The organism is Mycolicibacterium neworleansense, from assembly GCF_001245615.1.
GTDB lineage: Bacteria > Actinomycetota > Actinomycetes > Mycobacteriales > Mycobacteriaceae > Mycobacterium > Mycobacterium neworleansense.
Genome location: NZ_CWKH01000003.1, coordinates 113151 through 169462, shown reverse-complemented (window position 1 = coordinate 169462; position 56312 = coordinate 113151). Strand labels below are relative to the sequence as shown.

Genomic DNA, 56312 nt, shown 5'->3' with positions numbered 1-56312 from the left:
GAAGGCCATCGCGCTGGCGAATTTCTGCACCGGCCGCGTCTCGGCGGTCGGCCCGGCCTGCATCCGCCGCCGCAGTGCCGCCGGATCGTGCAGCGCGAGGTAGAGGCTCGGCACAAACGTGGCGACGGCGAACACGGCGATGAACACCCAGCCCCGCCAGTAGTCGAATGTGCCGGCCGGTGCGAACACCAGGACCGCGAAAACCGCCAAGCCGACGACGGACGACACGGCCGCCTGCATACCGACCTTCATGGCGCGCCTCTCACCACACGTACGGCAACAGCCGGAAGCGGACCTTCTCGATGTACTCGTCGTAGCCGTCGAGTTCGGCCCGCAGCATCTTCTCCTCGTCGGCGATCCGCAACCCGAAGATCGGTATCGACGCGATCGACACGAGCAGGGCCCAGTAGGAGCCGAGCGCCAGGGGAGTGCCGAACATCATCAACACGGCGCCGAAGTACATCGGGTGACGCACCAGGCCGTAGAGCCCCGTCGATACCAGCTGCTGTTCGTCCTCCACCCGGATGCTGGCGCCGGCGAAGCTGTTCTGGAAGACCACCGCCTGCGCCAGTACGAGCCCCACCGCGACCACGACGTTGCCCAGGACGACCACCGCGGTCGGCACGCTCGACCAGCCGAACCGGTGGTCGAGGGCGCTCAGGACGAACGCGGCGAACGCCGAGCCGGTGACCGCCCAGATGACGATTTTCTGTACGAACCGCGTTTCCGCGGTCGGGCCACCGTGCAGCCGTCGTTGCAGGGCAGCAGGGTCCCTGACCGCGAGATAGATGCTCGGTATCAGGGTGGTGGCCATGAATACGGCGATGAAAACCCATGCCTGCCAATAGTGGAACGTGCCGGCCGGCCAGAACAGTGCCACGGCGAAGAACGCCAGGCCCAATACGCCCGATCCGATCGTCTGAAGTGCGAGTTTCATCAGCTGCCTCCTGTTGGGGGTCACACCGCGTCGCGGTTGCGATAGATCCAGCCCGCAACAGCCGCCAGAGCCGTTGCGGTGACGAGCATTACGGCCAGAGCCAGGGCAGGGAAATCGCTCGGCACGGTGGTCTGTCCCACGGGCGACAGCTCGATGAGCCAGCGCGGCAGCCGCAGCAGCGCCCCGAGGTACAACGCGGTGATCACGAATGTCACTGTCAGCCAAGCGATCCACGGTGCACGCAGCGCCACGGCCAGTGCTGCGATCGACGCCACTACGGCGAGGGCGGGCAGATAGGCCAGGGCCGCCAGGGTGAGCCGAATGATCGTGCCCGGGTCTCCCAGTGTCAGTCCGGCGCCCAGCCCATTGCCCAGCCCGGCGCACAACATCAGGATCGTCGCGCCGGCCAGCGCACTGCCAACCGCGCCCAGCAGCCAGCGCGGACGCGACACCGCGCCGGCCAGCACCGGCTCGCCCAGACCGTTCTGCTCGTCGGTGTACACCCGCAGCACCACCGATGCGACGTAGCCGGTGGCCGCCGCCGCCAGGAACTGGGTCATGGTGGTGTAGACGCCGTCGTTGCCCGTCGCGGTCAGCACCCGGCCGATCACCTCGTTGGTCGCCGCCGCGTCCAGCAGTGCCTTGGTCATCGAGCCGAAAACCAGCCCGGCCGCGAACAATCCGACCGCCCAGCCGATCGTCTGGCCCCGTTGCAGCGTGAGGTGCAGGCGCAGCGGGCCGGTGATGGTGGGTGCGTCGGGCTTCTCGCCCGCCGATGCGATGGTGCCTGCGTCGTACTGACGGCGGCGCTCCAGGACCGCAGCCACGGCCATCAACGCGATGGCCAGAACGACCAACATGGCGAACGGCCACCAGCGCAGGTCGACGAACGGCCGCATCTGCTGCGCCCAGGCGATCGGGGAGAACCAGCTCAGGGCGCTGCCCGAGTAGTCGACCACGTCGCCGACACCCCGCACCAGAGCCGCCACCGCCAATGTCGCCATGGCCGCGCCCGAGGCGGTGCGGGCCTGCCGCCACAACTGCGCGGTCACCGCGGCAACCGCACCGAACACCATGGCCACCCCCGTGATACCCAGACACATGGCGGCGGTGTCGATCACCGCGAAACCGGTGGAGGCCATCGCCACGGTCATGGTGAGTGCGAGGACCGCGTTGAGACCGCCGACCAGGATCAGGGCCGCCGCGGTGCGGGCGTAGCGGCCCACCACCGAGGACAGCACCAGCTCGGCGCTGCCGCTCTCCTCTTCGGCCCGGGTATGACGAATCACGGTGAGAATGGCCAGGATCGACGTCGCGATGGTCAGTGTGAGGGTCAGCTCGTTGGCCATCATCACGCCGAGGTCGGTCTCGTTGACGCCGAACATCGGGCCGCCGAGCATCATCCCGGCCGGGGTCTTGAGGAGGTTGACCCGGGCCAGTCGCTGTTCTTCACCCGGATAGGCCAACTGAATTGCGTTCGGGGCGTACACCATCATCAACGTCAGCACGGCGAGCCAGACGCCCAGGCGTACCCGGTCGCGGCGCAGCGCCAGCCGCAACAGCGTTGCGGTACCGGTGAACGGCGACGTGGATGCGGTGGCCGTTGTCATCGGCCCACCCCCTGGTACTCCCGCAGGAACATGTCCTCCAGGGAGGCCGGCGCGACGGTGAGATCCTGGATGCCCAGATCGGTCAGGTGCTCGAGGGCGAACTCAAGGTCGTTGCGGTCGACCGAGAAGCTCACGGTGCCGTTGCGGCTGGTGAAGTCGTGAACGTAGGGGGTGTTCTGCAGCGCCCGACCGTCGGAGCGGGTGCGTGCGACGACCTTGGTGCGCATGAGGTGGCGCAACTCGGCCAGGGTTCCCGAACGCACTGTGCGTCCGGACCGGATGATCGTCACGTTGTCACACAGCTTTTCCACCTCGGCCAGGATGTGGCTGGACAGCAGGATCGCGGCGCCCTGGCGCGCCACCTCGGCAACGCATTGCTGAAATGCCTGTTCCATCAACGGATCCAGGCCGGAGGTCGGTTCGTCGAGAATGTACAGCTCGGAATGGCAGCTGAACGCCGCGACGATGGCGACCTTCTGCCGGTTGCCCTTGGAGTACGTGCGGGCCTTCTTGTGCGGGTCCAGCTCGAACCGCTCGATCAGTTCATCACGGCGCCGGGTGTCGACGCCGTTGCCGCGCAGCCGGCACAGGAAGTCGATGGCCTGCATGCCGGTCAGGTTGGGCCACAACGTGACATCGCCGGGGACGTAGGCGATCCGGCGGTGCAGCGCGACCGCGTCGTGCCAGGGGTCGCCGCCCAGCAACCGCACGGTGCCCCCGTCGGAGCGAAGCAGGCCCAGCAGTATCCGGATGGCGGTGGACTTGCCTGCGCCGTTGGGTCCGAGGAAGCCCGTGACGTCACCGGGGGAGACGGTCAGGTTCAATCCATCCAGGGCTTTGGTGCGCCCGAAAGACTTTGAGAGTCCGCGGATTTCGACGGAGTTCTTCACGCTGTCTCCTTGGAGTCGGCCGTGGGTGCCGGGCTGAACGGGATGCCTTGTTCACGTTGGTGCAGGAACGCGTCGTACATCGTGGAGTCGGTCATCAGGCCCTGGGTGTAGACCTCAAGGGCGGGCAGCATCATGTCCTCGCCGTAGTCACGCAGCACCCGTCGCAGATCGGTCGGGTCGTCGTGCATCTGCAGGTAGAGCAGGAACGAGCCGCCGCTCGAGATCGCGAGGAACCTGGCCCGCGCGTCCGCGTCATGGCTGGGCTTGAGCACGCCGGTGCGCACGCCCTCTTCGAGGTACTCCTTGGCGTTGTCGACCATGGTGCGCCAGAACGTCTTCGCCAGCTCGCTGCCGGACTGCATGCTGCGGACCAGATAGGCCATCAGCGGTGCGTACGACTCGATCTCGGCCATCTGGGCCATCCAGGTCGCCGGGTCGGCGCTGTGCATCGACTCGGTCTTGGCCTCGCGCACCACCTCGGCCACATAGGCGTCGCATGCCTTGCGCAGCCCTTCCTTGGAGCCGAAGTGATGGATCACCAGGGCGGCGCTGACGCCGGCGGCCTCGGCGATCGTGCGCAGCCCCACCGTGAAGCCGTGTTGGCCGTACTGCTCGATCGCGGCGTCGCGAATCCGGGCCATCGCTGTTCGATCATCGACTGAACGCATGTTCAATACGCTAAACATGCGTTCAGTGCACGGTCAAGGGGGTGCCCCGTCAGGAATCCGTAAAGAAAAAAATCCGGCCCCACCCAGACCAGGGTGAGGCCGGAACCAGGGTGAGGCCGGAAAAGGAAGAGTCAGTCGCGAGCGGCGGCCAGCAGGCCGTCACCCAGCGGAATCAGAACCGGAGTGAGTCGCTCGTCCTCGGCGATCAGCCGGGCCGCTTCGCGTACGGCGCTGACCTCGGCATCATTGGCCGCGGCGTCGCCGGCCCGGCCGCCCAGCGCGGCCCGGTGCAGCACGATCGCACCGCCGGGGCGCAGCAGGCGCACGCCCTCGGCCACGAACTGCGGTTGGTCGATCGGCTCGGCATCGATGAACACCAGGTCGTAGGACTCGTCGGCCAGGCGGGTCAGCACCTCCTGGGCGCGTCCGCTGATCAGGCGGGTCCGCCCGGGACCGACGCCGGCCTCGTTGAACCCCTGCTTGGCGATGCGCTGATGCTCGGGTTCGACGTCGATCGTGGTGAGTACGCCGTCGTCGCTCATGCCGGACAACAGCCACAAGCCGCTGACGCCGGCCCCGGTGCCGACCTCGACCACCGCGCGGCCCCCGGTGAGCCGGGCGAGCACGCTCAGCAACGCTCCGACGGCCGGGGTGACCGCACCCGCGCCGAGTTCTTCGGCCCGCTCACGCGCGGCCGCGACGATCTCGTCCTCGGAGATCGACCGTTCGGCATGCGTGACGATCGCTTCGGCGCGACCGGGGTTGGAGCTGACCATGCCCGCAGCGTAGGCCAGACCCTGTGGGCGCCGAGGCGACACGCCCGTGGGTGGCGGTTATCACCGTCGGATATTCGCTGGTTCTCGCAGGTAACCGGACGTAGCGTCGGCATTCTCAGGGAAAGTTCAGATTGCTCATATATCCGCCACACCGGGATCAGGAACGGTATCCGCATGGAACACGGCGCCCGCTGGCGCACTGCCCAGCACACCGAAGACGGTAAGCGGAATAACGAAGTCATCAGTCGTGTTGAGCTGAGTGAAATCTGTGATCAGGAGGATCCGACGAGCGCGAACGCTGTCACCTTGAACCCCGCCCAGCACGCCCCGGTGTCAATGGCACATCTGGAGCAGTACAACTCCGGCGAATGGGTCGAGCCGTCCGACGAATTGACCGGTACTGCCGTCTTCGATGCCACCGGCGATCAGGCCGCCATGCCGTCATGGGACGAGCTGGTGCGTCAGCACGCCGACCGGGTGTACCGCCTGGCCTACCGGCTCTCGGGTAACCAGCACGATGCCGAGGACCTGACGCAGGAAACCTTCATCCGGGTGTTCCGCTCGGTGCAGAACTACCAGCCCGGAACCTTCGAGGGCTGGTTGCACCGCATCACCACCAACCTGTTCCTCGACATGGTCCGCCGTCGTGGCCGCATCCGGATGGAAGCGCTGCCCGAGGACTACGACCGGGTGCCGGCCGACGACCCGAACCCCGAGCAGATCTACCACGACTCGCGGTTGGGGGCCGATCTTCAGGCCGCCCTGGATTCCCTGGCGCCCGAATTCCGCGCCGCGGTGGTCCTGTGTGACATCGAGGGTCTGTCCTACGAGGAGATCGGCGCCACGCTGGGTGTGAAGCTCGGCACCGTCCGCAGCCGTATTCACCGTGGTCGGCAGGCACTGCGCGAGTATCTGGCCAAGAACTCGCCGGAAACCGCCAAATCCGCCTAGCCGTGGTTGGTGTTCAGCGCGCCCGGTCGCGCTACATTCGGGGCAGGACATTTGGGCGCGGCGAGAGGAGCTGGGTGATGGTCGACCCGGGACACGTGTTCCGTCGGGCATTCTCCTGGTTGCCTGCGCAGTTCGCGTCGCAGAGCGATGCACCCGTGGGTGCACCGCGCCAGTTCGGTTCCACCGAACACCTCTCGATCGAGGCCATCGCGGCCTTCGTCGACGGTGAGCTGCGGATGAGCGCGCATTTGCGGGCCGCACATCATTTGTCCCTGTGCCCCGATTGCGCGGCCGAGGTCGATGCCCAGAGCCAGGCCCGCGCGGCATTGCGGGACTCCTGTCCGATAGCCATTCCGAACTCCCTGCTGGGTCTGTTGTCGCAGATACCGCACCACAGTCCGCAGCCTTCGGCCGAGGTCGGTGAACAGCCCCAGTTTGCTGATGACCCGACGCGGAGTCGGCGTAAGCGCCGGTAGGCTGGACCACAAGGCGATCAGTGACCGGCGTCGGCCTACGCGGCTGGGGCGGGCGCTCTGACAGAGAGTGAAACACCGGTGACCAACCAGGACCAGTCCGACGAGAGCGGCCGTCTGGAACCGCGCCCTGTCGAGCGGCCACCCGTCGACCAGTTGTCGCAGCGCACGTTCGGCCGCCCCGCCGGCGTGGACGGCTCGTTCCAGGGTGCGGAGAAGTACCAGGACCAGGGCGAGTACGCGCCCAAGGACCAGCCGCCCGACCCGGTGCTGGCCGAGGCCTTCGGCCGTCCCGGCGGCGCGGGCGACTCGCTGCAGCGCCATCCCACCGACGCCGGGGCCATGGAAGCCGAGAAGAACGTCGGTGACGACGATTTCGACGATCCCTGGCGTGACCCGGGTGCCATCCCGGCGCTGGGGACGCCCGCGCAGGCACCCACCGCACCGACGATCGTGGCCGCCCCGATCGGCAAGCTGGGCGCCCGCGAGGTGCTGTTCGGCGGCCGGGTGTCCTGGCCGTCGATCTTCATCCTGTTGATCGTCGCCGGGTTGATCGCCTTCATCGGCGGCTGGGTCGGGCAGAAGACCGCCGGCACCGTGCAGGCCTTCACCACCTCGAAGGTGACGCTGGAGACCGGCGACCTCCCGTCCCCCGACGCGGGCCGGTTCGCCACGGTCGCCTCGGCAGTCGAGGATTCGGTGGTGACCATCGAGGCCAAGAGCAAGACCGAGGGCTCGCAGGGCTCCGGCGTCGTCGTCGACGGCAAGGGCTACATCGTCACCAACAACCACGTGATCTCCGATGCCGCGAGCAAGCCGGCGGACTACCAGATCACCGTCGTGTTCAACGACGGCAAGGAAGTGCCCGCCAACCTGGTCGGGCGCGACCCCAAGACCGACCTGGCGGTGCTCAAGGTCGACAACGTCGACAACCTGGTCGTGGCGCGGATGGGTGACTCCGAGAAGGTGCGCGTCGGCGAGGAAGTGATTGCCGCCGGTGCGCCGCTGGGTCTGCGCAGCACCGTCACGCACGGCATCATCAGCGCACTGCACCGGCCGGTACCGCTCTCGGGTGAAGGTTCCGACACCGACACCGTGATCGACGGGCTTCAGACCGATGCCTCGATCAACCACGGCAACTCCGGTGGCCCGCTGATCAACATGTCCTCCGAGGTGATCGGGATCAACACGGCCGGAAAGTCCTTGTCGGACAGCGCCAGTGGCCTCGGCTTCGCGATCCCGGTCAACGAGGTCAAGCAGGTGGTCGAGAACCTGATCAAGGACGGCAAGGTCGCGCATCCGACGCTGCTGCTGAGCGCCGTCACGGTGAGCAACAGCGTGGCCTCGGGCGCTCAGGTCCGCAATGTCAACGCCGGTGGCCCGGCCGAGAAGGCCGGCATCCTGGAGAACGACGTGGTGGTCAAGGTCGGGGACCGCAAGGTCGCCGACGCCGATGAGATGGTGGTTGCGGTGCGCCAGCTCAAGATCGGGCAGGAAGCGCCGATCGAGGTCCTCCGCGACGGCCGGCCCATGACGTTCATGGTCACGCCGATCGGCGACGACCAAAAAGCGCAGTAACGATGTTCGCGAACATCGGGTGGGGAGAGATGCTGGTCCTGGTGATCGCTGGTCTGGTGATCCTGGGGCCCGAGCGCCTGCCCGGTGCCATCCGCTGGACATCCGGTGCCTTGCGTCAGGCACGTGACTACGTCAGTGGCGCCACCACCCAGTTGCGTCAGGATCTCGGACCCGAGTTCGACGATCTTCGGCAACCGCTGGCCGAGCTGCAGAAGCTGCGCGGCATGACCCCGCGGGCCGCGATCACCAAGCATCTTCTCGATGGCGACGATTCATTCCTGACCGGTGCGTTCGACGACCGCAAGTCGGATCAGCCGTCGGTACCGGGCGACCGGCAGGCCGACGCTCTCAACGGCCAGCCCGCGGCCGATACGCCTGCCAAGCCGGCGGACAAGGCCGCCGGCCCGACGTTCGATCCCGACGCGACCTAGCGCCGCGCGGTATCCAGGCCCAGCGACATCCCGGCCAGGCCCCGCTTGCGCGCCGACAATCCCTCGGCGATCTTGCGCAGCTCGGCGCCGGCCGGTGAGTCCGGGGCCGAAAGCACCAGCGGAACACCGGAGTCGCCGGCCGCCACCAGGGCGGGGTCCAGCGGCACCTGGCCCAGCAGCGGCACCTCGGCGCCGACCGAGCGGGTCAGCGAGTCGGCCACCTGACGGCCGCCGCCCTCACCGAACAGCTGCATGACCGTGCCGTCGGGCATCAGCAGGCCCGACATGTTCTCCACCACGCCCGCGATGCGCTGCCGGGTTTGCAGGGCGATCGCGCCGGCCCGCTCGGCCACCTCGGCCGCGGCCATCTGCGGTGTGGTCACCACCAGGATCTCGGCACCCGGGATCAACTGGGCCACCGAGATGGCGATATCGCCGGTGCCGGGCGGCAGATCGAGCAGCAGGACGTCCAGATCGCCCCAGTACACGTCGGCCAGGAACTGTTGAAGGGCCCGGTGCAGCATCGGCCCGCGCCACACCACGGGCGTGTTGCCCTGGGTGAACATCGCGATCGAGATGACCTTCACGTCATGGGCGATCGGCGGCAGGATCATCGAGTCGACCTGCGTGGGCCGGTCGACGGTGCCCATCATGCGCGGCACCGAATGGCCGTAGATGTCGGCGTCCAACAGGCCGACCGACAGGCCGCGGGCGGCCATCGCGGCGGCCAGGTTGACCGTCACACTGGACTTGCCCACGCCGCCCTTCCCGGAGGCCACGGCGTAGACCCGGGTCAGGGAGTTGGGCTGGGCGAACGGGATCACCGGTTCGCGGGAATCGCCACGCAGCAGCTTGCGCAACTCGGCGCGCTGCTCGTCGTTCATCACGTCCAGGCTCACCTTGACGGCGCCGGTGCCGGGAACGTCGGTGACGGCAGCCGTCACCAGCTCGGCGATCTCGTTCTTCTTCGGGCAGGCCGCGGTGGTCAGGTAGATCTCGACGTGCACGCCGTGGTCGGCCTCGATCGAGATGTTCTTGACCATGCCGACTTCGGTGATCGGCCTCCGCAATTCGGGGTCGATCACCTTGGCCAGCGCGGCGCGAACCGCGGATTGCAGCTCAGTGGCAGATTCGGACATCACCGCCGAGTCTACGGCGGTGCCGCAGCGACGCGGATTCAGGCCGGACCCGGGGCGGGCCCAGGGGCGGGTCCGGGTGCCGGGCCGAGGACCGGAGCCGCCAACGGAGCGATCGGGCCGGGCGCGGGCGGCGGAGCCTGCTGCGGTGCCGGGCCGAGTCCTGGGGCAGGTGGCGGAGGCGCCTGTTCGCCCAGGCAGAACACCACGCACGAAGGCTGGCGCGGCGGCTGCTCCCACGGCGGGATCCACCGCGGCGGCGGGGCAGCCGGGGTCTCCGAAGGGATGGCCTGCGCCGGGCCGGGCAACGGTCCGAGCACCTGGCCCGGGGCGAAACCGGGGACGTTCTGCGTGCCGGTCTCGTTGCGGTTGAGCAGCGGAATCAGCGCCAGCGGATCGCCCGCGGGCAGGCCGGTGGCATCGGCGGGCAGGCCCGGACCGAGGCCCTCCGGATTGTCCAGGTGGGAGTCGCCGATCGGGGGAATGGACCCGGTGATCTCGGGCAGGTTCACCGGCACCACGCCGGTTGCGTATGCCGCGGCCCAGCCCAACACGTTGCGGGCGTAGGCCACCGAGTTGTTGTACCGCAGGATGGCCGTCATGACCTGGGCCTGCTCTCGCAGGTTGAGCCCGCCGCTGCACAGGTAGCGGGCGGCGGCCAGCGCCGAGTCGAACACGTTCTGCACATCCGCCCGGCCGTCACCGTCACCGTCGGAGGCGTATCGCGCCCAGGTTCCGGGCAGGAACTGCATGGGTCCCATCGCCCGGGCGTAGGTGACCCGTCCGGACTGAGCGCTCTGCACGATGACCTCGTTGCCCGGCAATGTGCCGTCGAGGGCGGGGCCGTAGATCGGGCGCACCGCGGTGCCGCGGGCATCGGTGGCGCCGCCGTTGGCGTGCCCGGATTCGATCCGCCCGATACCGGCCAGCAGGTTCCAGCTGATGCCGCAGCCGGGGTAGGCCGCGGCCATCATGCGCTCGGCGTTGCGGTACGCCTTCAGCGACGTTCCCGGAATGCCGAGGGCACCAGGGGTATTGACGACGAAGGCGGGCGGGGGAGCCGAAAGCGTGGTCATCGACTTGATGCGGAAGTTCGTCGGGGGCCGGGCCGCCGCGACGACGGCGGGACCGGAACGGTCGATCTGGGGTTCGACCGCGGCCAGCGGGGTGACCGCGGTGTTGGACACCTCGGTGGGGGCAGCGGACCCGGCGCCGGCGACCAGCACGATGGGGGCCAGGACGGCCACACCGAGCGCAGGTGAGCGGACGAGCTGGCCCATACGGCGCCGAGCGGTTGCGATAGCCGCTCCTCCCCCTACGCGCACTTACCCGTCCTTAAGTCAGCTTTGGCCAAATACCACGTTGTGAACCAAGTCACCATACATAGTCCTGGTTTCGGTTGTTACGACAATGGTCGACTGGGTTCACCCGCTGCGTTTGGACCTGCGCTCGCCACCGTCGCCTTTGCTCGGGGCGGCGCCGTCCACGTCGGCCTGCGGGCCGAGTCCGGCGATCAGGTCGCGCAGTTCCTCCAGCTCGCGGCGCAGGTAATCGCGGGTGACAACCTCGCCGACCGCAAGCCGCAGCGATGCCAGCTCGCGGGCCAGGTACTCGGTGTCGGCCTTGGTCTGCTCAGCCCGGCGCCGGTCCTCCTCGAGCGCGACCCGGTCGCGGTTCTCCTGCCGGTTCTGGGCCAGCAGGATCAGCGGGGCGGCATAGGCGGCCTGGGTCGAGAAAGCCAGGTTGAGCAGGATGAACGGGTACGGATCCCACTCGAAGGTGAAGACGCCGATGTTCAGCGCGATCCAGACCAGCACGATCATCGTCTGGATCGCCAGGTACCGGCCGGTGCCCAGGAACCGGGCGATGGATTCCCCGAACTGGCCGACCGCCTCGACGTCGACGTGCAGCCCGAAGCCGCGCGTGCCGCGGGGGGTGTCCAGCCGTTGGCGCGCCGTGGATTCGCTCATGAGCCCGCCACCGGCAGCTCGGGCTCATCGCGCTCGCGCCAGTCGTCGGGAAGCATGTGGTCCAGCACGTCGTCGACCGACACCGCGCCCAGCAGGTGGTTCTCCTCGTCGACCACCGGACCGCACACCAGGTTGTACGCAGCGAAGTAGCGGGTCACCGCGGCCAGCGAGTCGCCCGGGCCGAGGCTGGGCAGGTCGGTGTCGACGATGCCGCTGACCAGGGCCGCCGGGGGTTCGCGCAGTAATCGCTGCAGGTGCACGCAGCCCAGGTAATGACCGGTCGGGGTGGCGGTGGGAGGACGCGCGACGAAGGCCATCGAGGCAAGGGCCGGCGTGAGATCCGGATCGCGCACCTGCGCCAGGGCTTCGGCGACGGTGGTATCAGGGGCCAGGACCACCGGCTCGCTGGTCATCAGACCGCCCGCGGTATCGGGTGAGTGCGCGAGCAGCCGTCGCACGTCCTCGGAGTCCTCGGGGTCCATCTCCAGCAGCAGTGCCTCGGCGTCGGCCGGGGTCATCGACCCCAGCACGTCGGCGGCGTCGTCGGGGTCCATCGCCTCCAGCACGTCGGCCGCGCGCTCGGTTTTCAGCTGGCGCAGCACCGCGGCCTGCTCGTCCTCGGGTAGCTCCTGCAGCACGTCGGCGAGCCGCTCGTCGTCGAAGGCCCGGTACAACTCGTAGCGCCGCTTGACCGGCAGCTCGCGCAGGGCCTCGGCCACCTCGACCGGGCGCTGCCCCTCGAACTGCTCGAGCAGTGAGGCCACGCCCTGGTCGGGCATGGCCAGTCCGGACGGGGTGAGCCCGTGCACGTTCTGCCACGCGACCACGTGGATGTTGCTGCGCCGCCCCAGACGTCGTTGCGGGCGTACGGCCACCCGGGTCACCATCCAGTCTCGGGTCCGGGTCTGCTCGATGCCCAGATCGACTACCACGACGTCGATTCCGGCCAATTGCTCCAGATCGGGATCGTCGACCCGCACCCTGGTCTCCAGCACCTGACCCAACACCAGCACCTCGCCGGGGCGTTGGGCGAACCGGCGCAGCGACACACTGCCGGTGGCCAGTGTCACCGAGCCCGGCTCGATCGCGGTGACACGCAGGATCGGAACGAAAATCCTTCGGCGGGTGAGCAATTCGACGACGAGGCCGAGAACTCGCGGTTGCTGGCGGACGATGCTGATACTGATCACCACATCGCGGACACGGCCGATGGACTCCCCGTCGGGGCCCAGCACCACCATCCCCGCCAGCCGGGCCGCGTAGACCCTGTTCACCGCCGCCATGGATTAAAGGGTAGAGACTGTGGTCGTGGAGAACACGTATCGACCCCGTAGAACGTGCCTCTCGGTTCCGGGAAGCAGCCTGAAGATGATCGAGAAGGCCAAAAGTCTGCCCGCTGACGAGGTGTTCCTCGACCTGGAGGACGCGGTCGCGCCCGAGGCCAAGGACTCGGCCCGCACACAGGTGGCGGCGGCGCTGGCCGGCGACGGCTGGGCCGGGCAGCTACGCGGGGTCAGGGTCAACGACTGGACCACACCGTGGACCTATGCCGATGTGATCGAGGTGGTCTCGGCAGCGGGTCGCCACCTCGACCTGATCGTGCTGCCGAAAGTGACCGAGGCGGCCCATGTCCAGGCTCTCGATCTGCTGCTCAGTCAGCTGGAGGCCACCCACGGCCTCGAATCCGGCGGGATCGGTATCGAGGCGCAGATCGAGAACGCCCAGGGGTTGACGAATATCGACGCGATCGCGGGGGCCCCGCGCGTGCAGGCCCTGGTGCTCGGGCCCGGGGACATGGCGGCCAGCCTCAACATGCGCACCCTGGAGGTCGGCGGGCAGCCCGACGGCTATGACATCGGCGACGCCCACCACCACGTGCTGATGCGGATCCTGATCGCCGCGCGCAGCCGCGGGATCAACGCGATCGACGGGCCGTACGTGAAGGTGCGCGACGTCGACGGGTTCCGCCGGGTGGCCGGCCGGTCAGCCGCGCTGGGTTACGACGGCAAGTGGGTGCTGCATCCGGACCAGATCGAGGCGGGCAACGAGATCTTCAGTCCGCGTCAGGCCGATTACGACCATGCCGAGCTGATCCTGGATGCCTATGAATGGCACACCTCGCACGCCGGTGGCGCCAGGGGAGCGGTGATGCTGGGCGACGAGATGATCGACGAGGCCAGCCGCAAGATGGCGCTGGTGGTCGCGGGCAAGGGCCGGGCGGCGGGAATGCAGCGCCGGGCCGAACCGTTCCGGCCGCCGAGCTGACCCGGGCTGTGTAGTGCCGCACCGTGATTCGGTGCGGCCCTGCTATGCGGCGAACGCGCCGATCAGGAAGAACAACAACATCCCTGTGTTGAGGATGGCCCCGACCGCGCCGACGGCAATGCCGGCGATCGCCAGGCCGTGGCCCGCCTGTCCGGTCTTCTTGATCTGGTTGAGCGCGGTCACGCCGAGGCCGATGCCGACCACCGCGGCCAGCAGTCCGATCCCGCACATGGCGAACAGGAACAGCGACACGATCGAGGCGACGAGGCTGCCGATGGCCGGGGTGTTGGTGGTGGCCGACGGCGGTATCCCGTAGCCGCCGGGGTATCCGGGGTACCCGCCCGGCACGCCATACCCCGGAGGCGGCGGATATCCGGGCATCGGCGGGGGATAGGGCGGTGGGTAGCTGGACGCGCCCGGGAACGCGGGCGGCGGCGGGTAGTCGTGCGGAATGTCGGCGGGATAGTCGATCGCGGGCGGATACGGCGGATTGGCCCCGTAGCTCGGCGGTCCGTACTCGTACGACGGTTGCGCGCCGCCGATATCCGGCCGATCCTGGGAATGCTCGATGGAAGGGGCTTCGTAGCCGCTGGACGACGGTTCAGACGGCTGGGAGCCGGGGTCGGATGGCGGCGTTTCGCCCGCGTTGCCGTCCGCGTTTGTCATGCTGATCAACCTAGCGCACGGACAGTGCCGCCCCGGGGCGCGTGACGCCGGCACCAAATCCGGTGTGAGGGCGTTGCTGTAACGAGAACAGCCGCCGACCCGGCGGTGCGGAGGAGAGTGAAGTTCCATGACGAGCCCATTTCAGTCCGGCCAGACACCGGGTGCCGCACCCGCCGCGCGCGGGGCGTTGCCGACGCCGCCCAAAGGCTGGCCGATCGGTTCCTACCCGACGTACGCGGAGGCCCAGCGTGCCGTCGACTACCTGTCCGATCAACAGTTCCCCGTGCAGCAGGTGACGATCGTCGGGGTGGACCTCATGCAGGTCGAGCGCGTCACGGGCCGGCTGAGCTGGCCCAAGGTGCTCGGCGGCGGTGTGCTGTCGGGAGCCTGGTTGGGTCTGTTCATCGGCCTGATCCTCGGCTTTTTCAGCCCCAACCCGTGGAGTGCGCTGCTCACCGGCCTGATCGCCGGTGTCTTCTTCGGCCTGATCACCTCGGCCATCCCGTATGCGATGGCTCGCGGCACAAGAGATTTCAGTTCGACGATGCAGCTGGTCGCGGGCCGCTACGACGTCCTGTGTGATCCGCAGAGCGCCGAGCAGGGGCGGGATCTGCTGGCGCGCTTGACGATCTGAGCTCCCCGCGCCGCGGTAACCGGCCGTGGTGGCAAAGGTGCGCAGGTCACGATTGTGACGCGGCACGCCCAAACTGTTGCACATATGCGGGCATGGCTCTACGGTTTGCGCGCGGGAGCCGCTCCGGCGGCGATGGAATGCGAACGGAAGGCACAGCGGTGCGCGCTCGGCGGCTATGTGCTGCGGCAGTGGCCGCGTTGACGACGGCCTCGATGGTCTCGGCGTGTGGTGGGGGCGACGACGGGATCGTCATCAACTACTACACCCCGGCCAACGAGATGGCTACCTTCACCGCCGTGGCCAAACGCTGCAACGCCGAACTCGGCGACCGCTTCACCATCAAGCAGGTGAGTTTGCCGAAAGGTGCTGACGACCAACGGTTGCAGCTGGCCCGGCGGCTGACCGGCAACGACAAGACGCTCGACATCATGGCCCTCGACGTGGTGTGGACCGCCGAGTTCGCCGAGGCCGGCTGGGCCGTCCCGCTGTCGGAGGATCCGGCGGGCGAAGCGGAGTCCGACGCGCAGGAGAACACCCTGCCCGGACCGTTGGAGACGGCCCGCTGGCAGGGCCAGCTGTACGCATCGCCGATCACCACCAACACCCAATTGCTTTGGTACCGAGCCGATTTGATGGATGAGCCGCCGGCTACCTGGGATGGCATGGTCTCGGAGGCCAACCGCTTGCACGCGGCGGGCAAGCCCAGTTGGATTGCGGTGCAGGCCAAGCAGTACGAGGGCCTGGTGGTGTGGTTCAACACCCTGCTGGCCAGTGCGGGTGGCCAGGTGCTCTCCGACGACGGGAAGACGGTCACCCTGACCGATACCCCGGAGCATCGTGCGGCGACGGTCAAGGCGCTGCAGATCATCAAGTCGGTTGCCACCGCGCCCGGTGCCGATCCGTCGGTTACCCAGACCGACGAGGCAACCGCCCGGCTCGCGCTGGAGCAGGGCAAGGCCGCGCTCGAGGTCAACTGGCCGTTCGTGCTGCCCTCGCTGCTGGAGAACGCGGTCAAGGGCGGCGTCGACTTCCTGCCGCTCGACGAACGTGCCGACCTCGCCGGAGCCATCAACGATCTCGGCACGTTCTCGCCGACCGACGAGCAGTTCGAGTCGGCATACGAGGCCAGCAAAGCCGTGTTCGGTTTCGCCAACTACCCGGGCGTGATCGAGGGGGAGCCGGCCAAGGTGACGCTGGGCGGGCTGAACCTCGCGGTCGCCAAGACCAGCCAGCACAAGGCCGAGGCCTTCGAAGCCATCCGCTGCCTGCGCAACGTCGAGAACCAGCGCTACACCTCCGTGGAGGGCGGGCTGCCCGCGGTGCGCGAGTCGCTCTACGACGATCCGGCGTTCCAGACCAAGTACCCGCAGTACGCGATCATCCGCGAGCAGCTGACCAATGCCGCGGTGCGCCCCGCGACGCCGGTGTATCAGGCTGTGTCCACCCGCATTTCGGCAACCTTGGCCCCGATCACCGACATCGACCCGGAGCGCACCGCCGATGAGCTGACCGAACAGGTGCAGAAGGCCATCGACGGCAAGGGGCTGATCCCATGACTTCGGCGACGACCTCCACGACGGCCAACCGCGCCTCCGAACGCAAGTTGGCGTTCGGGTTGATCGCCCCCGCGGTGATCCTGATGATTGCGGTGACCGCGTATCCGATCGGCTACGCGGTATGGCTGAGCCTGCAGCGCTACAACCTGGCCGCCCCCGACGACACGGCGTTCGTCGGGTTCGCCAACTACCAGACCATCCTCACCGACCGGTACTGGTGGACGGCTTTCGTGGTGACGCTGGCGATCACCGTCGTCTCGGTGGCGATCGAGTTCGTGCTCGGCATGACGCTGGCACTGGTCATGCACCGCACCATCTTCGGCAAGGGCGTGGTGCGCACCGCGGTGCTGATCCCCTATGGGATCGTGACCGTGGCGGCCTCCTACAGCTGGTATTACGCCTGGACGCCGGGCACCGGCTACCTGGCCAATCTGCTGCCCGACGGCAGCGCCCCGCTCACCGAACAGCTGCCTTCGCTGGCCATCATCGTGCTCGCCGAGGTGTGGAAGACCACTCCGTTCATGGCGCTGCTGTTGCTGGCCGGCCTGGCGCTGGTGCCGCAGGATCTGCTCAACGCGGCCCAGGTCGACGGCGCCGGGGCCTGGACTCGGCTGGTGAAAGTGATTCTGCCGCTGATCAAACCGGCCATCTTGGTCGCGCTGCTGTTCCGCACCCTCGACGCGTTCCGGATCTTCGACAACATCTATGTGTTGACCGGAGGCGCCAACAACACCGGGTCGGTGTCGATTCTGGGGTACGACAACTTGTTCAAGGCCTTCAACCTCGGATTGGGTTCGGCCATCAGCGTGTTGATCTTCCTGTCGGTGGCGGTCATCGCGTTCATCTTCATCAAGATCTTCGGTGCGTCGGCGCCCGGTGCAGACGTGGAGGGACGCTGATGAGCGCTTGCGCGAAGAGCGGAGAACACTGATGACCGAGCGGGTGGGTGCGCGGCGCGCGACCGGATGGACGATCGTGAACATCCTCGTGGTGCTCTACGCCTTGATACCGGTGTTGTGGATCTTGTCGCTGTCGTTGAAGCCGACGTCAAGCGTCAAGGACGGCAAGCTGATTCCGGATCAGATCACGTTCGACAACTACAAGGGCATCTTCACCGGCAACATCTTCACCTCGGCGCTGATCAACTCGATCGGTATCGGGTTGATCACCACGGTGATCGCCGTGGTGATCGGCGGCATGGCCGCGTACGCGGTGGCCCGGCTGGAGTTCCCCGGCAAGAAGCTGTTGGTGGGCGTGGCCCTGTTGATCGCGATGTTCCCGCAGATCTCGCTGGTGACCCCGATCTTCAACCTGTGGCGCACCATCGGGTTGTTCGACACCTGGCCCGGGCTGATCATTCCCTACATCACGTTCGCCCTGCCGCTGGCGATCTACACGCTCTCGGCGTTCTTCCGGGAGATCCCATGGGATCTGGAGAAGGCCGCCAAGATGGACGGCGCCACTCCGGCCCAGGCTTTCCGCAAGGTGATCGCACCGCTGGCGGCCCCGGGCATCGTCACCGCGGCCATCCTGGTCTTCATCTTCGCGTGGAACGATCTGCTGCTGGCGTTGTCGCTGACCGCGACGCAGCGGGCCATCACCGCGCCCGTGGCAATCGCGAATTTCACCGGCAGTTCGCAATTCGAGGAGCCGACGGGGTCGATCGCGGCGGGCGCGATGGTGATCACCATCCCGATCATTATCTTTGTTCTGATCTTCCAGCGGCGCATCGTCGCTGGTCTGACATCCGGTGCGGTAAAGGGGTAATTGGATGGCCGAAATTGTGTTGGACCGGGTCACCAAGAGTTACCCAGACGGCGCAGGCGGCACCAGGGAAGCCGTCAAAGAGTTCTCGATGACGATCGCCGACGGCGAGTTCATCATCCTGGTCGGGCCGTCGGGCTGCGGTAAGTCCACCACCCTGAACATGATTGCCGGACTTGAGGACATCTCATCGGGTGAGCTGCGCATCGGTGGGGAGCGGGTCAACGAGAAGGCGCCCAAGGACCGCGACATCGCGATGGTGTTCCAGTCCTATGCGCTCTATCCGCACATGACGGTGCGCCAGAACATCGCATTCCCGCTGACCCTGGCCAAGCTCAAGAAGGACGAGATCGCGGCCAAGGTCGAGGAAACCGCCAAGATCCTGGACCTGACCGAATTGCTGGATCGCAAGCCCGCCCAGTTGTCCGGTGGGCAGCGTCAGCGGGTGGCGATGGGCCGGGCAATCGTGCGGCGTCCCAAGGCATTCCTGATGGATGAGCCGCTGAGCAACCTGGACGCGAAGCTGCGGGTGCAGATGCGCGCCGAGATCGCGCGGCTGCAGAGCCGGCTGGGCACCACCACCGTGTACGTCACGCACGATCAGACCGAGGCGATGACGCTGGGGGATCGGGTCGTGGTGTTGCTGGCCGGCGAGATCCAGCAGATCGGCACGCCGGACGAGCTGTACAACAACCCGGCGAACCTGTTCGTGGCCGGCTTCATCGGATCGCCGGCGATGAACTTCTTCCCGGCCACCTTCACCGACGTCGGGGTGCGGCTGCCGTTCGGTGACGTCACCCTGACCCAGCAGGTGCATGATCTGCTGGCGCGTCAGCCCAAGCCGGACAACATCATCGTCGGAATCCGTCCCGAGCATCTGGAGGATGCCTCGCTGCTCGACGGCTACGCCCGGATCCGGGCGCTGACCTTCCCGGTGCGTGCCGACATCGTCGAGTCGCTCGGCGCCGACAAGTACGTGCACTTCACGATCGAGGGTGCGGGGGCCGAGGCGGCGCAGCTGGCCGAGTTGGCCGCCGATTCCGGGTCGGATGCCACTGAGTTCGTGGCGCGGGTCGCGGCCGAATCGACGGTGGCCGGCGGTCAGCAGATCCAGCTGGCTTTCGACACATCCAAGTTGGTGATCTTCGATGCCGAAACCGGGGTGAACCTGACCCGCAGCGAGCCCGAGCCCGAGCCCGAGCCCGAGCCCGAGCCCGAGCCCGAGGCAGAGCCCGCCGAATCGGCCGAGCCGGCCGGAGAACCGACAGAAGAGTGATCGACGTCCTGGCTGCCGTCCGCGCCCATGTGGGCGAGTACTTCGGCGCGGCAGGCATCACCGCCGAACCCGTCAGTGCCAGCGTCACCTTCCTCGGCACCGAGCGCATCGATGTGCTGCGGTTCGGACCGGACCTGAGTGCCGGCGGGCAGGATCTGTATCACTATGTGACGCTGGGCTGTTCGCGTCACCCGATGTTCGATCCGACCGAGTTGGTCTCCGATCCGATCCACGGCCCCCGGGCCGAGGTCGTGTTGTCGCTGCGGGGTCCGACCCCGAGTGGACTGGCCCGCTCGTTGGCGGTCCTGGCCGCAGCGCCTGCCGTGGAGGGGCTGGTGCTGGAGGGCGACGCGCTCATCGACCTGGAGACGCAGTTGTTCGACTCCGCGCCGTTCAGCGCATTCCTGCTGGGCCCCAGCGATATCGGCGAGGTCGTCCTGCCCGATCCGCTGTCGGGGGTGACGGTGCTGTCGGCCACCCCGATCACGGCCACCGAGGCGGCCTGGGTGCGGCTCAAGGGCGCCGACGCGATGCGTGAGGCGTGGCAGACCGACGGGGTCGACGTGCTGGATCCGACCAGAAGGGCCGCCAGCCCCAGCTAGAGCCAGTCGTTGTGGCGGAACGTGCGGTACAGCACGAAGCAGATGGTGGCCATCGTCAGCAGTACGGCGGGATAGCCCCAGGTCCACTGCAATTCGGGCATGTGCTCGAAGTTCATCCCGTAGATGCCGGCCATCGCGGTGGGGACCGCGGCGATCGCCACCCACGCCGAGATCTTGCGCATGTCCACGTTCTGCTGCATCGCGACCTTGCCGAGTGCGGCCTGCACCAGCGAGCTGAGCATCTCGTCGTAGCTCGTGACACGGTCGGAGGCCTGCACATTGTGGTCGTGCACGTCGCGCATGTACCTGCGCACCTCGACCGAGATCAGGTCGTTGTGGTCGGTCAGCAACCGGGCCAGGGCCAGGGTCAACGGCGCCACCGCTCGACGCATTTCGACGACTTCGCGCTTGAGCAGGTAGATGCACTCGATGTTGGTGTGGGTGCGGGGGGAGAAGATGTCCTCCTCCATGGAGTCGATGTCGGTCTCCATCAGGTCGGTCACGTCGAGGTAGCTGTCCACGACGTGGTCGGCGATGGCGTGCATGACCGCGAACGGGCCGAGTTTGAGGACGGCAGGGGAGGATTCGAGCCGCTTGCGCACGCCGGCCAGTCCGCCGTGCTCGCCGTGGCGGACGGTGACCACGAAATCCGGCCCGACGAAGATCATGATCTCGCCGGTTTCGACGATCTCGCGGGCCAGCGCCACCGACTCGTGCTCGACATAGTTGATGGTTTTGAGCACCAGAAACAAGGTTTTGTCGTAGCGCTCGAGCTTGGGGCGCTGGTGGGCGTGCACCGCATCCTCGACGGCCAGCTCGTGCAAGCCGAAAACGTCTGCCACCGACTGCATCTGGAACTCGTCGGGTTCGTGCAGCCCGATCCAGACGAACGCCTTCTGCCCCGCGGCCTGCAGTTCGCGGACCTTGTTCAGGGCCGCGGCGTGGGTGTATTTGCCGGGCAACCGGTCACCACCGCTGTAGACGCCGCAGTCGACCATGGCCCGGGCCACCGGGACGTGGATCGTCCTGGCGTCGGGTTCGGGAGGCCGGGCCTTCGCGGTGGCTCGCAGCGCCGGTGGCAAGGCGCGGAATGAGGGCATGGACTCCGACCTTCCTGCGCGGTGTGCAGCTACCTGACCAGCACAACGATGCTACGCGCAGTTACTGTTAAGTAACGCTCACCAGCGGGGAACCCGACCCTGTGAGAATTGGCATTGAAGTACCCTTGCGCCGTGTCGGAAAGTACAGTCGCCTCCTCGTCCGAGCGCTCGTCAGCGGAGCGCACCCCGCAAGTTGTCATCGACGACGCCGAGATCTTCGATGCTCACGAAGGCGGAAAGCTCTCGGTCGAGTTGAAGGCGCCGCTGGATACCCAGCGTGCGCTGTCGATCGCCTATACCCCTGGTGTCGCCCAGGTGAGCCGGGCGATCGCCACTGATCACACCCTTGCCGCCAAATACACGTGGGCCAACCGCCTGGTCGCTGTGGTCAGCGACGGCACCGCGGTGCTGGGCCTCGGCGATATCGGCCCCGCGGCCTCACTGCCGGTCATGGAGGGCAAGAGCGCGCTGTTCAAGACCTTCGGCGGCCTGAACTCGATCCCGATCGTGCTCGACACCAAGGATCCCGACGAGATCGTCGAAACCCTGGTCCGGCTGCGTCCGACGTTCGGCGCGGTGAACCTGGAGGACATCTCGGCGCCGCGGTGCTTCGAGATCGAGCGCCGGGTCATCGAGGCCCTGGACTGCCCGGTCATGCACGACGACCAGCACGGCACGGCGATCGTGGTGCTGGCCGCGCTGCTGGGCGCCACCAAGGTCCTCGACCGCGACATCCACGCGCTGCGCGTGGTGATCTCCGGTGCCGGCGCCGCGGGTGTGGCCTGCGCCAACATCCTGCTGAACAAGGGCATCACCGACGTCGTGGTGCTCGACTCGCAGGGCATCGTGCACTCGGGCCGCGACAACCTCAACGCCTTCAAGGCGGAGCTCGCCGGCCGCACGAACCCGCGCAAACTCACCGGTGGGGTGGCCGAGGCGCTCGAGGGTGCCGACGTCTTCCTCGGGGTGTCGGCCGGCATCGTGCCCGAGGAGCTCATTGCCACGATGGCTCCCGACTGCATCGTCTTCGCGCTGTCCAACCCGGATCCGGAGATCCACCCGGACGCGGCCCGCAAGTACGCGGCGGTCGTGGCGACCGGGCGCAGCGACTTCCCGAACCAGATCAACAACGTGCTGGCCTTCCCCGGGGTGTTCCGCGGGGCGCTCGACGCCGGGGCCCGCCGCATCACCGAGAAGATGAAGGTGGCGGCTGCCGAGGCGATCTTCTCGGTCGTCGGCGACGATCTGGCGGTCGACCACATCGTGCCCAGCGCGCTGGATCCGCGGGTCGGCCCCGCGGTCGCGGCCGCGGTCGCCGCGGCGGTTGACCCCGCAGAATCCTGAGTTCACGGATGCGCCGCACCCTGGCGTTGTCACTACTGGTGCTGTTGGCCCTGGTGTCAGCCGGTTGCGGCGGCCACTCGGCCCCGGCCGCTCTCGTGGTCGGGGCGGGGCCGGCGCCCGAATCGGAGCTGCTCGGTCATCTGTATGCGGCGGCGTTGCGCTACTACGGCACCCCCGCGGCGGTCACCGAGACCGACGGTGTCTCAGGTGTGCTCGATTCCGGATCGGTGACGGTGCAGCCGGGGTTCACCGGCCGGTTTCTGACAGAGTTGAATCCGACCGCGACGGCGCGCGCCGACGAACAGGTCTACCGGGATCTGGTGTCGGCGCTGCCCGAGGGCGTCGCGGCCGGTGACTACACGATGTCGGCACAGGACAAGCCCGCAGTGGTGGTCACCGAGGCCACGGCGTCGGCGTGGGGCGGGGCCGACCTGAGCGCGCTGCGCCGCAACTGTGCGAAGGCCCGCCCGGGCGCGGTGGCCGGCGCCAAGGTGCCCACCGCGGTGGGTTCTTGCACACTGCCGGAGGCCAGTAGGTTCCCCGACGACAAGAGCCTGTTCGCGGCCTTGCGCGCCGGGAAGATCAATGCGGCGTGGGCGACGACGGCCGATCCGGGGATCCCGTCGGAGCTGACCGTGCTGGCCGACAAGACGGCACTGATCCGGGGCGAGAATGTGGTGCCGCTGTATCGCCGCAACACCCTCGACGAACGTCAGATCCTGGCGCTCAACGAGATCGCCGGTGTCCTGGACACCGGATCGCTGGCCGATATGCGCAGACAGGTCGCCGAGGGCAAGGATCCCGGTGCGGTGGCCGAAGCGTTCCTCCAGGCCAACCCGCTGGGCCACTAGCCCTCGGCAACCCCGGTGTCAGCGGGGCAGCATCCGCCCCATCGCGCCCGCGAACAGCTTCTGGTACGCCGAGCCGGTGATCCGCACGATGACGTCGAGGACCTTGGCGTCGGCTCCGACGAGTACCCGTGCCCGGTCCTTGCGCACGGCCTCGAGGATGATCTTGGCGGCGCGCTGCGGGGTGGTGTTGGCCAGCTTCCGGTCGAAGGTCTCGGCGAGCGCCTTCTGATCCAGTCCCTCGGCGGCGGTGGCGTTGCGGGCGATGGCGGTCTTGATCCCGCCAGGGTGCACACACGTCACCTTGACCGGGTGCTTGGCCAGGGCCATCTCCTGGCGCAGGGCCTCGGTGAAACCGCGGACCGCGAACTTGGCCGAGTTGTAGGCGGCCTGGCCGGGCACCGAGAAGATGCCGAACAGGCTCGAGACGTTGACGACGTGCCCGTCGCCGGAGGCGATGAGGTGCGGCAGGAACGCCTTGGTGCCGTTGACGACGCCCCAGTAGTCGACGTCCATCACCCGCTCGATGTCCTTGAACGAGCTGACCTCGACGTCGCCGGTGAAGGCGATGCCCGCGTTGTTGTAGATCTGGTTGACCTTGCCGAAGTGCTCCTTGACCGCGTCGGCGTAGAGCAGGAAGGCCTCGCGCTCGGTCACGTCGAGCCGGTCGGTCTTGACCTCGGCGCCGATCGCCTTGAGGCGTTCTTCGGTGATCGCCAGGCCCTCGGTGTCGACGTCGCTGATCGCCAGCTTGGCGCCCGAACGTCCGAGCTCGATGGCCAGCGCCTGCCCGATACCCGATCCGGCGCCGGTGACGACGGCGACCTTTCCGGCGAAGCCCTCCATGGAACACTCCCTCGCGTAGTACGACACGTGTCGAGTTACGAGATTACGCGGTACCGGCGGTCTCGCGTATGGCGGCCTCTGCTGCTGCGGCGTCCTGCCATTCATCGGCCAGGCTCTGCAGCGGGATGCCCAGTGCGGTGCTCAGTCCGACCACCGTGCCGAAGGCAGGGGAGGGCAGGCGTCCGGTCTCGATCTTGCGCAGCGTCTCGGGGGAGATACCGGCCTGTTCGGCCACCTCGTCGAGCGATCGGCCGCCCCGGGCCGAGCGCAGGGTTTCGCCGAGCCGTCTGCCGGCGGCGATCTGTGCGGGCGTCAGTGGGGTGCGGACCACGACACCACGGTAGCGCCGGTATTTATATACCGCTAGTGTTGGTATTTAAATACCGAGGAGGGTGTGGACATGATCGAGCTGAAAACCGACGCCGAGATCGAGAAGATGCGGATCACCGGGCGGTTCGTGGCCGAGGTGCTCCGCGAGCTGAGCGGGCTCGTCGACGTCGGGGTCAACCTGCTCGACCTCGAACACCACGCACGTGACATGGTCAAGCGCCGCGGCGCCGAGTCCTGCTACTGGGACTACGACCCGTCGTTCGGCAAGGGACCGTTCCGCAACGTCATCTGTCTGTCGGTCAACGACGCTGTGCTGCACGGCCTTCCGCACGACTACCGGCTGCGCGACGGCGACGTGCTCAGCATGGACTTCGCGGTGTCGATCGACGGCTGGGTCGCCGACGCCGCGCGCACCGTGATCGCCGGGACGCCCGCGGCTGCCGACGTGCGCCTGGTCCGGGCCACCAGATATCCGCACGCCAACCACGGTGCGCCGCCACCGGCGGCGATCAACGCCGTGAGGATCAGCGGGGTCAGGCCCGAGGCGTAGACGCCGGAGAGCTGATACACCGTGGACAGCCCGGTGTAGCGGGTGCGGGTCGGGAACAGGGACGCGTAGAGCGTGCCCTGCGCGCCGTAGAACCAGGCGTGGATTACGCCGAACGCCAACAGCATTCCGACCGCGTACGCCGCGATGCTGCCCGTGTTGAACAAGGCGAACGCCGGGAACACCACGACGGCGTAGGCGGCGATACCCGACGCGTAGACCGCTTTCGGGCTGAACCGGTCGGCCAGCAGACCCGACACGGGCAGCAGCACCGCCATGAGCAGTGCCGCCGCGGTCACCACGATCAGGACCGGCACCTTGCCCAGGTGCAGGGTGGCGGTGGCGTACGAGATGGTGAAAACGCCCCAGGTGTTGAACGCGGCGCCCTCGCCCCAGCGTGACAGCAGACCCAGCACGGTAGAGCGCAGCGCCGGGGGAGTGAAGATCTCCTTCACCGGAACCGCCGAGCGGTCGTCGTCCTCGCGCAGTTTCTCGAACGCCGGGGTCTCGGCCACCCGGAACCGCACCACGACACCGAAGATCACCAGCACGATGCTGAACAGGAACGCGATCCGCCACCCGTAGCTCTGGAACGCCTCGGCCGACAGCCACAGCTGCAACAGCACGAACACCCCGGTCCCCAGCGCCAGGCCCAGTGCGAGCCCGACCTGCGGGATGCTCCCGAACAACCCGCGGCGGTGACGGGGGCTGTGCTCGACGGCCAGCAGCACCGCGCCGGCCCACTCACCACCGAGCGCGAATCCCTGAACCACGCGCAATACGAGGAGCAGGACCGGGGCCAGCACGCCGATCTGCGCGGCGGTGGGCAGCACACCCATCAATGCGGTCGCCGCACCCATCAACAGCATCGTCAGCGCCAGCGTCTTCTTGCGCCCGATCCGATCGCCGATGTGGCCGAAGACGAATCCGCCGATGGGCCGGACCACGAACCCGACCGCGAAGGTGGCGAACGCCAGCATGGTCCCGACGAACGAACTCTGGTCGGGGAAGAAGGTGTGGTTGAACACCAGGCTCGCGGCCGTGGCATACAGGAAGAAGTCGTACCACTCGATCGTCGTGCCCAGCACGCTGGCCAGTACGGCGGTGCGGACCGTGTTCGAGGCGGGCGCCGCCGTGGGGGAGGCAGGCGCGGTGGCTGCGATAGTCACCCTAGTTGTCTAGTGACCGCCCCACGGTCCGCCCAGTGTTGTGCGCGTGGTGATCGAAACCCATGCCCAGAACCACGGAATGGTCGCCACCGACGTGCGGCAGCGACCATTCCGTTGATGTGGTGAAGCGGTTTACCCGAAGGCCAGGTCGATGATCTCCTGCTGCTCGACGGCGTGCACCTTCGACGACCCCGAGGACGGAGCCGACATCGCGCGCCGCGAGATGCGCTTGATCGGGGTGAAGTAATCCGGCAGCACCTCGGGCAGGGTCAGGCCCAGCGACGGCCAGGCACCCTGGTTGGCCGGCTCTTCCTGCACCCAGAACTTCTCGGTGACGTTCGGGTAGCGGTCCAGCGTCTCGGCCAGCCGGCGCCGCGGCAGCGGGGCAAGCTGTTCGAGCCGCACGATCGCGACGTCCTCACGGTTGTCCTTGGCCTTGCGGGCCGCCAGGTCGTAGTAGATCTTCCCGCTGCACAACAGGACTCGGGTGACCTTGCCGCGGTCACCCTCACCGTCGGTGTAGACCGGCTCCTCCAGCACCGAGCGGAACTTGTTCTCGGTGAAGTCGCGGATGTCGCTGACCGCGGCCTTGTTGCGCAGCATCGACTTCGGGGTGAAGACGATCAGCGGACGCTGGATGCCGTCGAGGCCGTGGCGGCGCAACAGGTGGAAGTAGTTCGCCGGGGTCGACGGCACCGCGATGGTCATCGAGCCCTCGGCCCACAGCTGCAGGAAGCGCTCGATGCGGCCCGAGGTGTGGTCGGGTCCCTGGCCCTCGTGACCGTGCGGCAGCAGCAGCACGACGTCGGAGAGCTGGCCCCACTTGGCCTCGCCGGAGGAGATGAACTCGTCGATGATCGACTGGGCACCGTTGACGAAGTCGCCGAACTGGGCCTCCCACAACACAAGTGCGTCGGGGTTACCCACCGAGTAGCCGTATTCGAAGCCCACCGCGGCGAACTCGGACAGCGCCGAGTTGTACACCAGGAACTTGCCGCCGGTCGGGGTGCCGTCGGTGTTGGTGGCCAGCAGCTGCAGCGGGGTGAACTCCTCGCCGGTCTTGCGGTCAACGATCACCGCGTGGCGCTGGGTGAAGGTGCCGCGCTGGGTGTCCTGGCCGGACAACCGGATCAGCTTGCCCTCCGAGATCAGCGTGCCCAGCGCCAGCAGCTCGGCGAACGCCCAGTCGATCTTGCCCTCGTAGGCCATCTCCCGGCGCTTCTCCAGCACCGGCTTGACCCGTGGGTGCACGGTGAAACCGTCGGGCACCGCCAGGTGGGCGTCACCGATGCGGGCCAGCAGGGACTTGTCCACCGCGGTCGACAGGCGCTGCGGGATCTGCTGGTCGGCCTCGACCGATTCGCTCGGCTCGGCCGCGTGCTTCTCCAGTTCGCGAACCTCGTTGAACACCCGCTCCAGCTGACCCTGGTAGTCGCGCAGGGCGTCCTCGGCTTCTTTCATCGAGATGTCGCCACGGCCGATCAGGGCTTCGGTGTAGGCCTTGCGGGAGCCACGCTTGGTGTCGATGACGTCGTACATGTAGGGCTGGGTCATCGACGGGTCGTCGCCCTCGTTGTGCCCGCGGCGGCGGTAGCACAGCATGTCGATGACGACGTCCTTCTTGAACGCCTGCCGGAAGTCCACCGCCAGCCGCGCCACCCAGGCGCAGGCCTCCGGGTCGTCGCCGTTGACGTGGAAGATCGGCGCACCGATCATCTTGGCGACGTCGGTGCAGTATTCGCTGGAGCGCGAATCCGTTGGCGCCGTGGTGAACCCGATCTGGTTGTTGACCACGATGTGGATGGTGCCGCCGGTCGTGTAACCGTCGAGCAGGGCGAGGTTCAGTGTCTCGGCGACCACGCCCTGGCCGGCGAACGCGGCGTCGCCGTGCAGCATCAGCGGGACGACCGGGTACTCGCCGGAGGCGTCGGCATCCTTGCCGGCGTCCAGCAGATCCTGCTTGGCCCTGACCAGGCCCTCGAGCACCGGGTCGACGGCTTCGAGGTGGGACGGGTTGGCGGTCAGCGACACCTGGATGTCGTTGTCGCCGAACATCTGGATGTAGTTGCCGGATGCACCCAGGTGGTACTTCACGTCGCCGGAGCCGTGGGCCTGGCTCGGGTTGAGGTTGCCCTCGAACTCGGTGAAGATCTGGCTGTAGGGCTTGCCGACGATGTTGGCCAGCACGTTGAGCCGGCCGCGGTGCGGCATGCCGATGACCACCTCTTGGAGCGCATGCTCGGCGCACTGGTCGATCGCGGCGTCCATCATCGGGATGACGGTTTCCGCGCCTTCCAGTGAGAACCGCTTCTGCCCAACGTATTTGGTCTGCAGGAATGTCTCGAACGCCTCGGCCGCGTTGAGCTTGCTCAAGATGTACTTCTGCTCGGCGACCGTCGGCTTGTCGTGCTTGATCTCGACGCGCTCCTGCAGCCAGCGCTGCTGCTCGGGCTCGAGGATGTGGGTGTACTCGACGCCGATGTGGCGGCAGTACGCGTCACGCAGTACCGAGAGCACATCGCGCAGCTTCATGTACTGCTTGCCGGAGAACCCGTCGACCTTGAACTCGCGGTCCAGGTCCCACAGCGTCAGCCCGTGAGTGTTGACATCCAGGTCGGGGTGGCTGCGGAAGCGGGTGTTGTCCAGCCGCAGCGGGTCGATGTCGGCCATCAGGTGGCCGCGGTTGCGGTAGGCCGCGATCAGCTCGATGACCCGGGCGTTCTTGTCCGCGATCGAGTCCGGGTTGTCGGTGCGCCAGCGCACCGGCTCGTAGGGGATACCGAGCTCGCGGAAGATCTCGTCGAAGAACTCGTCGTCGAGCAGCAACTGATGGATGGTGCGCAGGAAGTCGCCGGACTCGGCACCCTGGATGATGCGGTGATCGTAGGTCGAGGTCAGGGTGATCAACTTGCCGATGCCCAGGTCCGCGATGCGCTCGTCGCTGGCGCCCTGGAACTCGGCCGGGTACTCCATGGCGCCGGCACCGATGATCGCGCCCTGGCCCTGCATGAGCCGCGGCACCGAGTGCACGGTGCCGATGGTGCCCGGGTTGGTCAGCGAGATGGTCACGCCGGAGAAGTCCTCGGCGGTCAGCTTGCCGTCGCGGGCGCGGCGCACGATGTCCTCGTAGGCCGCGATGAACTGACCGAAATGCATGGTCTCGCAACGCTTGATCGCCGCCACCACCAGCGAGCGGTTGCCGTCCTTGCCGGGCAGGTCGATGGCCAGGCCCAGGTTGGTGTGGGCCGGGGTAACGGCGGCGGGCTTGCCGTTGGCCTCGGCGAAGTACCGGTTCATGTTCGGGAACTTCTTGACCGCCTGCACGATGGCGTAGCCGAGCAGGTGCGTGAAGCTGACCTTGCCGCCACGGGTGCGCTTGAGGTGGTTGTTGATCACGACGCGGTTGTCGATCATCAACTTGGCCGGGATGGCCCGCACGCTCGTCGCGGTGGGCACCTCCAGCGAGGCGTTCATGTTCTTGACGACGGCGGCGGCGGCGCCGCGCAGCACCTGTGTCTCGTCGCCCTCGCCCGGGGTGGGGCCGGCGGCCTTGGCCGGGGCCGCCTTCGCGGGGGCAGCCTTGGCGGCGTCGACTGCCCGTTGGCGACGGTGTTGTCGGTGGTCGGTTCAGGGGAGTAGTCGACCAGAAATTCGTGCCAACTCGGATCCACCGAAGAGGGATCCTCGCGGAACTTGCGATACATCTCCTCGACCAACCACTCGTTCTGCCCGAATGGTGAAGGTGAACTGCTCACGGCAGACACTCGCCTCGATTCTTGTGTCCGGCTCGCCGTCACATGCAGGCTTGCCGCTTGTGTTCTTCTGTGGGCGGTCTACCCCGCTCGACCGCCGCATAAAGGCTATCGCCTTTCGACGTCACCCGAGGTCGGCATGGACCTCAGGGCTTGGCGGGCGGCAGCACATGCAACGTTGCAGGCCACCGCGGCGGGGGCGCACCGAACGCCTGGCGGGCGTTGGCGACGATCTTCTTACCCATCAGCCGGTTGCCGACACCGCCGATGACAGCGCCGATGCCGACCGGCAGCATCTTGCCGAAAGCCATCGCGCCGCGCTTGAGCGTATACCGCTTGACGAAGTACTTGACCAGCCGGGAGTTGAGCTGCGAGACGGCGGGCAACGGCAGCGTCGCGGCACCGTCGGCCAGCCAAGCGCCACTGGTGCGGCCGGTGCCCAGGAGGTCGGCGATCGCGCGCTTGCTGTCGTCGCCGACGAGCACCGAGAGCACCAGGGCACGACGTCGTTCGCGGTGGTCGGCCGGGACGCCGTGCACCTCGGCGACCGCCAGGACGAAGACCGACGTGGCTTCCAGGAAGACGACCGTCTCGCCGGCCACGGCCGACAGGGCGGCCAGGGTTCCGATACCGGGGAACGCCGCTGCCGAGCCGACGGCGGCACCACTGGCCATCACCGCGGCCAGGTAGTGCTTCTCGAGCCGGGTCACGATCTGGGCCGGCGTGGCGTCGGGCTGTTGGCTGCGCAGCCGGTCGACGTAAGCCTTGACCGCCGGTGCCTGGACCCGTGAGCTGCGCTCGATGATGGACGAGAGCACCTTGGCGGCGGTGCTGGGATCTTCGTTCTCCTCGACCTTCGCAGGCAGGTGTGGCTTGGACCGCGCACGCACTTCGGGGCCTCCCAGGTATGAACCCATCGTTGACTGCCAGGCTAACGCGTGACCTGACGTCGGGAGAACGAACGACGGCGCGTTGCCGGTGCCCGAGGGTGACAGCCGTCACGGGAACAAAAAACTGATATGCGGGGCTAAACATCTTCATGGCATCATCGCCCGACGTGGACACGGCAGCATCGGTGACCTTGCACAGCCGGATGCCGGGCCGGATCCGCATGATCCTGGTGCTGGGCGCCTTGGTGGCACTGGGTCCGCTGACCATCGACATGTATCTGCCGGCGCTGCCCCGGATCGCCGACGAACTCTCGGTCTCCTCTTCCGTCTCGCAGTTGACGCTCACCGGCACGCTGGCCGGTCTGGCCCTGGGGCAGCTGATCGTCGGCCCGCTGTCGGATTCGCTGGGCCGCAGGCGCCCCTTGATGGCGGGCATCGTGCTGCACATGGTTGCCTCGGTGCTGTGTGTGCTGGCGCCCAACATCGCGATCCTCGGGCTGGCCCGCGGATTACAGGGCATGGGCGCGGCAGCCGCCTCGGTGGTGGCCATCGCCGTGGTCGGTGACCTGTTCAGCGGCACGGTGGCGGCCACGGTGATGTCGCGGTTGATGCTGGTGCTCGGGGTGGCGCCGGTACTGGCCCCGTCATTGGGCGCGGCGGTGTTGTTGCACGGCTCGTGGCATTGGGTCTTCGTCGCGCTGGTGGTGGTGGCCGGCGGGCTGTTGGTGATGGCCGCGCTGGCCCTGCCGGAGACACTTGCGGTCGCGCACCGGCGGCCACTGGCGGTGGGCGGCATCATCGGCACCTACATCGAGCTGCTGCGCGACTCGCGATTCGTGATCCTGGTGCTGGTGGCCGCACTGGGCATGTCGGGACTGTTCGCCTATATCTCGGCGGCGCCGTTCGTCCTGCAGGGCCACTACGGCCTGAACCAGCAGGCGTTCGCGCTGGTGTTCGCCGCGGGCGCGATCGCGCTGATCGGTGCCACTCAGTTCAACGTGGTGCTGCTGCGCCGGTTCTCGCCGCAGGCCATCACGGTGGCGGCGCTGAGCTGGTCGGCGTTGGCCGGGGTGGTGTTCGTCGTGCTGACCGTCGCGCACGTGGGCGGGCTGTCCGCGTTCGTGGTGCCGGTGCTGGCGATCCTGGCCGGGATGGGTCTGGTGCTGCCCAACGCTCCGGCAGTGGCGCTGTCTCGTCATCCCGACGCCGCCGGAACCGCGGCCGCGCTGCTGGGGGCGGCGCAGTTCGGGCTCGGAGCGGCGGTGGCACCAGCGATCGGGGCGCTGGGCAACGGTGCGTTGGCGTTGTCGTTGGTGATGACGGCCGGCATGGCGATCGCCCTGGCGGCGCTACTGCTGGTCGCTCGGCGTAACGGCGACGAAGAGGCGAGCGAATACCCGAGCGACACGCTCATCGTCTCCGAGGCGGTTGTCGAGCCGGCCTGACGGGCTCCCGGGTAGCGTCGGCTTGGCCCGCCAACTACCCAACTAGGACATGTCGCCAGCGCTGAACGCCCGCACCCCGAGCCCGCAGGGCAATGTGCCCGCGCGTCCGGAAAATCCGTGGCACGCGCTGTGGGCCATGATGTTCGGCTTCTTCATGATCCTGGTCGACGCAACGATCGTCGCGGTCGCCAATCCGACGATCATGGAGCGGCTCGGCGCCGACTACGACGGCGTGATTTGGGTGACCAGTGCCTACCTGCTCGCCTATGCGGTGCCGTTGCTCGTCGCGGGACGGCTGGGCGACGTGTACGGGCCGAAGAACCTCTATCTGGCCGGCCTGGCGGTGTTCACCGCGGCCTCGCTGTGGTGCGGCCTGGCCGGCAGCATCGAGATGCTGATCGCCGCGCGTGTGGTGCAGGGGATCGGAGCGGCGCTGCTCACCCCGCAGACCTTGTCGACCATCACCCGGATCTTCCCGCCCGACCGGCGCGGGGTGGCGATGAGCGTCTGGGGTGCGACCGCCGGGGTGGCCACCCTGGTCGGGCCGCTGGCCGGTGGTGTGCTGGTCGGGGGACTGGGCTGGCAGTGGATCTTCTTCGTCAACGTGCCGATCGGAATTCTGGGTCTGGCGCTGGCGGTGTGGCTGGTCCCGGTGCTGCCGACCCAGCCGCACCGGTTCGACGTGCTGGGTGTGGTGCTGTCCGGCCTCGGCATGTTCCTGATCGTGTTCGCGCTGCAGGAGGGGCAGTCCCGGGACTGGGCGCCGTGGGTGTGGGCCACTGGCGCGGTCGGTATCGCGGTGATGGTGGGATTCGTGTGCTGGCAGGCCGTCAACACCGCCGAGCCGCTGATCCCGCTGCGGATCTTCCAAGACCGCGACTTCAGTCTGGCCAACATCGGCGTTGCGACGATCGGGTTCGCGGTGACGGCGATGATCCTGCCGTTGATGTTCTACGCCCAGACGGTGTGCGGGCTGTCGCCGATCCGCTCGGCGCTGTTGACCGCGCCGACTGCGATCGCCAGCGGTGTGTTGGCTCCGGTGGTGGGCCGCATCATCGACCGGGCGCATCCGACGCCCGTGATCGGGTTCGGTTTCTCGGCCATGGCGATCGGGTTGACCTGGTTGGCGTTCGAGATGACGCCGACGACGCCGATCTGGCGGCTGCTGCTACCGCAGGTGGTGATGGGCGTCGGGATGGCGTTCATCTGGTCCCCGCTGGCGGCCACCGCGACCCGCAACCTGCCGCCGGATCTGGCCGGGGCGGGGTCGGGCGTGTACAACGCCACCCGCCAGGTGGGCTCGGTGCTGGGCAGTGCCGGGATCGCGGCCTACATGACGTCGCGGATCGGCGCCGAGCTGCCGGGGGCCGCGAACGCCGCACCGCGCGGTGAGGGTGCGGCCGCCGAACTGCCCGAGTTCCTGCACGCGCCATTCGCCGCGGCGATGTCTCAGTCCATGCTTCTGCCGGCGTTCGTCGCTCTCTTCGGTGTGGTGGCCGCCCTGTTCCTGCTCGGGTTCGATGCCGAGCCCAAACTGGCGCCGCAACCGAACCCGGAGCCCTACCTGGATCCGCGCGACGACGATGACGACGATTACGTCGAGTTCCTGGTGCGCCATGACGACGCGGACGTGCTGGACGAAGAGGCGGCGACGGATGTGTTCCGTGCGCAACCGGCGTGGGAGAACCTCTACGCCGACTTCATGGCCGATCGTGACGGAACAGCACAGCGGGATTGAGGTAGCTCTCCGGATCGAACGCGGCCTTGACGGTGCGCATGGCCGCGATGTCGGCCTCGGTGCGTGACATCGCCACGTAGTCGCGTTTGCGTGAGCCGACGCCGTGTTCGGAGCTGACGTTGCCGCCGCAGTCGGCGATCAGCGTCATCATCGCGGCGTACAGTCCGGCTTCGGCATCCGTCGAGCAGCGCAGCACGTTCAGGTGCAGATTGCCCTCACCGATGTGGCCGAACAGCACGGGAATCGCCTCGGGCGCATGGGCGGCGATCAATTCTGCGGCCGCCGCGGCGTAACCCTGGATCGCCGAGAGTGGCAGCGAGACATCGAATTTCAGTGGTGGGCCGAACAATCCGAGCACCTCGGCCACCGACTCGCGCACCTGCCACAGCCGCTGCTGGGCGGTTGCGTCGACGCCGACGGCGGGTTCGCCGCAGATTTCGGCGCCCTCCAGGGCATCGGCCAGGCGCTCGGTCTGGTCGCCGTCGCCGGCCAGTTCGATCAGCAACTGCCAGGCGCCGTCGACCGGTGCGGCCACGCCGAGGTGCTCGGCGGTCAGCGCGCTGGCACGGGCGTCGATCAGCTCCAGTGCGGCGATGCCCTCGAGGTCGCGGAAGATCCGGCCGGCACCGGCCAGGGCATCGAGGTCGGTGAACCCGCAGATCGCGGTGACCCGGTGAGTGGGGACGGGGTGCAGTCGCAGGTCAAGTGCGGTGATCACGCCGAGGGTGCCCTCTGCACCGACGAACAGGGAGGTCAGGTCGTAGCCGGTGTTGTCGCGGCGTACCCGGCTGTGGCGGTGCACCACCGACCCGTCGGGGAGCGCGACGTCCAGACCCAGCACCTGCTCGCCCATGTTGCCGTAGCGCACGGTGCGCAGCCCGCCGGCGTTGGTGGAGGCCATGCCGCCCACCGTGGCCGATTCCCGTGCGGCCAGGTCCACCCCGAATACCAGTCCGGCCGCCGTGGCGGCGCGCTGCACCGCGGCCAATGGTGCGCCGGCGCCGACGCGGACCCGGCGCTCGACGGTGTCAACAACGCCGATCTCGGTGAGCCGCTCGGTGGACAGCAGGATGTCGTCGTTCTCGGGCACCGTCCCGGCCACCAGTGAGGTCCGGCCGCCCTGCACCGTGACACACGCCCCCGCATGGCGGCAGGCGCGCAGCACCGCGGCAACTTCGTCGGTGGTGCCGGGGCGGACCAGCGCTGAGGCCTGCCCGCGGTAACGCCCGGTGTGGTCGATGCAGCGGCCGTCCAGCACGTCGGGATCAGTGGTGACATGGCCTGCACCGACAATCCCGGCAAGCATTTCGGTAAGCATTTCAGTCACCGGTTGGGTTTACCACAGGGTCAGTCAGGGCCAGGAAGGCGCCGAGCGCGACGAGGCTGTCGGGCTGGGCCGGCAGATAGTCGGTGAGCTGGGGTGAGCGGACGATGTACGCGACGTATTTGGCCCGGCTGATCGCCACGTTGAGCCGGTTGCGGTTCAGCAGGAACCCGATGCCGCGGGGCACGTCGGCGGCCGAGGACGCCGTCATCGACACGAACACCACGGGCGCCTGTCTGCCCTGGAACTTGTCCACGGTGCCGGCCTGCACCTCGGTCAGGCCCGCCGCGTCGAGAGCTCGTCGCACCGTGGTCACCTGGGCGTTGTAGGGCGTCACCACCAGGAAGTGCTCCTGGTCCAGCGGCGTGCTGCCATGCTCGTCGGTCCAGGTGGTGCCGAGTAGGCCGGTGATGGCCGCGACGATCGCGCCTGCCTCTTCGGGACTGTCGGTCGAGTTGCCAAGGTGCGCCACCTCCAGTACCCGGACTCCGGGTTCGACGCCATCGAGTTTGCGTGCGGCACTGACCTTTTCGTGGGACTGCAGCCGGCCGTCGTAGGACAGCCGCGACACCGGGCCGCACACGGACGGATGCATCCGGAACGAGCAGTCCAGGAAATAACCGCGCTCGGCCGGCAGCGTGTGCGCACCCTCGACGAGCCAGCCCAATGCGGAATCGTCGACCGGGGCCGGGTGGGTGCCCTGGCAGACCTGGGGCAACTGCTGCGGATCGCCCAGGAGCAGCAGGTTGCGCGCGGCCGGGGCCACGGCGATGGTGTTGGCCAGGTTAAACTGGCCGGCCTCTTCGATCACCAGCAGGTCCAGGCATTGCCGTGGAACCCGGGCCTCGTTCGCGAAGTCCCATGCGGTGCCGCCGACCACGCATCCGGGATGATCCGTGATGAACGAGGCATAGGCGTTCTCGCTGATCGCGGTCCACCGCGGGTCGTCGCCCCGGCGTTTCTTGGCCACATTCTCGGGGGCCACCCCGGCGTCGAGCACCTGCTCCAGCAGGTGTTCGATCACTGCGTGTGATTGAGCGACAATGCCGATGCGCCAACGGTGTTCGTTGACGAGCCGGGCGATGATCCGCGCCGACGTGTGGGTCTTGCCGGTGCCGGGCGGCCCGTGCACCGCGATGTATGAGCAATCCAGATCCAGCAGCGCGGCCGTGATGTCGGCGGCGGTCTCACCGCCGCGGGGCAGCGGCCCGGGCAGGGTCGGCAGGCCGGCGGAGACGGTGGCCGCCGTGCTGTCGATGGACACCTGCAGCGGCCGGGTGTTGATCGGCGGACCGGGGGTCAGCGCGAACGGCACCTGGGTGAAGATGTCGCCATCCTTGGGTTGGCGTTCGGTGATCAGCACCTCGGTGGGGGCCTCCGGGTTGTCGCAGCCGACGACGGTGGCGCTGCCGAAGCCGCGACGGTCCGGGTCGTCGCACAGACCTGCCGGCGCAGGCGGGGTGTAGAGCGCGTAGACCTCGGTGCCCAGCTCCCCGGCGTCGATGGCGCCGGTCAACCGGACCTGCCGCTGCGGTTTGCGAGCCCGCGGCGGGGTATGCCAGTCGTTGACGACGTGCGCCTGCTCGGCGACGAAAACACCTGTGCTGTCCGCCCATTCGTCGACCGGGTTGTTGAGCCGGTCGAAATGACCCCACCAGAACGGTTTGTCCTCGCGTTTGTGGAAACCGCGGGCCGCGGCGATCAGGGCCACCGCCTGTTGCTCGTCCGTGCGAGGGTCCACACCGTCGCCGGCGAAGCGCAGCAGCTTGCGGTCGACGGCGTCGGCTTTCTCGATCGGTGCTCCGTCGCGGACCGGTTGCGGGCCGCGAGGTGGCACCTCGGCTTCGAACGCCCGGTTGATCAGCCAGTCCCGCAGCCGGTGGGTGGACCGGCAGTCGTAGCGGTTGTAGTCCTCGATCTCCTTGAGCACGGTGGCCGCCTCGTCGTGCTGACCGGCTTCGCGCAGTGCGCAGTAGCGGGCGTACTCGGTGATGGAGTCGGTGGCCTTGGTGACCTCGCCGTCGCGCAGTTCGTTGCCCATGTACAGCGGTTCCAGCGATTTGATGCTGTAGTTCTCGGTACCGACGCGAATGCTCTTGCGTACCAACGGGAGCAGGTCGACGAGGATGCCGTTGCGCAGCAGGTCGTCGACGTCGTTCTCGCCCACTCCGTACCGGCCGGCCAGCCGCAGCAGGGTGCTGCGCTCATAGGGTGCGTAGTGGTAGATGTGCATCTTGGGAAAACGCTTGCGCCGCTTGCGGACCAGGTCCAGGAAGTCGATGAGCACCTGGCGTTCGCTGGCCCGGTCGTGCGCCCACAACGCCTGGAAGTTCCCTTCGGCGCCCAGGACGCCCCACAGATATTCCAGGCCCCAGTCCCGGCCGTTGGCCGTCCACAACGGGTCGCCTTCGTAGTCGAAGAACAGGTCGCCCTTGTCTGGATCCGGCAGCAGCATCAGCGGCTGCGGATCGACGACTTCATACGGCGGCTTGCCATCTGGCTGCGGTGTGACCTGCAGGCGGGCCTGGCCACGCAAGGCGGTCAGGGCGCGCTGGGCCAGCCCGGGCACCGCGCCGGTGTGGCCGGCCAATTGGCGGGTGGTGGTGACGCCGGCCTCGATGAGCCGTGCGCGCTGGCTGGCTCGCATCCCGGCGACCAGGAACAGGTCGTCGGTGGCGCGGATCTGCTGATCGCATTCACTGCAGCCGAAACAGGCCCGCACCGTGTCGTCGGACCAGTGCACCGCGGTGCCGCCGGCCAGATGACCGTCGAGCAGCGCCTGTAGCGCGGCGCGGCGCGGCCGGTACACGGCCAGCAGTTCGTCGACGCGGTAGCTGGAGATCCCGCCGTCGCCGAGCACCAGGTCGACCTCATCGGCGACCGGGATGCCGGCGCCCGACAGCACATCGGCGTAGGCCGCCAGCTGAAGCAGGGCCTCGACCTTCACCGAGCGGGACAGTTTGGTGTCGCGCAGGCGGTAGCGCTCGCCGTCCCAGATCAGGAAGTCGGCGAACCCGGCGAACCGGCCGTCGAACATCGCGGCCTGGTAGATCACCGGGTCGCGGCGGCGGGCCGCCTCCAGGGTGGCCGCGGCGGCGGCGGTCAGCCCGGCCTCGGTGTATGCGGGCCGGCCGATCACCGTCACCTCAGCGCCGGCGCGCAGATCTTCGAGGTGGCGCTGCTCATGCTCGTCGCCGAGTTCTGCTGTGCGGGACAGTAATTCGTCGTCGGCTGACACCGCCGGACCCCGGCCCAGTCGTGCGTCGAACGAGCGCAGCAGGGCATATTCACAGCGGGCGGCCGCGGCCAGATCCGAGGCGCTGTAGATGACCGTCGGATCCGACGCGCCGTCGTCGGTGACGAACACGCTGCCACTGTAGGTGAGGGCACCGACGCCATGCGTCTGCCTCGCGGCAGGAAAAGCTCAGCCCGTGTTGCCCATCAACTCGACGCCGCCGCCGTTCCAGCGGAACTTCACCGTGCTGGCCAGCCCGTGGAACCCGCCGGAGTACTGCAGCGCCACGGTGTCACCGGTGCTGGCCGTCTTGTCGATGCCGTTGAAGCCGTAGGTGTCGGGCACGCCGGTCGGGATGAACTTGCCGAGGTGAAACAGCACCGCCCGGGTGTTGGGGTGTTCGGAGTTGGTGTTGGCCCGCACGATCACCGCCGACAGTTGCGCGCACTCGTTGTAGTTGCCCGCCAGTGGCTCGGGGCTCCAGGCCTGATTGCTGCGCGGGTCTCGGGGCAGCTCCGAGACGGCCTTGGCGATCTCGGGGGCGGCCAGGTTCACCGCACAGGGGTCGGCCTGTGTGGGTGCGGAGGTGGGGGCGGCCTTGGCGGCCGGTGCGGTCACCGAGGTGGGCGCCGGGCCGGGTCCGGAGTCGGGGGTTTTGGAGACCGTGGAGTCACCCGATCCGCACCCGGTGAGCGTGAGCACGGTCGCCAATACGACCCCGGGGGCCATGGCGAACTCTGCGACCCGTTTCACAGTTGGGCAACCTACCGTGGCCCCCTGGCGGGTTTGTGCAGGCGCGCGGCCGGGATTCCGCCCTATTGGCACTAGACTTCTGAACCGATGAGCTCGCCAGACCCGGATTCGGGGGATACCGCCCCAACGTTTGCCGACCTGCAGATTCACCCTGCGGTGCTGAAGGCAGTCACTGATGTCGGCTACGAATCGCCTTCGGCGATCCAGGCCGCGACCATTCCGGCGATGCTCGCGGGCTCCGATGTGGTCGGGCTCGCCCAGACCGGTACCGGTAAGACCGCGGCGTTCGCCATCCCGATCCTGTCCAAGATCGACACCTCCAGCCGCAACACCCAGGCCCTGGTGCTGGCGCCGACCCGCGAACTGGCCTTGCAGGTCGCCGAGGCATTCGGCCGCTACGGTGCGCATCTGCCGGAGATCAACGTGCTGCCGATCTACGGCGGCGCGTCCTACACCGTGCAGCTGTCCGGTCTGCGGCGCGGCGCGCAGGTGGTGGTGGGCACGCCTGGTCGTGTGATCGACCACCTCGAGCGCGGCACGCTGGATCTGTCGAACCTGGACTACCTGGTGCTCGACGAGGCCGACGAGATGCTCACCATGGGCTTCGCCGAAGAGGTCGAGCGGATCCTCGCCGACACCCCGGAGTACAAGCAGGTGGCGCTGTTCTCGGCCACGATGCCGCCGGCCATCCGCAAGATCACCACCAAGTACCTGCACGATCCGGTCGAGGTGACGGTCAAGGCCAAGACCGCGACCGCCGAGAACATCACGCAGCGCTTCATCCAGGTCGCCGGTGCGCGCAAGCTGGACGCGCTGACCCGGGTGCTCGAGGTCGAAGAGGGCGACGCGATGATCGTGTTCGTCCGCACCAAGCAGGCCACCGAGGAAGTCGCCGAGCGGCTCAAGTCCCGCGGTTTCGCGGCCGCGGCCATCAACGGCGACATCAACCAGGCTCAGCGTGAGCGCACGATCACCGCGCTCAAGGATGGGACGATCGACATCCTGATCGCCACCGATGTCGCGGCGCGTGGTCTGGACGTCGAGCGCATCTCGCACGTCGTCAACTACGACATCCCGCATGACACCGAGTCGTATGTGCACCGCATCGGCCGCACCGGCCGGGCCGGCCGCTCCGGGCATGCCCTGCTGTTCGTCACTCCGCGCGAACGTCACCTGCTCAAGTCGATCGAGAAGCACACCCGGTCGAAGGTCGTCGAGGCCGAGCTGCCCAGTGTCGACGACGTCAATGCGCAGCGCGTGGCCAAGTTCCGTGACTCGATCACCGATTCGCTCAACGGAGACGGCCTCGAGTTGTTCCGCCGGTTGATCGAGGACTACGAGCGCGAGAACGACGTGCCGATGGCAGACATCGCCGCGGCGCTCGCGCTGCAGTCGCGCAACGGTGAAGAGTTCCTGATGACCGAGCCGCCGCCGGAGAAGCGCCGGGAGCGTGACCGGGACCGTGAGGATCGGGGCCCACGCAAGGAGCGGGCACCGCGTGAGGGCTTGGCGACGTACCGAATCTCGGTGGGTAAGCGGCACAAGGTGGGGCCCGGCCACATCGTCGGCGCGATCGCCAATGAGGGCGGCCTGCACCGCAACGAGTTCGGCCACATCACCATCCGCGGGGATTACTCGCTGGTGGAGCTGCCGGAGAAGTTGTCCAGCAAGACGCTCAAAGCGCTTGAGAACACCCGGATCTCGGGCATGCTGATCAATCTGGTGCCGGATCGTGGTGAGGACCGGGGTGACCGTGGGCCGCGCCGCGAGTACAAGGGCCGATCCGAGTACAAAGGCCGATCCGACAAGAAAGATCGTTCGGATTACCGCGACCGCTCGGGGAAGCCACACCGGAAGACCAAGTGACGGTCTCCAGGAGCGTGACGGGGCCGTCGGATCAGGGTGGCCTTGAGTCGGTCGACTCGGTGGCCCCGGCTTCGACGCGCGTCGCCGCACTGACCGGGATCCGCGCGGTGGCCGCCATTCTGGTGGTTCTCACGCACGCGGCCTACACCACCGGCAAGTACGGGCAGGGCTATCTCGGTCTGGTGTATTCGCGGGCCGAGATCGGTGTCCCGATCTTCTTCGTACTGAGCGGCTTTCTGCTGTTCCGGCCGTGGGTGAAAGCCGCGGCCACCGGCGGTGCGGACCCGTCCGTCCGTCGCTATGCGTGGCACCGGGTGCGACGGATCATGCCGGCCTATGTGGTCACGGTGCTGCTCGCCTATCTGCTGTACCACTTCCGTACGGCAGGCCCGAATCCCGGCCACACCTGGATGGGCCTGTTCCGCAACCTGACCCTGACCCAGATCTACACCGACAACTATCTGTTCTCCTATCTGCATCAGGGGCTGACCCAGATGTGGAGCCTGGCGGTGGAGGCGGCGTTCTACGTGGTGCTGCCGTTGCTGGCCTATCTGCTGCTGGTGGTGTTGTGCCGGCGGCGCTGGCGGCCGGGGCTGTTGTTCTTCGGGTTGGCGCTGCTGGCCGCGGTCTCGCCGGTGTGGCTGACGATCGTGCACGATTCGACGAATCTGCCTGACGGCGCCCGGCTTTGGCTGCCCACCTATATGGCCTGGTTCGTGGCGGGGATGGCGCTGACGGTGCTGGGGCAGCTCAAGGTGCGCGGTTACGGGATGGTGTGTGTGCCGTTGGCCGTGGTGTGTTACTTCATCGCGTCGACGCCGATCGCGGGGGAGCCCACCACGTCGCCGGCCAAGTTGAGCGAGGCGTTGTTCAAGACGTTCTTCTATGCGGTGATCGCGGCATTGCTGGTGGCGCCGCCCGCTCTCGGCGACAGCGGCTGGTACAACCGGTTTCTCGCGTCCCGGCCGATGGTCTTCCTGGGTGAGATCTCGTACGAGATCTTCCTGATCCACCTGATGATCATGGAATTGGTGATGGTCGAGGTGATGCGCGATCCGGTCTATACGGGGTCGATGTTCAACCTGTTCGTGCTCACCATGGTGTTCACCATCCCGGCCGCCTGGCTGCTGCACCGGTTCACGCGCGTCCGCTCCTGACTTCTAAGTTAGGGTACGCTTACCTAACAAAGGTGTTTCTCGGGAGGTGCGTATGGGTGAGCAGAAGGCGTCGCGGGGGCTGGAAGGGGCCCTGGTCAAACTCTGCCGGGGCGGCGATTACGAGCTGACGGTGTCGGGTCGTACCCAACTCACGCCGAACTACCTGAGGCTGCACTTCCGTGCGGAGAAGTTGCTCGCCGAACAGCGGGTGCACCCCACGATGTGGGTGCGGGGCTGGTTCCCTGACGAGGGCAAGGCTCATCAGCGCGGCTACACGTTGGTCAACGCTGACCCGCGGGCCGGAACGGTGGACATCGATTTCGCCATGCACGACGGCATCGCCACCCGCTGGGCACGTGACGCCCAGCCCGGCGACGTCTTGGACGTGACGGTGCTCGGCAGCAACTTCACGCTGCCCGAACCTGCGCCGGCCGGTTACCTGATCGTCGGCGACACCGCGTCGCTTCCGGCCATCAACTCGCTGCTGGATGCCATCGGGGACACCCCGGCCTGGGTCTTTCTGGAAGCCGGGTACGACGACGACCGTGAGCTACCGGTCAACGGGGGCGCGGAGATCGTCTGGGTGGACCGATTCGACGAGGACCTGCTGGAGACCCTCAGCGCATCGGCCTTCGACGCGTCCGATCACTTCGGCTGGGTCGCCTGTAACAATCGCACCACCCGGGCGGTGGCGCGGGTGTTCCGCGAGGAGTACGGCATCCCGCGCAAATCGATCAAGGCGCAGGCCTACTGGGTGGCCTGAGCCGGGTCAGCGGCTCACAGCGCGGTCCGGATCGGGGCCGGCGTCGCGGCGATCTGGTCGAGTACGGCCACGTTGTGGGCCACGTCGCGGCTTTCGCGCGCGGCGATCTCCCTGACCGCCAGATCGAATGCGCCGACCAGGCTGGGCGGGTCGAAGACGGCCTGCGCCTGCTGACTCACCTGCAGGTCGCGCCCCCAGATCGTCGGCGGCCGCGCGAATCCTGGTTCCAGGGCCAGCACCGTGGCGAACCGCCAAGCGCTGTCGCGCAGGGAGCGGATCGCCTCGTTGAGGACGAAGATCTGATGCTGTTGCAGCACGGCATAGATGTCGGCCAGCGCCGGCGAGAGGTCGTTGATGTCGTTGACCACGCCACCGATCTGGCTTGCCAGTACCGCGTTGATGGTGTTGAAGTCCTTGTGCAGCATCGGTAGACGGCCCGCACCGGCGAGGCCCTGCACGGCGATGCCGAGGTCGAGGACGATGTGGGCGGTGACTCCGGCGAGCATGTGCTGCACCAGGATCGGCTCTGGCTTGTCGGCCCACTGAAAGGTGGCCCGCCACGACCGCGTGGGCCTCGGGTACCGGTCGGGGTGGAAATAGCCGTTGAGCGCATCGAAGTAGCGCTGCGCGAACGCCGCGTCGAGCCGGTCCATGCGTGGGCCGTCCTCGAACGCCCCCTCCCGGACCGCGGTTCCGACCGCGATGGTGATCCGCTTGTACAGGGCAGCGAAATAGCCCAGCCGACTTGACGTTTCCACGGCCCAGTCGGTGATCGTGTCGATCGCCGAGACGACCTCGGCAATGCTGGTGACCGCCGGTAGCGGCGGCAGTGGCGTCGGGTGGCTGGCCATACTCGAAAGTATGGGGCAGGTCGGTCCGTCCTGCCCGGCAATCGGCTACTCGACCGGCAGCTGACCCGGGATGACCAGCGGGGCGACGAACTCGGCCAGCATGGTGCGCTCATCGGCCTCGTCGACGCCGGGGAAGATCAGCAGCGAGACCATCACGCGCACCAACCACCGGGCCCGGCGGCCCACCTGGTCGTCGGCCTGCGTCGCCGTTCCGGCCAGCGAGCGCACGAATCCCTCGACCAGCGCCCGGATCACCTCGGAGTGCTCGGCCATCTCGCCACCGATCGGCCGCTGCGCGGTGGCGAACCACGAGGCCAGTGCCGGGCTGGCGCGCACTGCGTTCAGTGCGGTGATCACGCCTTCGATCAGCCGGTGCGCCGGATCGGTGACGGCGGCCACCTGTTCGCTGACCTCTTCGTACAGCCGTCGTGCCTCGCGGTGCACGTAGGCGGTATAGAGCGCGTCGCGGTTTTCGAAGTACCGGTAGAGCGTGGCGCGCGAACACCCTGCGGCCGACGCGATCTCGTGCATGCCGACGGTCGCCGCGTCCTTCTGGGTGAACAGGGCGTCGGCGGCATCGAGGATGTGGTCGGCGGCCACTTCGGACCGCCGGACCGCCAACCAGTCGCGGGGCATCAGGTCCCGGCCCGGAACGGCACTGACAGCGGCCGTCGCACGTAGCTGCCCCCGGCCCACGTCACGCCGTCCAGGTCGACCTCGAAATTCGGGTAACGAGAGAGCAGTTCGGTCAGCGCGACCCGGGACTGCATGCGGGCGGCCGCCGCGCCGAGGCAGAAATGCGCACCGTGGCTGAAGGTCAGGATGTTGCGCGGTGCCCGCCGCACGTCGAGTTCGGCTGCATTGTCGCCGAATTCACGCTCGTCCCGGTTGCCCGAGCCGTACAGCAGCAGAGTCTTGCGGCCGGCCGGGATGGTGGTGTCGCCGATGGTGACGTCGCGGGTGGTGGTGCGGGCCAGGCCCTGCACCGGGGAGGTCAGCCGCAGGAACTCGTCGATCGATTCCGGGATCAGCTCGGGATCGTCGATCAGGAGCTGACGCTGATCCGGCCGCTGCTGCAGGAGTTGCACTGCACCGCCGAGCATTCCGGTGGTGGTGTCGTTGCCGCCGGTCACCATGGTGAAGGTGAAGGCCAGGATCGACAGCAGGTCAACGACGTCGGCGGCTCCTTCTTCTTGGCCCGCCGCCACCAGGTGCGAGATCGTGTCATCGCCCGGCTCGCTCCGGCGCCGTTCGATGAGCTCGGAGAAGTAGGCCATCATCGAGGCCACGGCCGCTCCGGCGGTGCCCATCGCCGCGGTGATCCCGCCGGCCGAGCTGTTGGCGGCGACGATGGCGTCGGTCCAGCCGTCGAACTGGTCCCGGTCCTCCTCGGGCACCCCGAGATAGTGCGCCACCACCATCGACGGCAACGGCTTGAACAGCTCGGCGGCGATGTCGCCGCCGCCGTTCGAGCGCAACCCCTCGAGGCGCTCGACGACGAACTCCCGAACCTTCGGTTCGACGGCCTCCACCTGCCGCGGGGTGAACCCGCGCGAGACCAGCTTGCGGAATTCGGTGTGTACGGGTGGGTCCTGCATGACGAACGGCGGATTGTCGGCCAGCCCGATCATGTCCAGCTCGCCGTAGGTGACGGTCAGGCCCTGCGCGGAGGAGAAGGTGCCGTGGTCACGGGCCGCGGCCCAGATGTCGGCGTGCCGGGACAGGACGTAGTAGTCGTGCTCCGGAGACTCCTCGGGCACCACGTGGTGAACCGGGTCGTGGTCGCGCAGCGCGGCATACATCGGCCACGGGTTGGGCCAGGTGTCGGCGTCGGCGGGTACGAACTGGGCGGGGCTGTGAGACAAAGTCGCTGCCATGTCTTATTGGTACGACATTCACGGGATCAGTGTCAATAGTTGGTTGGCATTAGGCTCGGGCGTGATGAGCACCCCTGGCACGCCGCAGCTACCTGCCCAGACGCCGACGTGTTACCGGCATCCGGACCGCCCGACCTATGTGCGCTGCACGCGCTGCCAGCGTCCCGTCTGCCCGGAGTGCATGCGCTCGGCGTCCGTGGGCCATCAGTGCGTGGACTGTGTCAACGAGGGCGCCAAGTCGGTGCGGGCGCCGCGCACACAGTTCGGCGGGAAGATGCGCACGGGGGCGCCGATCCTGACCTATGCGCTGATCGCTGTGAACGTGCTGATGTTCGTGCTGCAGATGGCGTCGAAGAACCTGGAGCAGGAACTCACGCTGTGGCCGCCCGGTGTCGCCGCGCACGACGAGTACTACCGCCTGGTGACGTCGATGTTCCTGCACTACGGCGCGATGCACCTGTTGTTCAACATGTGGGCGCTGTATGTCGTGGGGCCACCGCTGGAACAGTGGTTGGGCCGGCTGCGATTCGGCGCGTTGTATGCACTGAGCGGGCTGGGCGGTTCCGTGCTGGTGTACCTGTTGTCGCCGCTGAACAGCGCGACGGCCGGGGCCTCCGGCGCGATCTTCGGTCTGTTCGGCGCGATCTTCGTGGTGGCCCGCAAGCTCAATCTCGACGTCCGCTCGATCGCCGCCGTCGTCATCATCAACCTGGTGTTCACGTTCGCCGGCCCCGCACTCGGAACCGGAGCGATCAGCTGGCAGGGCCACATCGGCGGATTGATCACCGGCGCGGGCGTTGCCGCGGCCTTCGTCTACGCCCCGCGTGAACGCCGCAATGCGATCCAGGTCGGGGTCTCGGTGGGGGTGCTGGTGCTGTTCGCCGCGTTGATCGCCTGGCGCACAACCAGTCTGCTCAGCGCCTTCGGTATGGGCTGAGCCCCGCTAGATCGCCGCGCCCGGATTCAGGATGTTCAGCGGGTCCAGCGCCCGCTTGATCCGGTGATTCAGTTCCACGGCGTCGGGACCGATCTGCCCGGCCAGCCACGGCTGTTTGAGCCGGCCCACGCCGTGCTCGCCGGTGATGGTGCCGCCCAGCCCCACGGCAAGGTCCATGATCTCGCCGAAGGCCAGCTGGGCCCGCGCGGCCATGTCGGCGTCGGCCGGGTCGAACACGATCAGGGGGTGGGTGTTGCCGTCACCGGCGTGGGCGATCACCGAGATCAGCAGGTCCCGTTGGGCGGCGATCTTGGCCACTCCGCTGACCAGTTCGGCCAGGGCGGGCAGCGGTACGCCGACGTCTTCGAGCAGCAGGGATCCCTTGGCCTCCACGGCCGGGATGGCGAATCGGCGGGCCGCCACGAAGGCCTCGCCCTCGTCCGGATCGGAGGTGGAAAACACCTCGGTGGCACCGCATTCGGTGAACACCTGAGCCATGAACTCGGCGTCGTCGGCGCCGGCAGCCCCACGATCGTCGGAGGCGGCCACCATCATGGCCGCGGCGGTGCGGTTCAGGCCCATCTTGAGTTTGTCCTCCACGGCGTTGATCGCCACGGCATCCATGAACTCCAGCATGGACGGCCGGATCTTTCCGGTGATCTTCACGACCGAGTTCGAGGCGGCCTCGACCGAATCGAACGTGGCCACCACGGTGCATGGCGAATGCTGCGGGGGCAGCAATCGCAGGGTCGCCTCGGTGACCACGCCGAGCGTGCCCTCGCTGCCGACGAACAGCTTCGTCAGGCTCAGGCCCGCAACATCTTTCAGCCTCGGACCGCCCAGGCGCACCGCGGTGCCGTCAGCCAGCACCACCTGCAGGCCCAGGATGTAGTCGGTGGTGACGCCGTATTTGACGCAGCACAGCCCACCTGCGTTGGTGGCGACATTGCCGCCGATGCTGCAGATCTCATACGACGACGGGTCGGGTGGGTACCAGAGTCCGTGGGCGGCAACGGCTTTCTTCACCTCGGCGTTGAGCAGGCCGGGCTGCACGACGGCGGTGCGGGTAACGGGATCGACGGTGATGTCCCGCATCTTCTCGGTGGACAGCACGATGCCGCCGTCGAGTGCCGTCGCGCCGCCGGACAACCCGGTTCCCGCACCGCGCGGCACGACCGCCACCTGGTGGGCGCTGGCCCAGCGCAGTACGGTCTGCACCTCTTCGGTGCGAGTGGGCCGGACCACCGCCAGCGGGGTGCCCGCGGCCGGATCGGCAGCCCGGTCCTGGCGGTAGGAGGCCAGGATGTCGGGGTCGGTGACGACGACACCTTCGGGCAGTTCGGCGATCAGCTCTGACAGCACACCGCGATCCTACGAGCGGGGGTCAGCCGACGGCGAACACCCGGTAGTGCACTTCGCTGAGCGATACCTGGTTGATGGCAACGGTGTGGACGGCGTTGAGCCAGCGGTAGCGCTCGTCACCGGTCTCGAACAGTGGACTGGACCTCGCTGTCATCTCGTCGTGGCGGATCAGTTCCCCGGCGGTGAACCGGTCAGCGGCCGCCTTGTCCATCCGGACCCGTCCGGTGTTGGTCAGGTAGATGACGGCGCCGTCGTCGGTGCGCAGGGTGGCGCGCACATCCAGGCGCGCCACCCCGTCGGTTCCGAGAAGAACCCAGTCTCCGCCGCCGGGCAGGACGTCGGCGGCGATACGCGGTCCGACGCACCGGCCGTGCTTGACGACGTAGGTCATGCGCGTGCCCAGGGGTGTGGGAAACACATGTACCGCCTCGAAGGCGATACGGATGTCGAGCAGGTGGTCGAACGTCGGGGTGGCATCGATGTCGACGAGAGGTGTTGTCAGTGTTGTCATTTCGGTTTCTCCTAGAGTGGACGGATAGCTGCGGCCACCAGGTCGTCGGCCTCGCCCCGGCGCAGCATGAGCCGGGCGATCGCGTCGTCTGAGCCTTCGACGCGGTGCTCCTGAGCGCCGGCGCCGGGGGTCCAGTTCGTCCCCGTCCAGGTGATCGCCATGGATTTCGACGGCGCGGTCAGTCGCAGGGTGACGGGCCCGCTCTCCAGCGGTTGGGCCTGGCGGAGCAGGAACAACTCGCCGAATCCGAGGATGGCTTCGATGGTAGCGGGGGAGAACGTCGAGTTCCGGTCGCCGGTGGCCACCTTCAGGTCGTCGAGGTGCACGCCGAACTCCAGGATCAGCGAGCGCAGCGCGGCGGCCACCGGGAAGTCGCCGAACGGGGCCGGTATCACGGGCCATTGACTGGGTGCCTGGTCGAATGCGGCCTGCAGATGTCTGACGGCCAGCCGGATGGCGGCCGGTAGATCGGGGTTGGCCATGGTGAGTTCTCCGGGCGGCGTGGTGATTTGGGCCCGGGCCCGGTGGTAGGCCTCTGCATCGCGGAAACAGACGACGGCCACGTGGTCGGCCAGGTCGTCGATGGTCCACCCGGCGCACGGAGTGGGGGACCGCCGCTGGGCGGGCTCGAGGCTTTCGAGCAGATCGGCGAAGGCCAGGGCTTCGTCGGAGGCGGCGGCGAGCAGGTTGTCGAGGGTCATGACATCACGCTAGAACCACATACTTGGAAAAAACAAGTACCAAATTGGAAATTCCAATCGGCGGTATCCTGGCTGCATGGCGTCACGTTCGTACGGCCAGCACTGCGCACTGGCGAAAAGCCTCGACCTGGTCGGGGATCGATGGACCCTGCTGGTGGTGCGCGACCTCCTCGACGGGCCCAAGCGCTATGGGGATCTGCTGGGCACTCTGGCTCCGATCGCCACCGACATGCTGGCCGGCCGGTTGCGTGATCTGGAGGCCCATGGGCTCGTGCGCAAGCACACGCTGCCCAAGCCCGCGTCCACGACGGTCTACGAGCTCACCGACGACGGCCGCGCGCTGGAGGACGTCATCAACGCCTACACGCGGTGGGGCAGGCATCTGATCGAGACCCGCGCACCCGGGGATGCCGTGCGTCCCGAATGGTTGATCCGCGCAGTGCGTGCCTTTGTCCGTGCGGACCGCGACGGGCCACCGGTCACGGTGTGCCTGGTGACTCCGGAAGGGCAGGCCACCGTCGCGATCGGTCCGGAGAGCGTGGACGCGTGCGAGGACGCGGCACCCGCCGACGTGACGCTCACCGGCGAGGCCGAGGTGTTGGGCGCGGCGATGGACCCGGCTCAGGTGCCGGGCCTGTTGGCCGATGGCCGCCTGGAGATCGAGGGCGATCCTGACGCGGTCGCCCGATTGGCGAAAGCCTTTGCCCCGCCACGGGTCAGGGGCTAGGCCGGTCCAGCTCGCGCAGCGCGGTCAGGAACACCGCGACGAGGCCCAGGGCCAGCATCGGCAGGGACAGCGCCAAAAACGTCGCATGCAGCCCGGCGGCGTCGGCCAGCGGGCCGGCCAGGATCAGTCCGAGCGGGCCTGCCGCGTAGGCCAGTGAGCCCATCACCCCGACCACGCGGCCGCGCAGGTGCTGCGGCGCGGTGGTCTGCATGACGTAGTTGTAGATCGGTGCGATCGGTCCGTACACGAACCCGACGATCGCGCACAGCACCAGGATCAGGGGTAGCGGCGGCAGGAACGCGATCACCGTCATCGCCACCCCGAGCGTGATCACCGCGGTCAGCATGGTGGCCCGCCGGCTCATGTATTTCGACAGCACGGCGTAGCCGAGCGCACCGAGCAGTCCGCCGATGCTCAGCGCCATGAGTACCCAGCCGAGTTCGGTGGGCTCGTTGCGGTCGGTGAAGTACTTCGGGAACAACACGGATTCCATCGGCATGTACAGGCCGGTGGCCACCAGGTCGACGATCGCCAGCGTGCGCAATACCGGTGTGTTCCAGACGAATCGCAGCCCCTCGGCGATACCCGCGAGCACACCCTCGGTCAGCACCGAGCGGTCCGGGGCGCCCGCGCCTTCCAGTCGCAGCATCGAGATGGCCAGGATCGAGCAGCAGAAAGCCCCGGCGGTCACCCACATGGTGTTGATCCCGCCGAGGGTGGCGATCAACAGACCGCCGATACCGGGCCCGACGATGTAAGCCAGGTTGAACACCGCTTCGTACACCGAGTTCGCGTGGTCCAACGTCCACCCGGCCCGCCCGGCGGCCTCGGGCAGCATCGTCTCGCGTGCGGTCATCCCGGCGGGATCGAAGAACGCGCCGAGGGCGGCCAGCAGCGCCAGCACCGCGACGTTGACCGCGTCCACCCCGAATATCAGGGCCAGCACCGGGACCGCCATCACCGACAATGCCGAGAGCAGATCGGAGATCATCGAGACCCGTCGGCGGCCCAGATAGTCGACGGCTGCTCCGGCGATCAGGGTGGCGACCAGCAGCGGCAGGGTGCCGGCCATTGCGACGATCGACGCATCGAGCGCAGAACCGTTGCGCTGCAACACCAGCCAGGGGAACGCGACAATCGTGATGCCGTTCCCAGCGCCGGCCATCAACGCGGCGAACAGGATCAGCAGCAGTGGACCGCGTTTGGTGTTCGTCATGGGGTATCGCGGCCGAATCTAACAGCGCGCCCGCACCCGCCGCGACGAGTTTTCCGGCACAGTGGACGGGATGTCGATGCCTCAACTGCCGCATCCGGGGATCGGGGGACTGTTCCCGTCGCCGGTGCCGCCCGGCTCGGGCTGGCCCGGTGACCCGGCGGATGCGACGACGCCGGTGGCCAAGACCGCGGCGCAGGTGCGGCGGCTGGCCGGGCGGGCCGCGACGATGACCGAGTTGGACGCGGGGATCTCGGTGTGCCGGGCCTGCCCCCGACTGGTCGAGTGGCGTGAGGAGGTGGCCGTGGCCAAGCGGAAATCCTTTGCCGATCAACCCTATTGGGGACGGCCGGCCACCGGGTTCGGTGCCGAGCGGCCCGGCATCTTCATCGTCGGGTTGGCCCCGGCCGCCCACGGTGCCAACCGCACCGGCAGGGTGTTCACCGGGGACCGCTCGGGGGACTTCCTGTTCGCCGCGTTGCACCGGGCCGGGCTGGCCAACCAGGCGGTGTGCGTCGACGCCGCCGACGGCATGGAGTTGATCGACACCCGCATGGCCGCCGCGGTGCGCTGCGCACCGCCGGCCAATGCACCCACCCCGGCCGAGCGGGCCACCTGCGCGCCGTGGCTGCAGGCCGAGTGGCGGCTGGCCGGGCCGTCGGCGCGGGTGGTCATCGCGCTGGGCGGGTTCGCGTGGCGGGCGGCGCTGGAGCTGATCGGTTCGGACATCAAACCCGCACCCAAGTTCGGCCATGGTGCGACGGCGGCACTGACCTCGGCTTTCGGCCCCGTCACCCTGCTCGGCTGTTTCCACCCGAGCCAGCAGAACACGTTTACCGGCCGGCTCACCCCGGCCATGCTCGACGACATCTTCGTCACCGCCAGACACCTGGTGGCGCAGGCGGGCGGGAACGAACCGGACGGCCCATGACGTTGACGCTGTCATGCGGCTTTCTGTCCTAGACCTCGTCCCGGTACGCACCGACCAGTCCACCGCCGATGCCCTGAAGGCGACGACGCACCTGGCGCAGACCGCTGACCGGCTGGGATACACGCGCTACTGGCTCGCCGAGCACCACAACATGCCCGCGGTCGCGGCCACCAGCCCGCCGGTGCTGATCGCGCATCTGGCCGCGCACACCTCGCAGCTGCGGCTGGGGTCGGGAGGGGTGATGCTGCCCAACCACGCGCCGCTGGCGGTGGCCGAGCAGTTCGCACTGCTGGAGGCCGCCTATCCCGGCCGCATCGACCTCGGCATCGGCCGGGCCCCGGGCTCCGACCCGGTCACCTCGCTGGCACTGCGCGGTGCCGCGGGCCGTGATGATCGCGATATCGAGGCGTTCCCGCAGTACCTCGACGATGTGGTGGCGCTGATGAGCGCCCGTGGCGTGCGGGTGCCGTTGCCGCGCGATCTGATGCGCGAGAACTACGTGCTGAAGGCGACGCCCGCCGCGGTCACCGAGCCGCGCATGTGGCTGCTCGGTTCGTCGATGTACTCGGCGCATCTGGCCGCGGCCAAGGGGTTGCCGTATGTGTTCGCCCATCACTTCTCCGGGCAGGGCACTGCCGAGGCCTTGGCCGTGTACCGCGACGAGTTCCAGCCCAGTGACCTGGCGTCGGAGCCGGTGACCTTCCTGACGGTCAACGCCTCGGTGGCCGAGACCACCGAGGAGGCCAAGGCGCTGCTGCTGCCGCAGTTGCAGATGATGGGCCGGCTGCGGACCGGTCAGCCGCTCGGCGCCCTCGACCTGGTCGAGGATGCCGAGGCGACGACCCTCAGTCCGCAGGCGCAGGCCATCGTGGCCTCCGGGCTTCGGCGTGCCGTCGTCGGTTCGCCGACCGAGGCGGCCGAGCAGGTCCGGGCACTGGCCGAAGAATTCGATGTCGATGAGGTGATGGTCAACCCGGTGGGGTCGGCCCGCCGCGGCGCTGATCCGGCCACCGCGACGGCCCGCGACACCACCCTGGAACTGCTCGCCAAGGAGTTGTTCTGAGCCGCTAGGGCGTCAGCACGACCACCGGAATCGGGCGTGTGGTCCGCTTCTGGTAGCCGATGTAGCGGTTCTTGTTGCCCTTCATGTTGTTCACGATGTCCCACAGCCGCGGGTAATCCGGGTCTCCGGGCAGCACCGGCTTGGCCGTCACGCCGAACCGCTTGGGTCCCACGTTGATCTCGACCTGCGGTTTTGCTTTCAGGTTGTGGTACCAACCCGGAGCCTTGGGCTCGCCGCCCTTGGATGCCACGACGAGGTAGTCGGCGCCGTCCTTGGCGTAGGCCAGCGAATTCGCGCGCTGCTGGCCGGTTTTGGCGCCGACCGTATGCAGGATCAGTGTCGACGGGCCACCCGGAATCGTATGGCCGATCCGGCCGTCGGTGGCTTTGTAGATCTTGTCGTGCAACAACAACATCGGGAGGCCGATGTAACGCTCCCACCAGGGCATGCTCATGCGCTCAATCCTGCGCGGATTCGTCGAGCTGCGCCAACGCTGCACGTAGGAGGCGCCCGGATTCCTCGCGGTCCGGGTCACGGCGCAGCACCATCCCTTTGGCGAACGACAACTTGTCGCCGGAACGGCGCGGCACCACGTGCAGGTGGATGTGGAACACGCTCTGGAAGGCAGCCTTGCCGTCATTGATGGCGATGTTGTTGCCGTCGGCGTGCAGCCCGGACAGCCGGGCCGCGCGCGCGATGCGCTGGCCGATGCCTGCCATCGCGGCCACCGTCTCCGGCGGCGTGTCCGTCAGGTCGACGGTGTGCCGCTTCGGAATCACCAGGGTGTGGCCCCGGGTGAACGGCCTGATGTCGAGAATGCCCAGGTAATCGTCGTCCTCGTAGACGCGGATGGCGGGGGCAACACCAGCGACGATGGCGCAGAACACGCAAGACATCCCGCCACGTTAACCTCCGGCGGTGGCCGCCCATTCGGCGACGCGTCGTTCACGCTCCTGCGGCGTGAGGTCCTCGACGCGCGTCATCACGGTCCAGCGCTGGCCGAACGGGTCGAGGATGGACGCGAACCGGTCGCCCGTGACGAAGGTCTGCGCGGGCTCGCGGATCGTCGCGCCGGCCTGCTCGGCCCGGGCCACGACGTCGTCCACGTCGGGGCAGTAGAACCCGATCGAATGCGTGGCCGCGGCCCCCGGTGCGGGGGCGGCGATCTGGTAGGCCTCCTGCGGGTCTCCCAGTTGCAGCCGGCCGGTGCCGAAGTCCATTTCGGCATGCGCGACGGTGCCGTCGGGTCCGTCCATCCGCTCGACGACTTCAGCGCCGAACACGTTCTGATAGAACGCGATCGCCTTGGCGGCACCGTCGACGCAGATGAACGGGGTCAGGCTGGTGTAGCCCTCCGGAACAGGTGTGACACTCATGTAGACCAGTTTCGTAGGCTGTGGCCCATGGCCGCTTGGAAAAACGCGCCAGAACGGGGCGTGGTCGGCCGCGCCGGAAATGTCTCGGCGTTCGACCTCCACCGGTGGGCGCCGTCGGAGGGCGCGGCAAGGTTCGTGGAGCACTTCTGGTCGGTGACCTGGGACCGGCACGCTGAGGGGCCGTTCGAGAGCACGGTGATCACCTTCCCGGCCATGCATCTGACCCGTGAATGGGGCGATGATGTTGTGCGCCATGGCCATCAGCTGCCCTGCACATTGCTGCACGGCGTCGTGCCCAAGGTTTTCCGTATCACCATCAGCGGGCGGGGGAGTGTGGTCGGGGCGCGTTTCCGGCCCGGTGGTTTCACCGCTCGCTTCGGCGGCGACGCCGCTGCGATGACCGGACGGGTGGTGCCGGTGAGTGACGAGTTATTCGGTGCACCAGTGATTCTCGGCGAGGACGCGGCTACCGTCCGCTCCCGGCTGGAGGATGCCATCGCCGCGTCTACCGCACCGTTGGATGACACCTACCGTGCGCTGGCCCCGTTGGTCGACCGGATGCGCGACGACGCGACCCTGCATCGCGTCGAGCAGGTCATGGCGCTGTCACCGTGGAGCACGCGGACCACACAACGGGTGTTCCGTCGCTATGTCGGCGTGACGGTCAAGTGGGTGCTGTGCCGGTATCGGTTGCAGCAGGCGGCACTGGAGATCGAGAGCGTGCCCGGCGTCGATTTCGCCGATCTCGCAGTGCGACTCGGCTGGTACGACCAGGCCCACTTCATCAACGATTTCCGGACGATGCTCGGCAGCACGCCGGGTGACTACTCGGCTGAGGTCAACCGTCGATATGAGTCGGAGGGTCGGCGAAGGTGAAATCGAAGGGGTAGTCATGGCCGGGCCCCATCGGGTCGCAGCGCTTGACGGGCACCAGATGGGAGCTCCAACCGCTGGGCACATAGCCCCACGTTCCGATGCAACGTTGCCAGCTGCCGTCGGGCTGGATGGGTCCGTCGCACTTGCTGATGACGTTGCCGCCATACAGGCAGCCGGCACTGGCCGGCGGGGCCGAGGTGATCAGCCCGGTCACCGTCAGCACGGTGGCCAAGCCTCCGATGATGCAGAGCTTCATGGGTTCTCCCGTCTGCCGCTATCCACGGACGCTACCGCTCACGTAGCTCGGCGGTGGCACCTTTGTACCCTTTCGGTCGGGCCGGACGCCGCCGCCCGGTGCATCACATGCGGGTCAGAATGGTGGTGGTGGTCCGTATTCTTCGGCGAGCCAGGCTTGGTAGTGGCGTTCGTATGCGAGGTCGTTGTTGAGTTCGGCGCGCAGGCGTCGTTCTTCGGCGATGCGGTCTTGGCGGTCTTGTTCGCGGGTGCGTGAGCGTTTGGGCTTCTTCGCGCCGCGGTTCGAGTTCGGGGTCGGAGCTTGGGGTTCGGGCAGGTGCAGGTTCCCGGTCGGGGTGGCCA

Annotated in this window: 53 protein-coding genes and 3 pseudogenes (2 of these 56 cut by a window edge); 24 read left to right on the top strand and 32 right to left on the bottom strand. The window is 67.9% G+C overall.

Going from position 1 to position 56312, the window contains the following annotated elements:
• From BN2156_RS25240 to BN2156_RS25215, 6 genes are all read right to left on the bottom strand, one after another.
• A protein-coding gene (locus tag BN2156_RS25240; protein ID WP_090517755.1) for a methyltransferase family protein crosses the window boundary here: on the bottom strand, positions 1-252 show its start. Its footprint begins 423 nt before the window's first position; the window shows 252 of its 675 coding nt (coding positions 1-252); the start codon lies at positions 250-252; the stop codon falls past the left edge of the window.
• Positions 253-262: 10 nt separating this feature from the next.
• The gene (locus tag BN2156_RS25235) at positions 263-937 is read right to left on the bottom strand and encodes a methyltransferase family protein (RefSeq protein ID WP_090517754.1); all 675 of its coding nucleotides are present in this window, start codon (positions 935-937) and stop codon (positions 263-265) included.
• 20 nt (positions 938-957) lie between these two features.
• A complete protein-coding gene (locus BN2156_RS25230; RefSeq protein WP_090517753.1) occupies positions 958-2547 on the bottom strand; it encodes an ABC transporter permease in 1590 nt (529 codons plus the stop codon).
• The gene (locus BN2156_RS25225) at positions 2544-3437 is read right to left on the bottom strand and encodes an ABC transporter ATP-binding protein (protein ID WP_090517752.1); all 894 of its coding nucleotides are present in this window, start codon (positions 3435-3437) and stop codon (positions 2544-2546) included. The genes BN2156_RS25230 and BN2156_RS25225 overlap by 4 nt, the downstream gene beginning before the upstream one ends.
• Positions 3434-4105 carry a TetR/AcrR family transcriptional regulator gene (locus BN2156_RS25220; RefSeq protein WP_090517751.1) on the bottom strand — a complete coding sequence of 224 codons (672 nt, stop codon included), beginning with the start codon at positions 4103-4105 and terminating at the stop codon, positions 3434-3436. Before BN2156_RS25220 ends, BN2156_RS25225 begins: the two co-directional genes overlap by 4 nt.
• A gap of 131 nt (positions 4106-4236) precedes the next feature.
• Positions 4237-4881, bottom strand: coding sequence for an O-methyltransferase (locus BN2156_RS25215; protein WP_090517750.1), 645 nt, complete (start codon positions 4879-4881; stop codon positions 4237-4239).
• A gap of 174 nt (positions 4882-5055) precedes the next feature.
• On the opposite strand from BN2156_RS25215, the gene sigE reads away from it, so the two are divergent.
• The 4 genes from sigE (at position 5056) to tatB (ending at position 8314) form a co-directional block, all read left to right on the top strand.
• A complete protein-coding gene (sigE, locus tag BN2156_RS25210; protein ID WP_090517749.1) occupies positions 5056-5832 on the top strand; it encodes an RNA polymerase sigma factor SigE in 777 nt (258 codons plus the stop codon).
• A gap of 77 nt (positions 5833-5909) precedes the next feature.
• Positions 5910-6308: an anti-sigma E factor RseA gene (gene rseA, locus BN2156_RS25205; protein ID WP_090518537.1), complete on the top strand. Its 399-nt coding sequence runs from the start codon at positions 5910-5912 to the stop codon at positions 6306-6308.
• 78 nt (positions 6309-6386) lie between these two features.
• A complete protein-coding gene (htrA, locus tag BN2156_RS25200; RefSeq protein ID WP_090517748.1) occupies positions 6387-7883 on the top strand; it encodes a serine protease HtrA in 1497 nt (498 codons plus the stop codon).
• A gap of 2 nt (positions 7884-7885) precedes the next feature.
• Positions 7886-8314, top strand: a complete 429-nt coding sequence (gene tatB, locus BN2156_RS25195) for a Sec-independent protein translocase protein TatB (protein WP_090517747.1) — start codon at positions 7886-7888, stop codon at positions 8312-8314.
• On the opposite strand, the gene BN2156_RS25190 is transcribed toward tatB, so the two are convergent.
• The 4 genes from BN2156_RS25190 to BN2156_RS25175 all read right to left on the bottom strand — a co-directional run bounded on the left by BN2156_RS25190 (position 8311) and on the right by BN2156_RS25175 (position 12703).
• Positions 8311-9453, bottom strand: coding sequence for an Mrp/NBP35 family ATP-binding protein (locus BN2156_RS25190; RefSeq protein WP_162490960.1), 1143 nt, complete (start codon positions 9451-9453; stop codon positions 8311-8313). The genes tatB and BN2156_RS25190 overlap by 4 nt on opposite strands.
• Positions 9454-9491: 38 nt before the next feature.
• A complete protein-coding gene (locus BN2156_RS25185) occupies positions 9492-10730 on the bottom strand; it encodes a lytic transglycosylase domain-containing protein (protein WP_162490959.1) in 1239 nt (412 codons plus the stop codon).
• Between the two features lie 144 nt (positions 10731-10874).
• Positions 10875-11420 (bottom strand): DUF1003 domain-containing protein, encoded by a 546-nt coding sequence (locus BN2156_RS25180; protein ID WP_090517744.1) that lies wholly within the window; start codon positions 11418-11420, stop codon positions 10875-10877.
• Positions 11417-12703: a magnesium transporter MgtE N-terminal domain-containing protein gene (locus tag BN2156_RS25175; protein ID WP_090517743.1), complete on the bottom strand. Its 1287-nt coding sequence runs from the start codon at positions 12701-12703 to the stop codon at positions 11417-11419. Before BN2156_RS25175 ends, BN2156_RS25180 begins: the two co-directional genes overlap by 4 nt.
• A 25-nt stretch (positions 12704-12728) precedes the next feature.
• Between BN2156_RS25175 and BN2156_RS25170 the strand changes: the two genes are divergently transcribed.
• Positions 12729-13685, top strand: a complete 957-nt coding sequence (locus tag BN2156_RS25170) for an HpcH/HpaI aldolase/citrate lyase family protein (protein WP_090518536.1) — start codon at positions 12729-12731, stop codon at positions 13683-13685.
• A 42-nt stretch (positions 13686-13727) separates the two neighbouring features.
• Here the strand turns inward: BN2156_RS25170 and BN2156_RS25165 are convergent, their stop codons facing one another.
• Positions 13728-14351 carry a DUF4190 domain-containing protein gene (locus tag BN2156_RS25165; protein WP_090517742.1) on the bottom strand — a complete coding sequence of 208 codons (624 nt, stop codon included), beginning with the start codon at positions 14349-14351 and terminating at the stop codon, positions 13728-13730.
• Positions 14352-14478: 127 nt separating this feature from the next.
• On the opposite strand from BN2156_RS25165, the gene BN2156_RS25160 reads away from it, so the two are divergent.
• The 6 genes from BN2156_RS25160 (at position 14479) to BN2156_RS25135 (ending at position 20183) form a co-directional block, all read left to right on the top strand.
• Positions 14479-14985, top strand: coding sequence for a YflT domain-containing protein (locus BN2156_RS25160; protein ID WP_090428291.1), 507 nt, complete (start codon positions 14479-14481; stop codon positions 14983-14985).
• A 158-nt stretch (positions 14986-15143) separates the two neighbouring features.
• On the top strand, positions 15144-16541 hold the full coding sequence (locus BN2156_RS25155) for an ABC transporter substrate-binding protein (RefSeq protein WP_090517741.1): 1398 nt from the start codon (positions 15144-15146) through the stop codon (positions 16539-16541).
• Positions 16538-17440, top strand: a complete 903-nt coding sequence (locus BN2156_RS25150) for a carbohydrate ABC transporter permease (protein WP_090517740.1) — start codon at positions 16538-16540, stop codon at positions 17438-17440. Before BN2156_RS25155 ends, BN2156_RS25150 begins: the two co-directional genes overlap by 4 nt.
• Before the next feature lie 43 nt (positions 17441-17483).
• On the top strand, positions 17484-18308 hold the full coding sequence (locus BN2156_RS25145) for a carbohydrate ABC transporter permease (protein ID WP_210436733.1): 825 nt from the start codon (positions 17484-17486) through the stop codon (positions 18306-18308).
• Between the two features lie 4 nt (positions 18309-18312).
• Positions 18313-19581, top strand: coding sequence for an ABC transporter ATP-binding protein (locus tag BN2156_RS25140; protein WP_090517738.1), 1269 nt, complete (start codon positions 18313-18315; stop codon positions 19579-19581).
• The gene (locus BN2156_RS25135; RefSeq protein ID WP_090517737.1) at positions 19578-20183 is read left to right on the top strand and encodes a suppressor of fused domain protein; all 606 of its coding nucleotides are present in this window, start codon (positions 19578-19580) and stop codon (positions 20181-20183) included. Before BN2156_RS25140 ends, BN2156_RS25135 begins: the two co-directional genes overlap by 4 nt.
• Here the strand turns inward: BN2156_RS25135 and corA are convergent.
• Positions 20180-21283, bottom strand: a complete 1104-nt coding sequence (gene corA, locus BN2156_RS25130) for a magnesium/cobalt transporter CorA (protein ID WP_090517736.1) — start codon at positions 21281-21283, stop codon at positions 20180-20182. The two genes, BN2156_RS25135 and corA, sit on opposite strands and share 4 nt — an antisense overlap.
• Before the next feature lie 132 nt (positions 21284-21415).
• Here corA and BN2156_RS25125 point away from each other — a divergent pair, with 132 nt between their 5' ends.
• Positions 21416-22627: an NAD(P)-dependent malic enzyme gene (locus tag BN2156_RS25125; RefSeq protein ID WP_090517735.1), complete on the top strand. Its 1212-nt coding sequence runs from the start codon at positions 21416-21418 to the stop codon at positions 22625-22627.
• Between the two features lie 8 nt (positions 22628-22635).
• Positions 22636-23478 carry a glycine betaine ABC transporter substrate-binding protein gene (locus BN2156_RS25120; protein ID WP_090517734.1) on the top strand — a complete coding sequence of 281 codons (843 nt, stop codon included), beginning with the start codon at positions 22636-22638 and terminating at the stop codon, positions 23476-23478.
• An 18-nt stretch (positions 23479-23496) separates the two neighbouring features.
• Here BN2156_RS25120 and BN2156_RS25115 read toward each other — a convergent pair whose 3' ends face one another.
• Both BN2156_RS25115 and BN2156_RS25110 read right to left on the bottom strand, forming a co-directional pair.
• The gene (locus tag BN2156_RS25115) at positions 23497-24321 is read right to left on the bottom strand and encodes an SDR family NAD(P)-dependent oxidoreductase (RefSeq protein WP_090517733.1); all 825 of its coding nucleotides are present in this window, start codon (positions 24319-24321) and stop codon (positions 23497-23499) included.
• Positions 24322-24364: 43 nt separating this feature from the next.
• Positions 24365-24652 (bottom strand): helix-turn-helix domain-containing protein, encoded by a 288-nt coding sequence (locus BN2156_RS25110; RefSeq protein WP_090517732.1) that lies wholly within the window; start codon positions 24650-24652, stop codon positions 24365-24367.
• Positions 24653-24721: 69 nt separating this feature from the next.
• Between BN2156_RS25110 and BN2156_RS31290 the strand changes: the two are divergent.
• A pseudogene (locus BN2156_RS31290) lies at positions 24722-25174 on the top strand (M24 family metallopeptidase); the annotation flags it as partial.
• Between the two features lie 41 nt (positions 25175-25215).
• On the opposite strand, the pseudogene BN2156_RS25105 reads toward BN2156_RS31290, so the two are convergent.
• From BN2156_RS25105 to BN2156_RS25095, 3 genes and pseudogenes are all read right to left on the bottom strand, one after another.
• A pseudogene (locus tag BN2156_RS25105) lies at positions 25216-26367 on the bottom strand (MFS transporter); the annotation flags it as partial.
• 132 nt (positions 26368-26499) lie between these two features.
• Positions 26500-30122, bottom strand: a pseudogene (locus tag BN2156_RS25100) (multifunctional oxoglutarate decarboxylase/oxoglutarate dehydrogenase thiamine pyrophosphate-binding subunit/dihydrolipoyllysine-residue succinyltransferase subunit).
• A gap of 143 nt (positions 30123-30265) precedes the next feature.
• Positions 30266-31036: a hypothetical protein gene (locus BN2156_RS25095; RefSeq protein WP_090517730.1), complete on the bottom strand. Its 771-nt coding sequence runs from the start codon at positions 31034-31036 to the stop codon at positions 30266-30268.
• Positions 31037-31158: 122 nt separating this feature from the next.
• Here BN2156_RS25095 and BN2156_RS25090 point away from each other — a divergent pair, with 122 nt between their 5' ends.
• Positions 31159-32454 (top strand): multidrug effflux MFS transporter, encoded by a 1296-nt coding sequence (locus tag BN2156_RS25090; protein ID WP_162490958.1) that lies wholly within the window; start codon positions 31159-31161, stop codon positions 32452-32454.
• A gap of 49 nt (positions 32455-32503) precedes the next feature.
• Positions 32504-34192, top strand: a complete 1689-nt coding sequence (locus BN2156_RS25085; protein WP_090517729.1) for an MFS transporter — start codon at positions 32504-32506, stop codon at positions 34190-34192.
• Here BN2156_RS25085 and BN2156_RS25080 read toward each other — a convergent pair.
• From BN2156_RS25080 to BN2156_RS25070, 3 genes are read right to left on the bottom strand one after another with little or no spacing between them, the layout of a single operon-like run.
• On the bottom strand, positions 34155-35519 hold the full coding sequence (locus BN2156_RS25080) for an FAD-binding oxidoreductase (RefSeq protein ID WP_090517728.1): 1365 nt from the start codon (positions 35517-35519) through the stop codon (positions 34155-34157). The genes BN2156_RS25085 and BN2156_RS25080 overlap by 38 nt on opposite strands.
• Positions 35512-38883, bottom strand: a complete 3372-nt coding sequence (locus BN2156_RS25075; protein ID WP_090517727.1) for a TM0106 family RecB-like putative nuclease — start codon at positions 38881-38883, stop codon at positions 35512-35514. Before BN2156_RS25075 ends, BN2156_RS25080 begins: the two co-directional genes overlap by 8 nt.
• A 57-nt stretch (positions 38884-38940) precedes the next feature.
• Positions 38941-39480, bottom strand: coding sequence for an LppP/LprE family lipoprotein (locus BN2156_RS25070; RefSeq protein ID WP_090518534.1), 540 nt, complete (start codon positions 39478-39480; stop codon positions 38941-38943).
• A 111-nt stretch (positions 39481-39591) separates the two neighbouring features.
• Between BN2156_RS25070 and BN2156_RS25065 the strand changes: the two genes are divergently transcribed.
• The 3 genes from BN2156_RS25065 to BN2156_RS25055 are packed head-to-tail and all read left to right on the top strand — an operon-like array spanning position 39592 to position 43290.
• Positions 39592-41370 carry a DEAD/DEAH box helicase gene (locus tag BN2156_RS25065; RefSeq protein WP_090517726.1) on the top strand — a complete coding sequence of 593 codons (1779 nt, stop codon included), beginning with the start codon at positions 39592-39594 and terminating at the stop codon, positions 41368-41370.
• Positions 41367-42527: an acyltransferase family protein gene (locus tag BN2156_RS25060; protein WP_090517725.1), complete on the top strand. Its 1161-nt coding sequence runs from the start codon at positions 41367-41369 to the stop codon at positions 42525-42527. The genes BN2156_RS25065 and BN2156_RS25060 overlap by 4 nt, the downstream gene beginning before the upstream one ends.
• 52 nt (positions 42528-42579) lie before the next feature.
• Complete coding sequence (locus BN2156_RS25055; protein ID WP_090517724.1) at positions 42580-43290, top strand: siderophore-interacting protein; 711 nt, start codon at positions 42580-42582, stop codon at positions 43288-43290.
• 14 nt (positions 43291-43304) lie between these two features.
• Here the strand turns inward: BN2156_RS25055 and BN2156_RS25050 are convergent, their stop codons facing one another.
• The 3 genes from BN2156_RS25050 to BN2156_RS25040 are packed head-to-tail and all read right to left on the bottom strand — an operon-like array spanning position 43305 to position 46018.
• A complete protein-coding gene (locus tag BN2156_RS25050; RefSeq protein WP_090517723.1) occupies positions 43305-44141 on the bottom strand; it encodes a DUF5995 family protein in 837 nt (278 codons plus the stop codon).
• Between the two features lie 45 nt (positions 44142-44186).
• Positions 44187-44777: a TetR/AcrR family transcriptional regulator gene (locus tag BN2156_RS25045; protein ID WP_090518533.1), complete on the bottom strand. Its 591-nt coding sequence runs from the start codon at positions 44775-44777 to the stop codon at positions 44187-44189.
• Entirely contained in the window at positions 44777-46018 is a 1242-nt protein-coding gene (locus tag BN2156_RS25040; RefSeq protein WP_090517722.1) for a cytochrome P450, read from the bottom strand. Before BN2156_RS25040 ends, BN2156_RS25045 begins: the two co-directional genes overlap by 1 nt.
• A gap of 64 nt (positions 46019-46082) precedes the next feature.
• Between BN2156_RS25040 and BN2156_RS25035 the strand changes: the two genes are divergently transcribed.
• A complete protein-coding gene (locus tag BN2156_RS25035; protein WP_162839257.1) occupies positions 46083-46955 on the top strand; it encodes a rhomboid family intramembrane serine protease in 873 nt (290 codons plus the stop codon).
• A gap of 6 nt (positions 46956-46961) precedes the next feature.
• On the opposite strand, the gene BN2156_RS25030 is transcribed toward BN2156_RS25035, so the two are convergent.
• Genes BN2156_RS25030 through BN2156_RS25020 form a run of 3 tightly spaced genes read right to left on the bottom strand, consistent with a single transcriptional unit; the run spans position 46962 to position 49529 of the window.
• Positions 46962-48317, bottom strand: coding sequence for an FAD-binding oxidoreductase (locus tag BN2156_RS25030; RefSeq protein ID WP_090517720.1), 1356 nt, complete (start codon positions 48315-48317; stop codon positions 46962-46964).
• A 22-nt stretch (positions 48318-48339) separates the two neighbouring features.
• A complete protein-coding gene (locus BN2156_RS25025; protein ID WP_090517719.1) occupies positions 48340-48828 on the bottom strand; it encodes a DUF3237 domain-containing protein in 489 nt (162 codons plus the stop codon).
• Positions 48829-48839: 11 nt separating this feature from the next.
• On the bottom strand, positions 48840-49529 hold the full coding sequence (locus BN2156_RS25020) for a maleylpyruvate isomerase family mycothiol-dependent enzyme (protein WP_090517718.1): 690 nt from the start codon (positions 49527-49529) through the stop codon (positions 48840-48842).
• 76 nt (positions 49530-49605) lie between these two features.
• Between BN2156_RS25020 and BN2156_RS25015 the strand changes: the two genes are divergently transcribed.
• Entirely contained in the window at positions 49606-50256 is a 651-nt protein-coding gene (locus tag BN2156_RS25015; RefSeq protein ID WP_090517717.1) for an HxlR-like winged helix-turn-helix transcriptional regulator, read from the top strand.
• Here BN2156_RS25015 and BN2156_RS25010 read toward each other — a convergent pair.
• Positions 50246-51472 carry a multidrug efflux MFS transporter Tap gene (locus BN2156_RS25010; RefSeq protein WP_090517716.1) on the bottom strand — a complete coding sequence of 409 codons (1227 nt, stop codon included), beginning with the start codon at positions 51470-51472 and terminating at the stop codon, positions 50246-50248. The two genes, BN2156_RS25015 and BN2156_RS25010, sit on opposite strands and share 11 nt — an antisense overlap.
• A 70-nt stretch (positions 51473-51542) precedes the next feature.
• Between BN2156_RS25010 and BN2156_RS25005 the strand changes: the two genes are divergently transcribed.
• A complete protein-coding gene (locus tag BN2156_RS25005) occupies positions 51543-52400 on the top strand; it encodes a uracil-DNA glycosylase (protein WP_090518532.1) in 858 nt (285 codons plus the stop codon).
• A 13-nt stretch (positions 52401-52413) separates the two neighbouring features.
• Entirely contained in the window at positions 52414-53463 is a 1050-nt protein-coding gene (locus BN2156_RS25000; protein ID WP_090517715.1) for an LLM class flavin-dependent oxidoreductase, read from the top strand.
• 4 nt (positions 53464-53467) lie between these two features.
• On the opposite strand, the gene BN2156_RS24995 is transcribed toward BN2156_RS25000, so the two are convergent.
• The 3 genes from BN2156_RS24995 to BN2156_RS24985 are packed head-to-tail and all read right to left on the bottom strand — an operon-like array spanning position 53468 to position 54839.
• Complete coding sequence (locus BN2156_RS24995; RefSeq protein WP_090518531.1) at positions 53468-53911, bottom strand: nitroreductase family deazaflavin-dependent oxidoreductase; 444 nt, start codon at positions 53909-53911, stop codon at positions 53468-53470.
• Between the two features lie 10 nt (positions 53912-53921).
• Positions 53922-54359, bottom strand: a complete 438-nt coding sequence (locus BN2156_RS24990; RefSeq protein WP_090517714.1) for an HIT family protein — start codon at positions 54357-54359, stop codon at positions 53922-53924.
• 9 nt (positions 54360-54368) lie between these two features.
• Positions 54369-54839 (bottom strand): VOC family protein, encoded by a 471-nt coding sequence (locus tag BN2156_RS24985; protein WP_090517713.1) that lies wholly within the window; start codon positions 54837-54839, stop codon positions 54369-54371.
• 27 nt (positions 54840-54866) lie between these two features.
• On the opposite strand from BN2156_RS24985, the gene BN2156_RS24980 reads away from it, so the two are divergent.
• Entirely contained in the window at positions 54867-55715 is an 849-nt protein-coding gene (locus BN2156_RS24980) for an AraC family transcriptional regulator (protein ID WP_090517712.1), read from the top strand.
• Here the strand turns inward: BN2156_RS24980 and BN2156_RS24975 are convergent.
• Positions 55678-55971, bottom strand: coding sequence for a CDGP domain-containing protein (locus tag BN2156_RS24975; RefSeq protein ID WP_090517711.1), 294 nt, complete (start codon positions 55969-55971; stop codon positions 55678-55680). The genes BN2156_RS24980 and BN2156_RS24975 overlap by 38 nt on opposite strands.
• 114 nt (positions 55972-56085) lie before the next feature.
• Positions 56086-56312, bottom strand: the end of a protein-coding gene (locus BN2156_RS31555) for an HNH endonuclease signature motif containing protein (protein ID WP_407661751.1). 280 nt of this gene lie beyond the right edge of the window; 227 of the gene's 507 nt are visible here — the last part of the coding sequence; its start codon lies off the right edge, out of view; its stop codon occupies positions 56086-56088.

Coding starts and splice junctions, on each gene's coding strand:
- BN2156_RS25140 (WP_090517738.1), top strand. CDS start 18,313: ATGGCCGAAATTGTGTTGGACCGGGTCACCAAGAGTTACCCAGACGGC.
- BN2156_RS25045 (WP_090518533.1), bottom strand. CDS start 44,777: ATGCCCCGCGACTGGTTGGCGGTCCGGCGGTCCGAAGTGGCCGCCGAC.
- tatB (WP_090517747.1), top strand. CDS start 7,886: ATGTTCGCGAACATCGGGTGGGGAGAGATGCTGGTCCTGGTGATCGCT.
- BN2156_RS25120 (WP_090517734.1), top strand. CDS start 22,636: ATGCGCCGCACCCTGGCGTTGTCACTACTGGTGCTGTTGGCCCTGGTG.
- BN2156_RS25005 (WP_090518532.1), top strand. CDS start 51,543: ATGTCGATGCCTCAACTGCCGCATCCGGGGATCGGGGGACTGTTCCCG.
- BN2156_RS24990 (WP_090517714.1), bottom strand. CDS start 54,359: ATGTCTTGCGTGTTCTGCGCCATCGTCGCTGGTGTTGCCCCCGCCATC.
- BN2156_RS25235 (WP_090517754.1), bottom strand. CDS start 937: ATGAAACTCGCACTTCAGACGATCGGATCGGGCGTATTGGGCCTGGCG.
- BN2156_RS25020 (WP_090517718.1), bottom strand. CDS start 49,529: ATGACCCTCGACAACCTGCTCGCCGCCGCCTCCGACGAAGCCCTGGCC.
- BN2156_RS25165 (WP_090517742.1), bottom strand. CDS start 14,351: ATGACAAACGCGGACGGCAACGCGGGCGAAACGCCGCCATCCGACCCC.
- BN2156_RS25095 (WP_090517730.1), bottom strand. CDS start 31,036: ATGGGTTCATACCTGGGAGGCCCCGAAGTGCGTGCGCGGTCCAAGCCA.
- BN2156_RS25040 (WP_090517722.1), bottom strand. CDS start 46,018: ATGGCAGCGACTTTGTCTCACAGCCCCGCCCAGTTCGTACCCGCCGAC.
- BN2156_RS25050 (WP_090517723.1), bottom strand. CDS start 44,141: ATGGCCAGCCACCCGACGCCACTGCCGCCGCTACCGGCGGTCACCAGC.
- rseA (WP_090518537.1), top strand. CDS start 5,910: ATGGTCGACCCGGGACACGTGTTCCGTCGGGCATTCTCCTGGTTGCCT.
- BN2156_RS25160 (WP_090428291.1), top strand. CDS start 14,479: ATGACGAGCCCATTTCAGTCCGGCCAGACACCGGGTGCCGCACCCGCC.
- BN2156_RS25090 (WP_162490958.1), top strand. CDS start 31,159: ATGGCATCATCGCCCGACGTGGACACGGCAGCATCGGTGACCTTGCAC.
- BN2156_RS25175 (WP_090517743.1), bottom strand. CDS start 12,703: ATGGCGGCGGTGAACAGGGTCTACGCGGCCCGGCTGGCGGGGATGGTG.
- BN2156_RS25150 (WP_090517740.1), top strand. CDS start 16,538: ATGACTTCGGCGACGACCTCCACGACGGCCAACCGCGCCTCCGAACGC.
- BN2156_RS25190 (WP_162490960.1), bottom strand. CDS start 9,453: ATGTCCGAATCTGCCACTGAGCTGCAATCCGCGGTTCGCGCCGCGCTG.
- BN2156_RS25070 (WP_090518534.1), bottom strand. CDS start 39,480: ATGGCCCCCGGGGTCGTATTGGCGACCGTGCTCACGCTCACCGGGTGC.
- BN2156_RS25000 (WP_090517715.1), top strand. CDS start 52,414: ATGCGGCTTTCTGTCCTAGACCTCGTCCCGGTACGCACCGACCAGTCC.
- BN2156_RS24985 (WP_090517713.1), bottom strand. CDS start 54,839: ATGAGTGTCACACCTGTTCCGGAGGGCTACACCAGCCTGACCCCGTTC.
- BN2156_RS25085 (WP_090517729.1), top strand. CDS start 32,504: ATGTCGCCAGCGCTGAACGCCCGCACCCCGAGCCCGCAGGGCAATGTG.
- BN2156_RS25230 (WP_090517753.1), bottom strand. CDS start 2,547: ATGACAACGGCCACCGCATCCACGTCGCCGTTCACCGGTACCGCAACG.
- BN2156_RS25025 (WP_090517719.1), bottom strand. CDS start 48,828: ATGACAACACTGACAACACCTCTCGTCGACATCGATGCCACCCCGACG.
- corA (WP_090517736.1), bottom strand. CDS start 21,283: ATGCCCTCATTCCGCGCCTTGCCACCGGCGCTGCGAGCCACCGCGAAG.
- BN2156_RS25185 (WP_162490959.1), bottom strand. CDS start 10,730: ATGGGCCAGCTCGTCCGCTCACCTGCGCTCGGTGTGGCCGTCCTGGCC.
- BN2156_RS25115 (WP_090517733.1), bottom strand. CDS start 24,321: ATGGAGGGCTTCGCCGGAAAGGTCGCCGTCGTCACCGGCGCCGGATCG.
- BN2156_RS25035 (WP_162839257.1), top strand. CDS start 46,083: ATGAGCACCCCTGGCACGCCGCAGCTACCTGCCCAGACGCCGACGTGT.
- BN2156_RS25010 (WP_090517716.1), bottom strand. CDS start 51,472: ATGACGAACACCAAACGCGGTCCACTGCTGCTGATCCTGTTCGCCGCG.
- BN2156_RS24995 (WP_090518531.1), bottom strand. CDS start 53,911: ATGCCCTGGTGGGAGCGTTACATCGGCCTCCCGATGTTGTTGTTGCAC.
- BN2156_RS25220 (WP_090517751.1), bottom strand. CDS start 4,105: ATGCGTTCAGTCGATGATCGAACAGCGATGGCCCGGATTCGCGACGCC.
- BN2156_RS25055 (WP_090517724.1), top strand. CDS start 42,580: ATGGGTGAGCAGAAGGCGTCGCGGGGGCTGGAAGGGGCCCTGGTCAAA.
- BN2156_RS25180 (WP_090517744.1), bottom strand. CDS start 11,420: ATGAGCGAATCCACGGCGCGCCAACGGCTGGACACCCCCCGCGGCACG.
- sigE (WP_090517749.1), top strand. CDS start 5,056: ATGGAACACGGCGCCCGCTGGCGCACTGCCCAGCACACCGAAGACGGT.
- BN2156_RS25015 (WP_090517717.1), top strand. CDS start 49,606: ATGGCGTCACGTTCGTACGGCCAGCACTGCGCACTGGCGAAAAGCCTC.
- BN2156_RS25215 (WP_090517750.1), bottom strand. CDS start 4,881: ATGGTCAGCTCCAACCCCGGTCGCGCCGAAGCGATCGTCACGCATGCC.
- BN2156_RS24975 (WP_090517711.1), bottom strand. CDS start 55,971: ATGAAGCTCTGCATCATCGGAGGCTTGGCCACCGTGCTGACGGTGACC.
- BN2156_RS25065 (WP_090517726.1), top strand. CDS start 39,592: ATGAGCTCGCCAGACCCGGATTCGGGGGATACCGCCCCAACGTTTGCC.
- BN2156_RS24980 (WP_090517712.1), top strand. CDS start 54,867: ATGGCCGCTTGGAAAAACGCGCCAGAACGGGGCGTGGTCGGCCGCGCC.